Below are 48,809 nucleotides of genomic sequence, written 5' to 3'. Positions count from 1 at the left end.
ACAGTGCGGTCACGAGGGTGGTCAAGTTCGTCGTCACAAACGGATCTTGAGCACCCTCGCCCTATGCCTGCAGGCATTTGGAAAGACTCGTCTAGACCAGGCGCACTGGGCCGAGGGATGGCTCCACCAGCTCACCGGGCGCGTGGCCCGCAGGGTGGACAAGGACACCCTGGACAACATGGCCTGGCTCCTGGGCGAGATCCTCGCCGACTGGTCACAGCGGGCTGCCGAGGCCGTCGCCGCCGACCGCGCGAAAGGGCACGGGCCGCCCGCCACCGCTGAAGTCACCAGGGCCTTGACCCGGGTCGTGCTCTCCTTCAAGGACGAGTTGGTGCGTGACACTCCGCTGGCCCCCTTCGCTCGCGCCTACAAGGAACTGCGGCTGCCCGTGGTCCCAGACGGCAAGGGCCGCTACGGACGGGCGGTTGTGGTGGTCTGGGTGCCCGGCGGGCCGAACTTCGTGATCGAGATCGACTCCGCGCCGAACCCGGCCTCCGTCGAGAAGCTCGTCTTCCCCCGCGACACCGGCGCCTTCCCGCTGTGGGTCCGCTTCGGCAAGGGCGACATCGAGAAGATCGACGGCGTGATGGTCCTCGACATCCGCGACACCGTTCGGGGTGTGAGCGAGGCCGAAATCGCCAGGTGAGCGTGTCGCTAGAGTCGACGACGCGGGGCCGAAGCCACCTCTTATGGCTTCGGCCCCGCGTCGTCGACATACCCCTCAGCGTTCTCCGTACCGCCTTCCGGCCAGCGGCTGCCCGCGCGGTAGTGGAACCGCGAACAAGCTGCGGGTTCCCATCGCGTGAGTCGGGCGACGGCTCAGCCTGAATGATTGGGGGCGGTCAGTCGCGGAGCCCGCGGCATGCGCCAACCGAGCAGGGGCGCAGTCCTCTCGCCTTCGCCTCTCCTTCCAGCAACTTCTTGAACGTGTTCGGCCTCCTGCCCCGGCCGCTCACCCGCCCGCATTCCGGGCCCACGTGGTAGGCCCGCAGCGGTTCGCCGACGGATGTCCTGACCCAGACCTCACGGTCGTCCCACCTGGAGAGAAGGTCACACTCACGCTGTTCCAGAGCCTGCCGCTGGCGCGGCAACGGGTCGAGCGCCTCCTTGAGCTTGTCCTCCGCCCACTTATGCCAGCGGATCGGGTAGGTCTCGTCCTCTTTTTCGTCACTCCATTGCCGGTACCGGGTGGCATCGGCAAGGAGACTCTCTACAGCATCCGCGCGCTGCTGCTCGTAGGTGCTCCGCTGCTGGAGCAGTTCCTGAAGGCGCTGGTTGCGAACGGTATTAGACACGTCAGTCACCAAAGTTCCCCCCTCTCGCTGTCAGCCGCAGACGATCTCGCGGATCTGCCGGAGCTGTTCCTGGGCCTGGGAGCTGCTCAGGGAGCGCAGAGTGTCGTCTCCCCGGTCGCTGGGCTCCAGGACGGACTTCACCACGTCGGCGACCGGGCTGCCGAGCAGATAGAGCCGGACCGGCTCCTCCTGGTAGGCCGGCAGCTCGCTGGGGATGTGGCCGAGCCCGTGGGAGGCCAGCTCGCGGCTGATCGCGTCGCGCACATGCACGCCGAGGCGTCCGGCGCCATGGATGGTTTTCAGCTGCCACATCTGAGAGCGGAAAAGTCCGTCGTTCTCAATTACGGCCTGCCGCAATTCCTCGTAACTGTCCATAAGTTTGGAGCTCCCAAGATTAATCCAGAAAGACTACTAATCATTGAGGGTAGAAGATGGCAACCAGTCACCGCAAGGTCCAGGGGGAGTGAAGACGGCTCTGCCGCAGTAAATGCCGGATTTACTGCGGCAGGGCCCCTACGGTGATCACCGCGACCTGCGGCGGGCTGCTTCGGCCGCCCGGGCGAGATGTACGCATTTACTGCGGCAGGACTGGAAGGGTGGGACGGACGTGACGATCGAACCGGTGACCGAGTCCGGGACCGGGGGCGCGCTCTGGCTGCCGCGCGCCTGGGTGGTGCCCCTGTCCGCCCCGCCCTCGTCGTACACCGCGGCGGTCGAGCGGTACCTCACCGGCGCGGGCATCGCGAAGTCCTCCGCACGGATCTACCGGATCTCGCTCACGACATGGGGGTGGATGCTCGCCGGCGAACCCGCGCCGACCGGACCCGCCCGCCGGGGCGCGAAGCCGCCCGTCTTCCCCGTCGCCATGATCGACGACCCGACGCTGCCGGAGGTCCTGGCTGAACTGGCGGCGGCGCGGGCGGACGCGATGGACGCCGACACCGTCAACCGGGAACTGTCCATCGCACGCAAGGCGATCGGCTGGTGGCAGCGCCAGGGCTGGATCGACGGGGACCCGACGATCGGCATCGAGCGGCGGCCGACACCGCCGGACCGCACCAAGTCCCTGGCCGAGAACCAGATCGCCGCCCTGTGGCGCCTGGACGTCGGGCTCAGAGAGAAGACGTTCTGGAAGCTCCTCTACGAAAGTGCCGCACGGGCAGATGAGGTGCTGTGCCTGAACGTGGAAGACCTGTACCCGCAGGACAAGCGCGGCAGGATCACCGCCAAGGGCGGCGCGACCGAGTGGATTCACTGGCAGTCCGGCACCGCCCAGCTCCTGCCCCGCCTCATCGCCCGCCGCACCCGCGGCCCGTTGTTCCTCACCGACCGCAAGGCCCCGGCCGGAACGCCGACCCTCGACGTGTGCCCCGAGACCGGCCGGGCCCGGCTCTCCTACCGCCGGGCAGAAGAGATCTTCGAGGAGAACACCCGGCTGCTGGCCAACCCTCTCGCCTCACCCGAGGACATCGAGGACCTGGACGGCTTCACGCTGCACCGCCTACGCCACAGCGCCCTGACACACGACGCGGAGGGCGGCACCTCCACCCCCATGCTGCTGGCCCGCTCCCGGCACGCCTCCGTCCGCTCACTGGAGCGATACGCCCGTCCCGGCGTCGACGCGGTCGCCCGCCACGTCGCCGAACGCGACCCGGCAGCGCGTCGCCGAAGGTGAACCTCGTAAACCCGCTGGCAGGTTACGCGCTGCTCGTGCATGAACTGGGACGACGGGTTCACTGAGATGCGGAACAAGCCGGTGACCGCAGAGTGTGCGGCACCGGCTTGTCCCGCAGGCCGTGCGCCAACACGGTGCCTGCATGGTGCGTCCCAGTCCTGTGGTTGGAGCCAGCAGCCAGGGTGACGCTGAGGGACACCGTGGAGGTGTCTCATCGCATTCCTGCCCAGGATTGCCGCCCGCGCGGGTGAGTAGCAAGGCAGACAGGGGTAGCCGCACCAAGTTGGTTGAGGTGTGGCGGAATCAGCTCCTCGATCGGGGACGGCTACCAGGTGGGCGGCGTGATCGTCTCTCGTGGCGTGACCGGCCGAGGTGACCGACAGCCGCCGGTTCAGAGCAAGTTGTCAACCTGGAACCTTGGAAGCCTATGGCGGAATCGGCGCCAGCGGTGTCCGCCGACTGGGGCGATGGGCCAGATGGCTGACAAGATGGCGACAGCTTCCGGACACACCAGGGCGACGCCAAGCGCCTGTTGCTCGGAACTGGTTGGAGCCAGAACACCGGCTGGTCGGCACCTTGTTGGCCGACCGCGCATTCATCGAGGTGACCATGAGTCAGCATCGCAAGACGGCCTTGGCGTGCCCGCGCGGCACGCAGCCACCCCACAGGGCAGCGTCGCCTTCGTCCGTTCCGAAGGCGTCCGGCCGGGGGCCCGTGGCCATCGTCACGGTGGTCTTCGCCGCAGCCGTACTTCTGCGCCTGGTCGGCACGCCTGTGGACGAGGAGCTCGTCCTGCTGGCCGTCACGGGGCTGACCGCCTCATTCGTGGTGGCGGTGGACAACAGAAGGGTTTCCGCACGCGCCTTGGCCAAGAAGGTCAGCAAGCTGGTCGAGGACGAGTGAGCACGACCGTGGGGCGGAGAGAGAACCCGGTCGTGCGGGACATTGCGGAGGTCGGCACGCTGGCCGACTTCCAGCGAGAATGGAGGCTCAAGTCGGGGCTGTCGTACGACCAACTCGCCAAGGCCACCGGTGAGTCGGCAACCACGCTGCGCAGGGCCGCCTCGGGCGCGTGCGTACCTCCCCGGAAAGTGCTGCTCGCCGCGATCACCGTGTGCGGCGGGCCGACCGAGCACGCCATCTACTTGTGGAAACAGGCCCGGTACCACCATCGCTTAGTGGATAAGCCGCGCAAACCAGGGCCGCCGGCCGATCTGGTGCACGACAAATTCGGTATGAGAGCCGCGCTGGTCGAGCTGTACGAGAAGGCCGGCGCGCCCACCCTGGCGGAGATGCATGAGCGTGCGGGGGGACGTCATGGCAAGCTCCCCCCCTCCACGGCGCACCGCATCGCCAACGGGGAGGCCGTGCCGGCCACCCTGGCCCAGTTCGAGGCGTACCTCGACGCGGTTGAGGTACGGAAGCCTGCTCAACGGGGCCTCTGGGTGCAGGCATGGCACCGGGTACAAAACAACGGTCCGGCTTCGCTGCCGAGCCCGCGTTCCTGGTCGCCCAACTGGATCTTCACCGCTAGTCAGATACCGAACTTCCTGATCAGGCTGTATGAGTCGGTCGGCTCCCCGGCTTCGTTGGAGATGAAGATGCGCACGGGGAGCAGGCTGGACCCCAGAACAGCCCGGCGTATTCTGGCCGGCCATATGCCACCCGATATCGGCGCGTTTACGGCTTTCCTGGACGCATGCGGGGTGAAGCCCAAGGCGCGCACCCCGTGGCTGGATGCCTGGCGTCGGACCCGCGCAGAGCGAATGACGCGAGCCAGCTGAGCCTGCCGCTGGGGACGAGGGGCGCCTCCCGTAGCCCCTGCCGGCCCAACCGAACATCACGGTGAGCTACAGGCACGTGGGATGCCGCTCGGTAGTGGCATCCAACTGCACCTCAAGATCATCCCGTGGCCCCTTTTGGCGGCCTCAGACGCTGGGCGTGTCGCCGTTACAGCTAGTTTCGTCATAGTGCGGACACTGCGCACTAAGTGACGCTATGTTGCACAGGAGCAGGCACCATCAGCGACGAAAGGTCCACTGCCATGTCTCGCCTCAACCTCACCCACCTGGGCCTCACTGCCGCCCAGAACATCCAAACCGCCGACAAAGTCCGTCGTGACCCGGCTGTCGTCAAGGCGGCCAAGCAGTTCGCGGAAGACGGAGCCCAGGCCTTCCGCTCCGGTGGCGCGCTAGTACGTGAGATTCAGTCCTCCTGGCGTCGTCACAGCCCGCTGACCGACGGGACCCGAACAGGTGAATGATTTCAGCGCAGAAGCAATGGGCCTTGTGATCCGAGAACACCGGCAGGCCCAGAGACCCCCGATGACCCAGGAAGAGTTGGCTGAGCAGGCTGAATACGGGAAGGGTGGCGCGGTCTCGATCTCCCGGATCGAGCGCGGGCTCGTAAGCCCTGGGGAGCACCGTCTGGCCGCCATCGCCCTCGCCCTCCAACTGACACCTGCACAACTCAAGCAGGGGGCAGAGGACCTAACCAGGTCTCTCGCTCGTCAGCGGGGCCAGCGGCCGGTGAAGTTGCGCGACCAGGTCGCGGAGACGAAAAGACGTCACGCCGAGATCGTCGAGAAGGTAGCCCAGCGGTCGAAGATCACCCAAGAACTTGGGGAAGCCTTCAACCATGTCCACGATGTTGCCCGCGACAAGTTTTTCCTGAGGTTCGTGGGGCTGGCCGAGAGCATCAGCGGGGCGCCCGAGCCAGAGAGGCCAAGTGAGGAAGAGATCGAGAGCGCGGGCGAGCTCCCTACTGCGATACGAATCGATGCCATGTCCGTCGGAATCGCCAACGCGATCCGCGATGCCGCCGCTGGAGCCGCTGTAGGTGCGGTCGGGGCAGCAGCCGGCGGCGCCGCGGCCTACGGTGCGTTCACTGCAGCCGCGCTGTTCGGGACCGCCTCCACTGGAACAGCTATTTCGACGCTGTCCGGGGTTGCCGCGACGAACGCAACTCTGGCCTTCCTGGGAGGAGGCACGCTGGCTGCAGGCGGTGCGGGTATGGCGGGTGGAACTCTCCTGCTCACAGGCATGGTTGCTGCCCCGGCGGCAGCGCTGGCGGCCGCCGGCTTCTACGTCTTGAGGCAGCGCCGGAACAAGAAGGAGGAGGAGCGTCTCCGAACCCAGGTCGAGGCTGCAGGGGCGGCTCTGGATCAGTCGCAGCAAGGCTTCGACGCGATGATCGACGTACTACATCGCGCCACGGACATCATGGAGTACGTCAGCGTCCACGGCACCCACGCCCTCGAGAAGTGGAAGGTAAGCCTGCCGCCGGAGCCCCGGGATTGGGAATTGCTCGGCCAGGAGGGACAGGAACGGTACAAGGAGTTCCTTACCGTGGCGGGCTGCCTCCTCGCCGTGAGCAGCATCAACGTCAGTGCTCTCCTCACGGCAAAGCCCGACGCTTTGCGCGAGATGAACAAGGCCATCGACGAGACGTTGCGGTACACGGACAAGACCATCAAGTCGATCGTCTGAGTACCAAAGTCGTTGTCACGCGCAGACCTGGTAGGGCTTGGGTCAGTAATGGACAAGCAGTCTGGCGGCTGGATCAAGCCTGCGTCCCGGAGCGGCCACTGGATAAGCATCTGGCCGAGGCGCCGCGCCTCGCGAGGTTCCGTCAGGTCCGCATCCGCAGTTTGAGGGCAGCTTCGCGGACCTTCTCGTCGGCCATGGCTATAAGCCGTTTCCGAGTGCCGTGGGTCTGGAAGTCTGCCTGCGACTTGACCAGGAGGGAGTCCGCCCTCTGTGCCAGCTTGTGTGCTGCTTTCAGTGCCTTGATGCGGTCCTTGGTCTGCCGGTTGGACGGCAGCGCATCAAGCTCATTCGTGTACGAGCGGACGCGGGTGATCAGCCGAAGCACAGTCTGCCGCTGGGCTTCCAGCTCGGCGGCGCGCTGGCTCGCGCGTGAGTTAGGCACCTGGCGGCGCCCCGAAGCTGCCTGGTTCCGACTGGAGATCGTCTGGCTCCACCCGGCAGCCGGAGCCCGGCCAGAAGACAGGTGAGCGGCTGCTGTGTTCAACGGAGTGATGTGGCCGAGTTCCGTGATGGAGAAGAGCGCGACCCTTCTCTCGTCGGCAAATTGCTGAGCGCTTTTCGTATAGCCGCCGGACGCGTAGAACAGCAAGTGCTGGTGGGAGTCCGCCACGCCCCGCAGTTCTCGGACGAAGCCGACACCGGTCGGCTGACTGTAGTGCTTCACCTGGGCTATGGCGCCGCTGGCGATCACGTCAATGCCCCCGTCCGCACCAGCACCCGTCACCCGCGCATCAGTGAAGCCGAGACTGCGCATGTGGTCTACGGCGGCATGCTCGGCGTCCTGCCATGTCCGGATGGTTCTTGCGCGGAACACCCTCTCCTGCGAGCCAGCGCTTGCACTCGCATTCGGAGGCATGAATGCCTGACTGGCCGCCGCCCCTCGTGCTCCGGGTGTCCCAGAGGCATCACGGTCCTCCTGCGCGACATGCAGAGGAGCAGTATGGGTGTTGACATCGCCTCGCTGGCCGGCGTTGACCAAAGCACGGGCCACGGCCCCGGATAGAAGCTTGAGCTCTACCGCCCCTCCGGGGCTGGCAAGCACGATTGTTCCATGAACCGGGAATGACTCCTTCAGGACAGTAAGGGGGCGGCGTAGTTCCATGTACGTCACCTTGAAAGTGCCTCGCCATAGGAGAAGACGCTGGCCAGTTAGTGCGCCCTGAAACCGAAGAGCGGTAAACAGAAGGCCAACCTGCTCATCGGGCGCCAACTGCATCAACAATTGGTCAGCCTGCGGCGAGCCGGCCACCCAGCCGCTGCCGCGGACAGCAGCGGAGGTGCGCGGATCATGGCGGATACTTGACACCACGCTATCTTGCATCAACTCTCCGCGCGGGACGTAGGTCCCGAGCTCGGATGGTGTCCCGCCGAGTGGTAGCAGCGATCATCTCTGCTGCCCCGTCTGCGCCACGGTGCTCGTCGGCAACCTGCCCGTGAGCGGCAAGATCGGCCCGTTACACCGCTGTGCGGGGCATGACCCCGACTCGGGTTAGCCGATTGCTTGTTACTGTCCCACGTTCCTAGCGTCGTTACTCGGCGAGCCCCTGTCTTTGCCGAAACTTCGGATCGGCCACACCGCGTCCAGCGGCTCACCTGCCACTGCGCGACCCCAACACCACCGATGTGGATCGACGACGACTGGCTCAAGCTGACGCGTGAGGTCCTCGTCGTCACCTTCCACGAGCCGGACGCTGACCCGGCCGCCTGCCGGTGGACCGCCCTTCGCAACCAAGCGCACGGACTCGACGTCGTCGCCACCTTCATCCGCCATGACGGCTGCTGGGCCCGGCTGCACAACAACGCCTACCTCGCCCGTTCCGTCTGCACGAACTTCGCTCAGGACGAGCCGGGGTGACCTCAGCCGTCTACCACCCATCTCCGGCCAGGCCAAATCGCGGATTCGACGGATCCTCTCTCCCCGACGGCCCGACCACCCGGGCTCCCCTTCACCACTCCCCTTCGAGGTAGACGCCGTGATCGCCCACCTGCAGCGTGCCAGCCATACCGCCGGCCTCCTTGAGTACCTGTACGGGCCAGGCGAGCGCGGCAACCACACCAACCCCCGCCTGATCGCGGGGGACGGCCACGGTGCCCCGATCGAGAGGCTCACCCAGACCGACGCACCGGCGTACCTGGCCCACGCCCTCGACGCACCCGTCGAGCGCCTCGGGACCCGAGCTCCCGAGCGGCCGGTGTGGGTCTGCTCGGTCCGCTCCGATCCCCGGCACCCCGACCCGACCGACGCGCAGTGGGCCGAGGTGGCCCGCCGGATCGTGGCGGCCACCGGCATCGCCCCGGGGGGCGATCCGGACGCCTGCCGGTGGATCGCCGTGCGCAACCAGCCCCGGCAAGTGCACGTCGTGGCAACCCTCGCCCGCGAGGACGGCAGCCTCCACAACACCTACCGCGACGCCTTCCGTCTCCAGACCGAGTGCCACCACATCGCTACCGAACTCGGCCACCTGCCCCCGGCCCCGCGCCCGACACCCCGCGCCCAGGAGGCCCACGTGCCTGCCCCCTACATCACCATCAGCGCAGAGCCCAGCGGCAGCGTCTCGGCGAAGGGCGCCAGCGACGACCTGTCCACCACGCTCCTCAAGCACGCCGGTTTCCAGCAGATCGAGGACTGGTACGGCCGCCGCCACCGCTTGGCGACCACCACCCCGCAGGCTGAGCGCGTCGCCATCGCGTCCCACGCAGCCGAGATGCTCCGCGCCGCCCGGTACAGCGTCGATCTGGACCCCGACCTCGACACGAGCCGGTTGACCAGCCCGGCCAACCCTCTCGGGCTCTACACCGCCGGAGCCGAAGTCCTCCGGCTGACCGACCAGATCAGGGCCGCCGAGAACGGTGCAGGCCTTGCCCAAGCGGTAGATCACCTCCTTCATCCCGAGCACGGCGTCCTGGAACGCCTCCGGGAAGTTTTGGAGACGGCAGGCGAACAGATCACCGACCTCGACGACGAGGCGTACGCGCTCGCCGACCGGTTCGGCTACGCCGCGGAGTTCGTCAGCGCGGCGCAATCAGAACTCGTCGGAGCGGCACGCGAACTGCACCGTGTCAACGACTCGCGCCAGGACCACACCGGGGCACAGACGGAGTCCCCAGCCCCGCCCGACGCACGAAACGCGGCTCTCGCCACGTCACCCGCGGCGGACAGGGCCAAGGCGTCTTCGGCGCTCGGAACTCCGTCTCCGGAGGTCGGTACAGCCGTAGGTGCGCCGCAGGTCACAAGCCCTCGGATCCGTTAGACCGGCCAAGGCCCGAGGGATCTGTCCAGCCCACCCGGCACCGACCCAACACCCCGCCCAAGGAGGAACAGTGCCCGAGTTCTACCCGAGCATCGGCGAGGCCGTAGGCGCCGCGATGCAGCACAACATCCGGCTTGCCTACGGCGGCAAGGCGCCCGGCTCCGACGCGCCCCTGCAGGCCCGACACCTGCCCCACCCGTCGGCCGACCCGTACTTCGTCCCGGGGGTGATCGCCCAGCTCACGGAGACAGCGACTCCCCATGAGGTCGCCGGAATCATCGAGGAGGTCAACGGAACGCTCGGGGCCCTCCCCCAACTGACCGAACTCGTGGCCGCAGCGGCCGACTGGACCCGAGCCCGGCTGACCTTCGAGAACCCGCACCACAACCCGACCTTCGAGACGTGGACACGGCTGGCCGGCGCCACCCGCATGCTGCGGGACGTCCAGGAGGAACTGGTGGTCGCCGAGGACATGATCGGCGCGTGCCCTGTGCAACTCAGCGACCCCAAGTACCGCGACGAGGTGCCCGCCCTGCGGACCAGGGAGCCGCTCAGCGATGTCCTCGGCGACGACGCGGTCGCGGACAACGAGCCGCCCGCCACCCAGAACCCGGAAGCGGACCGATGCCAAGCCACCCGCGCCTCCTCCCCACACGCCGGCACCCAGCGGACCGCGCCCTCCGCCGACGCGACATCCGAACCACCCACCAGCGCCTCACCGCCCCGGTCGCCACGCACCCGATGACCTCGGCCTGACTTCGACCGCCGCCCCCTTCCCGGAGCAGGAGCTGCCCCGATGACCACCAGAAGAGCGCCGCGCGCCCCGCCTCGCCTTGTCCGCCCTCCCTCCTTGGACCCGCCATGCCCGCACCGCGTACCAGCGCGCCCTCAACCACCACCGGCTCCGACGCGCTCATCTACCTCCTGTTCGGCGTCCTCAGCGTCGGCATCGCCTTCAGCTCCCTCGCCTGGCTGACAGGCAACCTCACCAACTCTTTCGTCGGCACCGGCCCTTGGGCGCCGTTCGAGGCCACCGACGCGCTGTTGCACCCCGACGTGCTGTGGCCGCACCTGAGCCCCACAGCTCTGCTGGTCGGCGCGCGGCTCGTCCCCGCGCTGCTCTCCGTCTGCCTCACCGTCACCGGCCTGGTTGTGTGGCTGCGGCTGCGCGGCGGTGCGAAGAACGGCCTCGCCCGTAGGCGGGATCTCGCCCCTCTGATGAACAAGGAGATCGCCGCCAAGGCGAAAAGCCTGCGGCCGAGCCTGTCCGGCCTCAAACCGAAGGAGATCGCTCGCGCCGACCGCGGGATCCTCGTCGGCACGCACTCCCCGGGCCGGGCCGAGGTCCGCGCCTCCTGGGAGGACGTGATCGTCGCGATCATGGCCCCGCGCTCCGGCAAGACGTCCGGGCTGGCGATCCCCGCGATCCTCGCCGCTCCCGGCCCGGTACTGCTGACCTCGAACAAGGCGGCGAACGACGCCTTCACCGTGACGGTGGACGCCCGCGCCGAGGTCGGCACGATCTGGACGCTCGACCCGCAGCAGATCGCCCACCACCCGCGCGAGATGTGGTGGGACATCCTGGCCGACGCCCGCGACCTGGCCGGGGCGAAACGTCTTGCCGGGCACTTCGTCGCCGCCAGCGTCGACGAGTCCAGCGGCGCCGACTTCTGGTCCACCGCCGCGAGCAACACACTGGGCGCACTGTTCCTGGCCGCCGCAAGCCACCGGCGCCCGATCACCGATGTCCTGGCCTGGCTCGCCTCCCCCGCCGACCGCACTCCGGTGGACCTGCTCACCGACGCCGGCCACGAGGCGGTCGCCGCCCAGCTCCAGGGCACCGTCAGCGGGGCCACGGAAACGCGGGACGGCATCTACGAGACCGCGCGGCAGTACGCGAGCTGCCTGCTCGACCCGGACATCGCCGCCTGGGTCACACCCGACAGGCGCCTTCCCGAGTTCAAGCCCTCCGCGTTCGCCACCTCCCGCGACACGTTGTACCTGCTCAGCAAGGACGGCGGCGGCTCGGCGTCGGCGATCATCGCGGCGGCGGCCGACGCGGTGATGCGCGCGGCCGTGGTCGTCGCCGAGCGCTCCGGCGGGCGGCTCGACCCGCCTGCCCTGTGCGTCCTCGACGAGGCCGCCAACGTGTGCAAGATCTCCGATCTCCCCGACCTGTACAGCCACCTGGGCTCACGGGGCGTGATCCCGATGACGATCCTGCAGTCCTACCGGCAGGGCCAGCGGTGCTGGGGCGAGGCCGGCATGGACGCACTGTGGAGCGCCGCCACGGTCAAGATCGTCGGCTCCGGAATCGACGACATCGACTTCGCCGACAAGCTGAGCCGCGCGATCGGGGAGCACGAGGTACGGACCGTCTCCGTCTCCCACTCCGACAGCGGCAAGTCGACCTCCGTGTCCATGCGCACCGAGCGGATCCTCGCCCCCGACGCGATCCGTGCGCTGCCCAAGGGCAAGGCACTCCTCCTAGCCACCGGCCTACGCATCGCGCTGCTCGACCTCAAGCCCTGGTACAAGGAGCCGTCGGCGAAGACCATCGCGCCTGCCTCCGCCGCCGCCACGGCCACCATCACCGACCGCGCACTCGCGAAGGCGAACACCTCCGGCTTCGAGCGGGCGGCATGAGCGGGGTCTGGGACGTCCCCGCCGCCGAACGCGTCGCCGCCCTCCGGCGCGAAGCGGCCCACCACCCCGAGTCCGGAGCGCGGGAACTGTCGGATCTGGAACTCCTCAACCGGGCCTACGAGTCCGTCGTCCGCGACCGGATCGACACCCACGACGCCTACATGCGCCTGCTCACCGATCTACGCCACCACGACGACCAGGTCCGCGCCGGGGCCGTGGCCGGCTTCCGCCCCCAGATCGACCGCATCGCCCGCCACGTCGTCAACGAACACCTCAAGCCCTACTGGCAGTTGGTCCACCGCGTCGAGCACCTGTCGGAACGGCTCTCCGCCGGGGACATCAAATCGCTGCGGTCCCAGGCGGCGTCGGTGCGGCACTGGCTACGCCAGGACGGGCCCGCCGAGGACCGGCTCGACCCCGGCGACGCCCGGGAACACCTCAGCGCCCTGCGCACCGTCCTCGCCGCGCTCAAGGGACGCCGGGACGTCTCCACGGACGACGCGCTGCGGCTCATGGACGCGGCTCTCAACGATGGACCGCTGCTCGACCTGTTCGAGGTCGGCACACCCGAACCGCTGCCCGAGCCCGCCCCACCCGCCTTCGTCGGCCCCGGCTGGACAGTCCACGCCCACATGTGGACCTACCAGCCGGCACCCGACGACGGCTTCGTCACCGCCGTCCGGCTCGGCGACGAATGGCGTATCGACCTGTGGTCCCCCGCCGGCCCCCTCCTCGCCCGCGGCACCGCACCCGAGAACGACGTCGCCGCCCTCGCCGAAGCCCTCGTCGCCCGGGCGCCGGCCTGGACCGCGGACCGCTCCGACTACGCCTGGCGCCGCTTCACCGACACCGCCGACGCCCTCCGGCACACCGACGACACCTCCCCACGAGTCCGAGCCGCCACCACACGCACCACGACACCCCACCGCCCCACACCGCACACCCCACCGCCCACCACGTCGTCCCTCCCGGCGTCCGCGCAGACGGCTCTCGACCGCGGCCGTCGCCGCTGACGGATGGCACGCCGCTGCTCGGCCAGGCGTATCCGCACTGCAGTCGCCGGCCTCTGGACCAGGCACCGATCGACCGGGTCACCGCCCACGAGTGGTCCGGACGTCAGGGCGACATCTTCGACGCGCTCGCGGACGCCGAACCGGAGAACGGCGATCCGGACGGCTGCCTGCCCTGGTCCTGCCGCTCCGGCACCCCCGTCCAGGCCGACGTCGACCTCACGGCCTGCCCCTCCCCTCTACCTGCTCAGGAGTCCCCTCGTGTCCTCGCGCACTCCGTCCCCTCCTCCGACGCGTTCCGAACGCCTCGCCCGGTCACCGGTCGTCCGACGCGGTGGCCGGTGGTGGCTGGTCACCGGTTCCGAATCGATCCTCACCACAGACCCGACGTTCACCAGCGAGCTGGACCGCTTCGCCGACGCGATGACCGCCGCCGACCAGGCCGTCGCCGGTCTCCACTCGCAGCAGGACGACCCGCCGACTCGCCGCCCCGGGCGGCGGCGATGAACCCGCTGCTGAGTGCCGAGCAGGCGGTGCTCGGCGCGGTGCTGCTCGACCCCGGCCAGCTCGCGCACCTGGACTGGCTCGCTCCCGATCACTTCTACCGGCCCATCCACCAGGCGCTGTTCGCCGCCTTGCGCAAGCTCCGGACCGAGAACCATCCCGCCGTGGCGACCGGAGGACGCGTGCCGCTGTCCTGGGTGACGGACGCCGTCGCGGAGGCCAGCAACCATGTCCGGGGGCTGACCGTGGTGTATCCCCACACCCTGATCTCGGCCTGCCCGCGGCCCGAGCACGCCCCGGTGTACGGCCGGATGGTGCTGGAGGGAGCGATCCACCGCAGCGTGACCGCGCACGCGATCCGCCTTCACCAGGCAGCCCGCGCCGACGCCCTCCAAGGTGAGGTGGAAGGAGCGCTGCACCATGCGGACGTCCTGGCCGGGGTGCTCGAAGACCTCGCGCGCCGCTGGGGGTCCGAACCGCGCCCGGCCGCCCCGGCGACACCGCCGCCCACAGATCCCGTTGCGCCGCCGTCGGTACGAGCGGAACAGGTCGCCGAGGACGAGCAGATCCTGCTGGCGGTCCTGGTCGAGCGGCCGAAGGCGATGGACGAAGTCGTCGACTGGCTGCGACCCGGCGACTTCGCCGACCCCGCCCACGGCCAGCTCTACCGCTGCCTGGGAGCGCTGCACCACCGCGGCGAACCCATCGACCGGATCACCGTGCTGTGGGAAGCCCAGCGGCGCGGTCTGCTCGCCGACGGCACGCTGACCACCGAACAGCTCACCGCCATCTACGACGGCGTCGGCCCCGGCAGCGCCGAGCGGCTCGGCGAGCAGATCATGCGTTCCTCCGTCGCCCGTACGGCCGCCGCCTCCGCCCGCGCCATCCGCGCCCTGGCCGAGAACGAGACCCTGGCCCCTGGACGGCTCATCAGCCACGCCCTGCACGCGCTCGGGCCGCTCGACAACGTGCGTGCCCGCTGGCAAGCCGCGAACGGCCACCCCGCTCCGGCGCCGCCCCCCGCGCCGCCGACCGACGGGCCCCCGGCTGCGCAGGTCCACGCCGCCCTCGCCCGCAGCACGGCGCGACCGGCCGCACGGCCCTCGGAATGCCCGGGCTCTGCCTCCACATCATCAGCCTCACGACCACCCTCGCGCACCCACGGCTGAGCCGTCCTCACCCACCCACCAATCCAGCCCATCCGACCGTCCCCACCTTGGAACGCCCCGTGGACAACACCCCACTCTCCGACGCCCTGGCCCTGCGCGCCAGTGCCTTCGCCTTCGACGCCCAGCGCGGCAAGCTGCCGGTGCCGGGAGACCCCCACCGCTCACCCGATGTCGTCGCCGTCGCACGCCAGATCTCCGAGCTCGGAAAGCTGGTCACCGATCTGGGCGACGAGGTCCTCTTCCGTGCCGCCGACAAGGACCAGGCGCGCCACACCGCTCGTGTGATCACCAACTTCGCCGCCGCCATAGAGCCCGCGGGCGAAGCGGCTTCCGCCCTGGGAGCGGTGGCCCACCAGCTCGCCTTCCTGAACCAGACCGAGAGTCTGCTCGACCAGCCCGACGCCAGGGATGCCCGGGAGGCAGCAGTACGGGTGATGGAGGAAGCACTCGCCACCGCCGACGCTGCCCTGCACCACGGGGCCAACTCCCTGCACGCCGCATCGGCAACGGTCTCTCCCCCGTCCGCGCGACTTCAGGCTGCCCGCAGCCGGTCCGCGACCACCGCGCATTCTCCGGGGCCTCTGCCGCCCGGCGTCACCACGGCGGTGGCGGCCCCCTCGGACCGAATCACACGTGGCCGGTGACATGGAACCCACCACCGCGCGAATGCCGTTGATCGGCTCGCTCTGCTCGGGTTACGGCGGTCTGGACCTCGGGGTCCAGGCCGCGCTCGGCGGCACCCTGGCCTGGCACGCCGAGATCAACCCCGACGCAGCGCGCATCCTGGCCCGGCACTGGCCCGGCGTGCCCAATCTGCAGGACATCACCGCCGTCAACTGGGCCGATGTGCCTCGGGTGTGCGTCCTGACGGCCGGTTTCCCCTGTCAAAGACGTCTCCGTCGCCGGCCGCCGGGCCGGACTCAACCCCCACACCCGCTCGGGGCTGTGGCTGCACGTCGCCCGTGCGGTCGAAGCCCTCCGCCCCTGCTTGGTGGTGATCGAGAATGTCCGAGGTCTCCTCACCTCGCCCGCCGGTTCCCCTGGCGACGTGGAATTCTGCCCGTGGTGTCTGGGAGACGACCCAACCCAGCCTCCTGTGCGGGCACTTGGTGCCGTACTCGGCTCCCTGGCCGATATCCGGTACGACGCGAGGTGGCTCGTGCTTCGTGCCTCCGACGTCGGAGCACCCCATCGTCGAGAGCGCACCTTCCTCACCGCCTGGCCCGCCGAGCACGCTGCTCAAGACCCCGACGAGCAACATCGGCAAGAACGGCGGCTCCCAGCACCCGTCGAAGAGGAAGAGCGGCGGCCACGGCCCGAACCTGGCCGACGAGGTGGAGTGGCTGCTGCCCACGCCGAAGGCGTCGGACGGGACCAAGGGCTCGCCGAACCAGCGGCACGGCAACGGGGACATGACGCTGCCGAGCGCGGCAGCGTCGCTGCTGCCCACCCCGAGGGCGAGCGACACCGGCACACCGGGCCGCCGTCCGGACAAGGGCTGGCGTCCGCCCCTGTCGGCGGCAGTCCTGCCGCTGTGGGCGGAGGCGGCCCCGGAAGCGGAGGTACCGACGGGCGATGGGGAGCGTACGCCGCCGCCATCGCCCGATGGGAGAACCTCACCCGCGCCGTGCCGCCGCCCACCGACGCCGCAGGACGGCTGCGCGCCGACTTCGTGGAGTGGATGCAGGGCCTGGCCCCCGGCTGGGTGACCGCCACCCCGGGACTCGGCCGACCGGCTCAGCTCACCGCGCTCGGCAATGGCGTGGTCCCCCAACAGGCCGCCCGAGCCGTGCAGTTGCTGGCACCTCCCTTCCCGGGCTGCCCCCGCTGCACCGCGCCGTAGCGCCCCACTACCCGGTTTCCCCGGCCGCGCCAAATCGCGGATTCTCCGCATCCTCCTGTCCATGCCGACCTGCGAAGGGAGCACCGCCGTGACCTCCAGAAGAGCGCGCCGCACTTCGCCCCCGCCCTGCTCGCTCACTCCCTTGGATCCGCCATGTCCGACCCCAGCAAGGCCACCCCCGAGCCCGAGCCGTTCCGCGTTCCCGACGGCGACCTCGACGATCTCGCCAGCACCCTCGCCAAGACCATGGCGGAGGTACGCCAGCACGGCGTCATCCTCGACCGCCTCGGCTCCGAGCCCGTCTCCACCCCTCAACCCACCGCGGACATCTCCACCGCAGGCGCTGCCGGCGCAGACAAGGCCGCCGCCCCGGCCTCGGTGTTCATCCTCGCCCTGGGCGGCGAGGCGTACGCCGTCGAGCTGGCCGCGCTCAGCGACTGGGTGAACCACCTGTTCCTGCCCGTCTACGGACGGGAGATCAGCACCACCCGACCGTGGTGCGACCAGTGGCACGAGCACCCCGAGGCCGTTGCCCGGCTGCACGCGCTCTGGCTCGCGTGGCAGCAGCTCACCGACGCCGAGGCCGGCCTGTCCGGTCCCTCGACGTGGCACCGCGACCACCTCGACCAGGCTCTGGTTCATCTCCGTGCCCCCGACGGCCCCTTCGCCGCATGCACGACGAGCCCGACCCGGCCCAACCACCGCGTGCTGGCCACCCCGGCGCCCGAGCTGACGGGAGCCACCCAGTGATCGCCGACCCCGACTTCCGCCTCGCCGATTTCGAGCCTGCCGACGCCGCCTCCGAACTCGCCGAGAGCAGCATCTGGGCCGGAGACCTGACCGTGCTGGCCGAGCACCACACCACCCCGGAGGGGACGCACAGCTACCTCGTCGCCCACGACAGGTCGATGACCTGGGGCGTCCCCGGTGATCCGGCACTCGTTGCCATCAAGATCACGCGGGACCTACGCGAGCGCACGTTCACCTTCGAGACCGCGAACCACGCCAGCCTGCCGTTCGCCCAGAACTGGCTGATCGAGCGTGGCTGCCCGCCCGAGCGGATCGCCCAGGCCCAGGGGGACTTCCTGAAGCCCGCCGACGATCTCACCCTCTGGGTCGAGCGGCAGATCCGGGAGTCAGGCTCTCGTTACAAGGTCCTCGACAGCTGGACCTCGGACTTCGCCCCGTCCGAGACGTGGACGTTGACCCGTGACTCCAGCGCCGCTCAGGCACCGATTCGTGTCTTCCTCGAAGAGGGGAACCCCGACGCCCACACGTACACGATGCGCGAGGGCGCATTCGACGACGAGGCCGCCGCCCGCCACTGGCTGGAGCACCGCGGCAGTCCGCTGCCGCAACCTCCGGACTACCGCGGTGAGGCCGCCGCCCGGCTGACCCGCGCCGCCCTCACCCGGTCAGCGGGTGCCCCCGCGATCCCGAAAGCCGGCCTCGACACGGGCAACGCGCCGTCGGCAGGAACGGGTCAGCGCCCGACCCCCCGGAGGCCGATGTGAGCCGGGCCCGCTTCGCCTTCGCCGCCCATCCGGACGCCATCGCGGACCTGCGTCAACTGCCCGACGGCATCCGCGACCTGGCACTGCTGGAACTGCAGAACCTGGTCCACGGCAGCGACGACTGCCTGCCGCTGACCGGCCGCCTCGCGGGCTTCCACAAGGTCTACGTCGACCCGGCCGTCTCCTACCGGATGGTCATCCAGTTCCGCCCGGCCCCACCCACCTCGACCCACAAGCGCGAGATCTACCTCGTCGCGGCCGGTGCCCGGGAGGACTACGCGGTCTACCGCACGGCCCAGGTCCGCACCAACCGCACCGGCCTCAACGGGCACGAGGGCACCGACGCGGCGGCCGAGGCACGAGTCCAGGCGGCCCGGTCCCGGTCCCCCCACGCGATCGACCCGACCGCATCCCTCCCGGCCACCGCACCGGCGGCCGCCAGCCCCGCCGCCCCGGCCGCCTCCCGAAAGGCCTCGATGCGATGACCGCCGACCGTGCGTCCCTCGACCGCACCGAACTGGCCGGGCTGCTCACCGACGCCGCGCGGAGCGTCTCGGAGGTCCTTACGACCGAGTACCCCACCTCCGCCGGCCGCTCCTACCTGCATCCCGTCCTCGGCGCGCTGTCCGCCGGTCCCCGGGTGGTCCGCGAACTGAACGACCGGCTCGAAGGCTTCGTCGTCGAGGAGCCGCTGCCTTCCACCCCCGCCGGTCTGTTCACCCTGGCGTCCTACGCTTCCGCGCTCGGCTGGCTCACCGAGTCTCTCGCCGAGCTGACCGCCTCCGTGGACCAGATCTGCACGCGCGTCGGCATCCCGGCCGAGCCGCCGGACCCGGCCTTCACCGCGCCCTCGCCAACAGACCAGGACGACGAGTTCGACTTCGCGTTCAGCGCGCCGGAGCTGGCCGCCATCCGCACAGCCGCCGAGGCTGCCGACCTCAGCCCCGGCGAGTACGTCGAGGTGCTCTCTCGGTCCCTGCTCGCCGCCTCCCGGATCACCGACGCCTGCATGGAGATCTCCAGCGGCCTGCTCGAAGACGCCGCGTACGTCCTCGGCGAGGCAACCGACCACGTCCGGATCGGCGAGGGCCCCGGCAGCCTGCCCACCCTGGTGCGCTCCCTGCTCGCCCGGATGGACGCTGCCGAATGAACCCCCATGGCAGGGCGAAACGGCCCGGCGCGCACCTGGTCGCCGAGAAGTTCTGCGTCGAGGCCCCTTGGCGCTGAGCGACGACCGTCCACCCCGCGACCCGCGTTCCCCCGCCGGCCCGACCGCCAAGCCCTCCCGCTCCCGCTGAAATCCTCAGGAGGAAGACCCCCATGTCCACCGTGATCTACACCCGCCACCTGGTCGAGCACCGGTACGGCCGCCCGTTGGAGGACCTCCAGCGCCACAGCGCGCATGGCGGTTCGGGAGATCCCGTTCTGCCCATCGTGCTGCGGCGGCTCGACGGCCTGGCCACGACGACCGCTCGTGCCCGCGCCGCGCGCCGCAATCTCGACGCGGCCTGGCAGCGCTGCCGCTCCGGCGGACTCACCCTCGACGAACTCGTGCTGCGGTACGCGGCCGAAGTCGTGGACCTCGAACGCCGGGAGCAGTCGGAAGCCGAGGCAGTCTGGGACTTGCTGGACGTCCGCCTCCTCTTGGACCAGCCTGCCGCCCGCCGGCCTTCGGCCGCCCGGCGATCCAGCCCCGCGCCGGGCGATGAGGACCTCATAGCCGTAGCCCGCCAGGTCGCCGCCCGTCTGCCCCGGCTCAACCGCGAAGCTCTGCGCCAGGGCCTGCGCGCTCGCGGCATCCACGTCAGCAACCGCCGCCTCGGCACGGTGCTCCAGCGTCTCCGTGCCGAGCGCGACCTCCACTGATCCGCACCCCGCCGCCCGATTACCCTTCGCCATAACGGAGTTACCGCCATGTCCGCCTCCGCACGACCCGCAACCTCCCAGATCGGCTTCGTCGACGCCCAGCGCGTCGAGGAGGCACTGTCCCTGATAGCGCCGAAGTGGACCACCTGGTCGGCACAGACCCTGGCCCAGCGGGGCGGCCCCATGCGTGTGCGTGATGTCACCGCCCGCCTCCCCTTCGTCAGCGAGCAGTTCGTGGGCAAGCGGCTGGCCCAGATGCACGACGACGGGCTGGTGACCCGGGCCAGTGATCGCCACGGTGCCCCGTACCAGCTCAGTGAGTTCGGCAACGCCCTGTCTTCGGTACACCGGGCGCTGTCCGACTGGTCCCACGCGCACCTGCCGCTCGGCAAGGTGGCCGGTGCCGAGCGCGTCGAGGACGCCGTGCGCCGGCTGCACCTTCGCCACTCGACCGCCGTGATCCAGGCCCTCGACGCGGGCGGGCCCATGCGGTTCGTCCACATCGCCGAACAGGCAGGAATGGACAACAGCTTCACCCGGCAGCGCCTGATCCGGCTTCAGCTCGACGGCCCTGGTCACCCGCACCGGGCCGCGCCACGGCGATCCGTACGTCCTGACCGCAGCCGGACGGGCACTGGGCCCGGTCTACGCAGCCGTAGAGCACTGGAGCAACCCCCTCGCCGCACCACGTCCCGCCCCTGTCCGGGTCGCGGCGGCCACGCGCACCCACACGGGCATCCCACCGGGGTCGGACGGCATCTGGACCTCAGCCGCCCTGTGTCGCAGCACCGCCGCGCCGAACTCCCTGTTCAACCATGCCCCGCAGCCACAACCGGCCGGAGTGACTCCGCCCGTTACCTTGGCCGCCGCCGGCGTGCCCGCTCCTGGCTCCTCACGCCGCCGCTGACCACGCTCTTGGAGGAGCCGTGCCGTACGACCCGAACGAGCAGTGGCGCGAGTACCACGTCACCCCTCGATACCTGGCCGGATCGACCTTCACCGGCGATCCCGCCCTCCAGCCCCTCCTCGACGCGGGCTGGAAACTGAATGACGACGAGAGGGCAACGCGTACGTCAACGCACCCGACCAGACGGTCCGCCTGGGCTACCTGCCCGAAGGCGACGACGACGCGCTGTGGAAGATCACGGCGTACTCCGACCCTTTCGCGATGCCCCGCTGGCTCGTCACCTTCCAGGACAACACCCCCACCGAGATCGTCCAGGGCTTCACCACCGCGCTCGCCGCCGCCTACGTTGAGGGCCCCGACTCCTACCTCTACTACGGCAACAGCGAGCTGGCGGCCCTCGACGTCGGCACACCTCTTGCGGCAGCAGGCTGGAGCCACCGTTACGGCGTGACCGACGTCTCCTTCGAATCCCCGGACGGCCTGGCCAAGGTCCACCTACGCCGCAACCGCCTCGACCACGCCGCCGAGATGACAGGCCATCAAGAGCGCTGGCTCATGCTGGCCGGACCGCCCGGCAACCAGTGGTACGCCACCGCCTCGTCCTTCACCCCGGAGGGCCTCGTGGCCGCGATGAACACCGCTCTCACCGAACCGGCACCGGTCATCCGCTACGGCGACGACCTGCGCCGCCTTCCCCCGCAGGCCACGGCAACCCCAGTGAGGCCGCCGGTGCCGACGCCGCTGGACGTACGCCGCGCCCAGGCTGCCAATGCCCGCTCCACCGTGGCGCCCTCGTCGGCCGGTACCAGGCCGTTCATCCCGGCACCACGCCCGCCGTCAGCTCCGCAAGTCCAGCGCCCAGGGCACAGCCGCTGACCACCGTTCCCCTTCTCTCCCTCCGGAGCCACCCTTGTCCGACGCCACTGCCCTCGACCAGGCCGACGCGATGATCGAGAAAGCCTGGGGTCGCCCCATCGACGCGCTGGAAACCCTCGCGGTTCGCCGCCCCGTCGAGGACCCGCTCCTGCGCTCGGCGATGCATATCCGTTCGAGCCTCGTCGTCTCGAACAACGCGGTCGCCGTCCACCAGGACCGCCTGCACGCCCTCACCCAGCGCGGTCATATGTCGGCCTTCTACGACCTGGAGCGGATCATCAGCTCGGCGGTGGACCTGCGCGTCGCGCAGGCCGAGAGCCGCATAGCCCTGCAGGCGATCAGCCACGTGATCGAGGCCCACGAAGCCGCCGTGACCGCGGACCGGGCACCGTCGCTCAGCCTGACCCAAGCCGCTGTCGCCCGCTCCGCGCACGCGCCGCGTGCCCTGGGCCACTGCCCTGCACGGCCCTGCACGGCAACCGGGTTACGACAACCAGCCGCGCCGATCCATTCCCCGGCCCGCCGGCCTCTCACCCTCGGCGGCCAGTTCGCCCACGGCAGACCTCACCTTCCCGGAAACGACTACGTACTTCGGCACACCGCATGTCAACGTACGGACGTCGGGGAAACCCGCAGGTCAACGAAGGGACGTCCACTCGTGAACGCCTCCAGCACCCTCCTGCCAGCCGTCGTCCGCCCCGCCGTGGAGGAACGCGCCAGGCTCTCCAGCGACCACTGCGCGAGCCCGGTACTCGAACTGCTCGGCGGGCTCGGCTGGGCGATCATCGACACCCCGGAGGCCAACGTGCACTGCACCAGCCCGGACGGCCGCGTCTACGTCGGCTGGCTCCCCGAGGACACCACCGCCTGGAAGCACGGCATCGTCTGGCAAGTCCAGGTCCGCCCCTCCGACGCCGAGCCCTGGATCCAGGAATTCGGCCCCGACACCCCCTCCGAGGCCGTGGCCGGTTTCCTCGCAGCGCTCATCGCCGGCCGCTGAATCACCCGGCAGCCCGTCTTGCACGACCAGCCCGGCCTCGAAGCCCGCTGACGCTCCATCACCACGCTGCCTCACCCGCCCACCTCGCTTCCGGAGGTTCTTCGTGCCCCACCACCTGACCGTCGGCCACCTGCTCCGCCAACTTCAGAACCTCGACCCCAACCTGCCGGTCCGCCTGGCCGTCAACCCCGACTGGCCCTTCGCCCACTACCTCAGCACCGACGTCGTCGTGGGCGACGGCATGGCGTTCATTGCCGAGAACGGCCAAGAGGGCTACCTCCCGGCATCGGTCCGCGACGCCCTCGCCTGGGCCTGACCCGCCGTACGAACCTGTCCAGGAGGCCCCGATCTCACCGCGACCCCACCCTTCCACCGCCCACCCGCTGCACGCCCTCGCCGTGCGGCCCATGCCGTCAGGAGTGCGCGGCGCACTAGTCCAGCGCGTCTCCGCCCTCCCGGAGGGACCGCTGCACGTCTCCTGGCTCCCGGCGGGCACCCCCAAACTCCCGCTCGGCCGTGTCCGCCTGAACTGGGAGCCCGCCTCCCGCGCGGGCTGGGACGTCACCGCCCACCTCGGCCTGGCCACCACCGAGGTCCTCCTCGCCTCCTGGCCCGCCGCCCCCGACGACTGGCCGCGCCTGGTCCGCCCCACCATCCACGAGGTGACCGGCCTGTGCGCCGCCCTCGCGATCGCCACCGTCGCCCTGGACCTCTCCAACCGCCTCGCCGAAGTCTGACCGCAACCGCAGAAGGCCGCCCCACGCCGGCCGGCAGGGGCGGCCTTGCCGTACGCCCGCCCATCCGGATGCTACGTACGCTCATCACCGACGAACGAGGAGGACACTATGGCCGACGACCAGCAGCTCTAGGGGTATCCGGAGGTCGCCGCCCACCTGGGCATCAGCGTCCGGGCCGCCCGCAGCCGCAAGAGCCGGGGCACTCTGCCGGAGCCCGACGACACCAGGGTGCCGGACCGGCCGCGCTGGAGGCCCGCCACCTTGCAGGGCTGGCAGCCGGTCGGCCGAGGGTTCCGCAGCGACCTGCACGGCACCGCCCGACCCGACGGCACCGCATCCGGCTGACCGGCAGCCGGTCCCGCCCATAGGCTGCGGCCCTGACGACCGACTCACCGATGCCGTCCCCGCCGTTCCCCTCGCCCGACAGCGCCGTGCTCCGGCTGATTGTCGGCAACGCCATCGCGTCGGTCCGCAGCGGCGAAGCCGCGGTGGAGGAGGCGATCCTCCACGCAGCCGTCCACGGCTGGTACGAGGGCCATGTCCAGGGCGAGGACGAGTGCCCCGGCTGCGACTTCCGGGGCGAGCTGCCCAAGCACGGCAACCGCAGCTAGATTCCGGAGCCGACAGCTGGGCCAAGCGTTCGCGCTACCCGCCGCACGAGTGTGGTCGGCTTCAGGTTCCGTTCCACCCTGAGACGCCGGAAGTGGACGTTTGGTGGGGACCAAGACTGATCGTCTGTTACCTTCTCGGGTGCTGGCGATAGTTCGCCGGAAAACCCAACGGCGCCGGACGTCAACCCTGTTCACGCTCCGACGAGACCACCGGGGCCCTGCCCTGGCTGCCGAACCGGCGGGAGTCCCGTGCGCGCTCCGTCCAACCGGCCCATGCCGATCTTGGGTCGCGAGGCCGGGAACGCCCGAGGTGCTCTGCTGCCCGTGCGTTGATCGCACGCCTTAACCGGCGTGCTCGACCCGCACGCCGTACATCGGAGAGGCCAGACGTTGAACCCCACATTCCCCGAAGCTGACGAGCCCGCCGTGCGCCGAGCCGAACTCCTCGTCCGTGCCCAGCAGATCCAGCCGCTGTCCTGGCCGCAGTACCAGTCGATCCGGTCCGCCTTGGCGGCGGCCGGCTTCAGCGAAGAAGTCGCCGCGACGACACCACTCATCGCGGCGGACCCGCAGGACATGCTCACCCGGCTCAAGAAGGTGCGCCCCGAGATCCTGGCGTCCGGGGTCGTAGCGAGGTCCGTCACAGTCGATGTCCTGGTCGCTGGCCTCATCCGGGCCGCGGAGAACCTTCGCATGGACGAGCAGCGCCACAAGGGCAACTTCACGATGCCCCGCTACCGCGACGATCGCGAGCCGGCCGAGGACCCGCAACTGCCCGACCGGGCAGCCTGCCTGCTCGACTTGTCCGACCGCTCCGGAACCGAGGAGGCCCAGCGGTTCTTCTTCGAGCAGATGAAGGTGATCGACAGGGAGATCGCCGATGTCAACGAGTACGGCAAGGACATCGCCGCCAACGGCATCCGAATCGGCGGCCTGCTATTCCCTCTCAAGATTCGTATCCCCGGCCGCCCGGACCTGGGCGGCCTGGAGACCGCCGACTGCTATGGCCGAGTCTGTTTCAGCCAGATCGCAGAGGGCATGTCCGTCGAGAAGGTCTTGAACGCCCTCGCCCTGGTGCCCACAACGGCAGCGGAACTGCGTACCCACCCCCTGTACAAGCACCGCACCAAGTTGCTCTCGGTGGCCGGGAAGTTCACCTCGAACACGCCAGTCACCGTCCGCGAGGAGGAAATGCTGATCCGCGCCGTCATGCCCGCCACCAAAATCGTCCTGTCCGTTGAGGGCGTCACGCTCTCCGAGGCCCGGCGCCGCGCCGTCGCCCAGCAGCACCTCGAGCGTCCCACCCCGTTCACCTCCGACACCGAGTGGCAGGTCAGGGCTGACGCGGTCCTTGACCACGTCCAGGCCAAGGGAGAGATCAAGACCATCCCCGGCTACAGAGCCGATACGATCCGCTCCTGGATGGCCCCCCGTATTGAGGAACTCCTCCCCGCCGGGATCTACCGTGACGATGTCGCCGTCCTCGCCACAGCCACCCTGCTTCTCACCCCCGGTACCCCTGGTGACCGGCTCATCGCCACGGCCTTGCGCACCCGCGGCGTCGTCGGCAAGGCGCGTACGAGGGCCCGAAGCTTCGTCACCGCGCACGTCATTGCCCGCACCGCCGAGAGGCAGAAAGGTCGACTGTCCGCGCTGGAGCGGGCACTGAACACGGTGGGCCTTCGGGACATGACAGTCGACACCCGCCCGATCGAGACGATCATCGACGCGGCCCGAAACGAAGTCGCCGCCGCCAAGGCACAGAAATCCAAGGGCAGGGACACCGACATGGGGCCAGCCACTCAGCAGGTGGCGCTACGCGGCATGTACTACCTGATCTGCGGCAACGGCGACACCGTCCTCCTCGATCGCAGCAAGCACGGCGCCGGTGAAGGCGAGGGCCAGGAGCCGGCCACGTTGCTGGCCAACCTCGCCAAGAGCTACCACGGCCTGGAGCAACTCGCCCAAGCTATCTACGACGGGCGCCGTGGGTTCCCTGTGCGGCGTCTTGAGACCGGCGATCAGGCAACCGACACCAAGACGCCGCCCACCGAAGCCGAGATGATGACCTCTCCACAGCTGAGGGGTATCGCGCTCGCCGCCGAAGCGATCAACGACGACTCGGCCGTGTCCAAGCTCGACGCCGCTGGCCATCGGCTGCGCGAGGACGTATTGCAGGTGACCGAACGGGTCACGGAGATGTCCTTGATCAAGGAAAAGGACGCGAAGGCAACCGTGATCGAGCAGCGCGGCTGGCACGACCCCGATGGCACAATCATCGGTGACTTGGAGAAGGTCACGAAGACCCTCGACAACTGGGCGATCCGACACGAGATTCTCAGTCAGAGCACCGACGGCATCGACGACTGATCCGCGCCGCCCACGGCATCAGAGCGCCTCCCAGTCACTTCGACTGGGAGGCGCCCCGTTTCTCAGGGGGTTGATGGCAAGTAGGAGCGACCTACGCCGCGTTCGTTACTCCAGATAGGTGCCGGCGAAGGCGCCATCGAAGCCAAGTGCAATCAGCCCCTGTCCGACGCTGGGGTAGGTAGTCCCATCCGGGATGGCGATCATGGCGTCGAAGTCGGCGCGGCTGATCTCGGGCTCGAGCCACTGGTTGCCGCAGCGGCAGCGGACCCAGACGTTGCGGCCGTGGTTGATGAGCAGCCAGTCGCGGCGGGCCCGGCAGGCCGAGCACATCACGGGGATCCCTCGCAGGGACAGCTCCGGTGGGTGGCTGAGGCAGCGCGTCGCGCCGGGTCCGCTGGGCGGCTGTGTCTCGTACTGGAGTTGCGGCAGCGGATCGCTTCCGGCGGGGGCGGCGGGCAGGACGGGGCTCGGCTCTACGTGGTGGTCGGTCGTTCTGAGCACGAGCGTCATCTCCCGGTTGAGGGCCTTCTCTTCATCCGTGACAGCCGGTGGAGCCGGTTGTCCAGGTGTTTCGCGCAGTCCGGCAGGCCGGTGGCGGGCCTGCCGGACTGCTGGTCAGCGGCGCGGCGGGCGGCTGCGCGGGTCCGGTTCGGCGGGGCTCGGCGAGGCCGAGGGCGTGGTCCGGACGCCGGTCCGGTTGGCCGGAGGCGTCGCGCGACCGGTGCCGACGTGCGGGCGTCGGGCGGCTTCGCCCGGGTAGGCGGGGAGCTGGGCGAGTCGGCCCAGTCGCCAAACCAGGACGTCGTTCACGTCCTCGGCCGTGTCGAGTTCGCGCATGGCGATGGCCTCCTGCAGGAGGGCCTTGGGGTCGTGGCCTGCCTGCTCGACCTGAGCCAGGGTGGCGGCCAGGGCGTCGTTCTTCGTGTTCGTGCCGGTTCGGGTGCGGTTCTCGGGCAGGGCGGCGCGGATGGTGGTCTCGTAGGTGCGGCGCTGGGCTTCGGGCAAGGCTCGGCCCTGGTCGCGCAGGGCCTGCATGGGTGTGGCAGCGGCCTGGCGATAAGCGGCGCGAAGGTGCTCGGCGGTCTGACGGGAGGCTTCGGCCTGCTGGGCGTGACCGCGTGCCGAGTGCCAGCGTGCTGCGGCCAGCGCTACCAGGACCAGGGTGGAGACGAGCATGGCGGTGGTGCCGCCGTCTTCTCCTCGGCCGAGCGCGCCGCCGGCCTGGATGATGCCCCGGGCCGCCGAGCGGATCGCACGGGTGTCGGCGCGTTCGGCTCGGACGTGGCTGCGGGTGGCGCGTTCGAAGGAGCGAGCGGCGGCACCAAGTTCGGCGCGGATGGCGGCAGGGGAGGTCTGGGCGACCGCGTCCAAGAGTTCGCCGACTCCAACGAGTTGGGCTGCGGCTTCGTCGTCGTCGCTGTCCAGGAGGATTGTGGCGCGCTCGGCGACCCCTGTGGCGGTGCGTCGCCCCCGTGCGCACGGCGACCAGTCCGACCGGCCGCTGTCGGCTTCCCGCATCGTGACCTCGTTGGGGATTCCGTCGGCAAGGCGGCGCTGGATCTTCGGATAGGAAAGGTCGGGGGCCAGGGTCGAGCCCGCGAACCAGACCGGCTCGCGGTCACGGTTGCGGTCGCCGGGCAGCGCGACCGTGTAGCCGAGGACGTCACCGGAAGGCGCGTGCCGCAGCTTGACGCGCAGGCCCGCCTCGCGAAGGCGGGTGAAGAACTCGGCTTCGCTGGCGGCTCCGGCGACGGCCTGGCGGACGGCTTCGCGCAGCGTCTCGCGCGGTGTCTCGGGTCGACCAACCCGCTCCGCTTTGAAGCGCTCGGCACTGGTGGGCGTCTTGGCTCCGGTGCCGTCGCCGGGCTTGAGCTGACGCAGGCCCATCTCCTGTTCGATGCGACGGCATTCGGCCTGGGCCTTCTTGAAGTCGTAGTTCATCCTCGGGCGGCGCAGGTCGCCTCGGACCATGGTGGCGAGGATGTGGATGTGGTCGTCGGCGTGGCGCACCGCGACCCAGCGGCAGCCGTCAGGATCGCCTTCGGGGGCGAGGTTGACCGCGTGGACCAGGCGGCGGGCGACGGTGTTCCACTCGTCGTCGGTCAGGGTCCGGTCGCCGGGGTCGGTGCGGACCGAGCAGTGCCAGACGTGCTGGGCCGGCGCCTTGTCGCCGACCTGTTTGACCCGCAGGTCCAGGGCGGCGGCAAGCCGGGCGAGGGTGACCTTGGGGTCGGGGTCGGGGCTGGTGTCGCGGCCGGGGTCGGGGGCGAAGCCGTCCCAACTGCCGACGAGGTGGGGGTCGGTGTGCTCGTCGCGCTTGCCGGGGCCGTACAGGTAGACGAGCAGGCCATGGGTGCGCGAGCCACGTCGGATCTTGGGGACCATCAGAGGCGCTTCTTCACCAGGGTGTCGGCCGCGTCGTCCACACGGGTCAGGACGCGGTTCACGGTCGTCAGGGCGCGGTCGAGTTCACCGGGGAGGGGCTGTCCTCCGGCGTTGTAGACGAAGGCGATCTGGTTGATGTTGTTGCCGACACGGGAGATGGCGGTGCGCAGGCTGGCCAGCTCGTCAATGGCGGCGTCGAGCTGTTCGTTGGTGTGCACGGTGGTCGATCCGCGGGCGACGGCGAGGCTGGCAGAGGCAAGGAAACGGGCGACGGTGACGGCGCGCTGTTTGGCGGCGGCGGTGATCTCGGTTTTCTCGGTGTCGGACAGGCGGGTGGTCGTCTTGTGGGTGCGCTGGCTCGGGTTACGGGTGCGTCGGCGCGGCTTGCGGTCGGGGAACGCAGGTTGGCTCGGGCTCTGCTGCGCGCGCGGGGCGCGGTCGTCTGCTTCTCCTCCCACGACCGGCGCCCCCTGGTGCCGGGATTCCGGCTGGTCCCCGTGCGCCCTCGCTCGGGGAGCAGCCGGACTTCCCCCGCTCCCCTGGGCAGGGGCAAGTGCGTACGACGGGCCGTAGGACCGTCGTATGCGACAACTTGCTCCGCCTGGAGCCGAGTTGAGGTCACGCTGCGGTCCGGACGTGGTGGCCGCCTGGTCGTTGGCGGTCACTGGCCCGCCTCCGCATCCTGCTGACGGATGTCGCGGACGATGCCCTCGATCCAGTCCATGGCCAGGACCGGGTGGTGCAGAGTCCAGGGGCGGCTGTGTCGGCACCGTTGCACGGTCCAGGTGTTGTCGGGACCGGACTCGGCTCGGTGGATGTGGCCGCGCTGGTGCAGGACGGTCAGCCAGGTGTCCACCTCGGCGGGTGTCGCGGGCTTCGTGCGCATGGCGGTGCTCTCCGGTTCACGGGAGGACGTCGTGGGGCGGGCTGTCCGGGGCGAGTGACCGGCCGAGGTGTCCGGCTCGGTCACCGCCCCATGGGGTGTGCGGTCAGTTCCGGGGGGTGGTGACCGACTGGCCGTGCTGCTGACGCAGCTGGACCATCAGGGCGGTCAGCGTGTCGCTGGAGAGAGGGATCTGCTGACCGCGGATCGCCTGGGCGACCACCTTGCGGGTCAGCTTGTCCTCGGCCCTGACCGCCGACCGGGCGATCTCCAGCAGCTCCTCGGTGTCCGGGTCAGGTCGCCGGCCACCGGTTGCCCGGGGAGTGCCGTCAGTGACCGGTGGCGGAGTGACCGGCCGGTCAGTCGCCGACGGGAGGTTGTCCGGGTGGCCGTTGACCGGCTCGGTGACGGTCTGTCGGTCACTGACCGCCGGAGTGGTGACCGGCTGTCCGCCCAGGTCAGCAGCCTTGGGCTCCCTGTCACGCTGGCTGCTGACCGGGCTGCCGCTGTCCGCCGGGGCGCTGCCCCCGGCCAGTGTCCGGGCATCCGGGGTCCGCTTGTCCAGGGACGGGCGGGGCCGGTCAGTCAGGGCGGTGGCCGACTGTCCGGCGCTGACCTGACCGGGCGGCGGCTGCTGTCGGCTGGCCCGGTCAGTCCGAGTGACCGGGAGACGCTCGGGCTGACCGGGGTGACCGGCCTGACCGAGGCCATCACGGTCACTTCGGTCACTGTCCTTGACCGACCTCCGGGCGATGAGGATGTACAGGTGCACCGCTCCGGCCAGGGCCAGCGGGGCGATGGTGGACAGCACCGCGACCACCGTGTCTCCGAGCCGCAGCCCGGTGGCCGAGGTGTTCTCTTCGTTGAGCCTGACCGCATGCAGCGCGTTGGCCCAGATGCTGGCGGCGGTGGCCGTGCCGAAGAGGGTCCAGACGTAGAGCCGGGCGCGCAGCGGTGCGTCGCGCAGGACCAGCAGGGCACGGATGCCGTACGCGATGAACCCGTCGATCACCAGGGGGAAAAGGTAGGTCAGCAGCCCCCGGACGTGGATGGCGACGGCCATCTGCTGCAGGGCGTCGTACGACAGGGCGCATCCCGCACCACCGAGGGCGATGACGACCGCGCGGTCCCACCCGGTGACATGCGCCGTGCTCGGCGCGCTCGCGATGCTCACGCCGCCGTCCCGAAGTCGTTGCGGCCCAGCTGCTTGCCCTCGTTCTCAGGGGGTGGGGTGTTCTGCGTGGTCTGCTCCAGGTCTCGGTTGCGCAGGGCTCGGCGGGTTTCGCGGTAGAGCTTCTGGGCGTGCTCTTCGCTGATCTTCAGGAGCCAGGCCAGGCGCTGTTCGGTGAGGCCGTGGCGGTAGGCGGCACGGACGACCGCTCGGCGCTCGGCCTTGGTGAGGTGGACGTCGCGCCCGGCGACGGTGGCGTTGACCCGGCTGTAGTCGAGGCGGCTGGCGATGTTCTCGTGCAGCGGCTCGCGCTCCTCCTCGGTCATACCGCCCCGTATGCCGTGGGTGTCGCCGCCTTCCAGGGCGGCGTCCAGGCAAGTGCGGCGGACCGGGCACTGGCCGCACAGCGACTTCGCCGCAGCGATCTTGGCGGTCTCGTCGGGCTCGGGGAAGAACATGTCGGGGTCCACCGGGTTGTACTCGGTGCTTTGGCAGACGGCCTGGTCCTGCCAGGTGTGGTCACCGAGCGACCGGTGGCGGGCAGGGCTGATCGTCGTGGTGGTCATGCGGGTTGCTCCGATCGCTCTCCGCGCGCAGGGGCGTCGGCGGAGGGGTGCGCTGGGTCGGGAGGTGCATGGGGCGGCGTGTTGGAGGCGCGGCCCGGCGGTACGGCCGGCGGTGGGTCAGGCGGCGGGACGGTGGCGTCTGCGGTCGACCGGCTCGAACTCGACCCGGGTGGTCATCTGCGCGAGTCGGGAGGTGACGCGGTCGCCGAGGTAGGCCCGGAGGTCCTTGATCGCCAGGTTGGTGGTGATCAGCGTCGGGAGCATGTGGTTGTACCGGCGGTTGATCAGCCGGTACGTCACTTCCTCGACCCACTCGGACGCCTTGGCCGCGCCGAGGTCGTCGATGATCAGCAGCGGGCACCGGCTGACGGCCGCCAGCTCCCGCTCGCTGTCCGCCCCGGGGCGAGGGCGCAGGTCGGCGTACAGGTCGGCGGCCGTGGTCGCGCGCCACCGCACGCCCACCCCGGTCCGCACCAGCTGCCGGACCGCCCCATACGCCTGGTGGGTCTTGCCCGCGCCGACCACCCCGGCCATCAGCAGGCTCGGGCCGGTGGTGACCTGCCGCCGGGCTCCCGGGCTGGGGGCGACGGCCTGCTGGGCGACGTCCCGGACCCAGTCCAGGACCTGCGGGTGGTCGGCGACCGCGCCCTGGTAGCGCGGGGGCATCGCGGCCAGCAGGGCATCCAGCGGGGAGAAGGAATCGGGCTCGTCGACCAGAGCGGCGACGGCTGCCGGGTCGATGTTGCGGGCGGCCAGGATCCGGGCCATCCGGTCGAGGGTGCCTCCGCCGCCGAGAGTCTGCGGGTCGCGGGTACGGGTGCGCATCACAGCTCCTCGGCGTAGGCGGCGGCAGCGTCGACCGGGTTGGTCCACGCCTGGTGAGCGGGCACGTTAGGTCGGTTTCCCGGCCGCGCCAAACCGGCCGCTCGTGCGTTCATGGCGTCGTTGACCAGGCTCGGCAGGCGGCTGGGGTGGCCCTGGATCTCCGCGAAGCGCTTCAGTCCGGCGCGGACGTGCTCCGGGTCGATCCCCTCGCCGAGGAGCTTCTTGGCGATGCGGCCGATGTGTCCGATCACGTCGCTGGGCGGACGCTCGTCGCACGCGGCGACGTACTCGCCGATCAGGTCGTTGACCGAGACGGTGGTGGCGGGCACTGTGCGCCCCGTAGGGAATGAAGATCCAGGATCCAAGATCCTGGATCCAGGCGCCGAGCCCTCTCCGAGGCTTCGGGGAGGCTTCGGGGAACCCTCGGCGAATGCCTCCCGACCTGCGGCTTTCTTGTCACTGCGATCAGGTGCGCCGACGAGTCCGACCAAGGGGTCCTGCCGGGCGGCCGGGGCTCCGCTTCGGGGGGTGGGAGGCGTCGGAGCGGGCTGCGCGGGCAGATCGAGGGTTCGGGGAGCGTTCGGCGAAGTTCCGGCGAGTGCTCGGGTAGGAGTGGGCGACGCTTCGGGGTGCCGAGTGCAGGTCCCTTTGCAAGGACCGCACCGGGCTGCCGCGTGGTGCTGTGGGCAGGAGGGCAGTCGGGACTGGCTGGGCTTGTCGATCTTCTGGTGCTCGGACCAGGTCACGACATGGAGGTAGCGGCGGCCGTCGCAGCCGGTGTACCGGCAGAGCAGGCCAGCGTCGGCGAGCTGCTGGAGGTCGTCCTCGACGTGGACTGACGTGTGCTCGGCCCGCAGGGGCCAGAGCAGCCCCGCGATGATCGCGGCGTTGTCGCGATGGCGGCCGTGGTCGTCGGCCTGGGTGAGGAGGCCGAAGAACGTCCGCTCCGCCTCGACGCTCACCTCGGCGAGCGACTCGGAGAAGAACGCCTCCGGCTTGATGGTCCGGATCCGTGCCATGTCAGCGGCCTCGACCGGCGAGATCACTGCGGGTGAGGGTCGCTGTGGTGAGGTCGAGGGTGTGAGGGCGGGTCCAGTTCACGTCCGGCCAGACCCGCATGATCCAGCGTGCCGCGGCCATGGCGGTCGTCCGGCTCAGCTCGGCCTTCGCCCCGTCCGCGTCCTTGGCGCTGGTGTGCGGGTGGGGCCACGTCTGCGCGGGGTCGGTCAGGCTGACGCGGATGGTGGCAGCCCCCGGGATCATGTCGGCGAGCTGGGCCGCGAGGCGGTGTCGGCGGGTCGTGTCCGGGCATGCCGGGATGTCGCTCGGCGTGGCGAGCATGCGATACTCCGTTGTTCGTAGAGCGCGGTGCGGCGGTTCTCGTGCAAAAGCCCCGCCGCCCGCGAGAAGTGAATCGGTGCCCTTCGGGGCGCCGGCCCGGCGCTTGGGAGTTGGTAGCTCCCTGGCGCCGGTTTCATGTGTGGCTCACGCTGCGGCCTCACGGCCCTCTGAGCGGCGGCGTTCGCACCCGCTTCTCCCTTCGCTTCGGTCTGCTCCTCGGAGGCCACAGCCCCCTCATTCGCACCAGTCGATGGCAACGCGAAGACACTAGACCAGCGAATATGGATCACGTCAACTGAGGAGAATGGAACGACCGCATCAGGACGTGTATCGTCCACAGCAGTCGATACAACAAGAAACCAAGCGAGCTACCGAAGGACCCCGCAATGAGCGACGGAGCGCCCACCGAGCCGCGCACCCTCGCGCAGAAGCTCGACCACCTCTTCAAGACGGTCCACCCGAAGAACCGCGGTGAATACACCTACGAGGAGGTGGCGCAGGCCATCCAGGAGTCGGGGGGGCCCACCATCTCGGCGAGTTACATCTGGACCCTTCGGAAAGGCAAGAAGGACAACCCCACCATGAAGCACCTGGAGGCCCTCGCCGGCTTCTTCGGTGTCGCCCCCGCCTATTTCTTCAATGACGAGGCCTCCGAACGGATCGCCGCCCAGCTGGAACTGATCGAGACCATACGAGACAACGATGTGGTCGAGGTCGCCACCAGAGCCTCCGGCCTCTCGGTGGAGACCCTCAAGACGATCAAGGGATTCATCGAGCGGGCCCGTCAGCTGGAGGGACTGACCGACGGCGACACATCCAGCACGTGAGCGCGAGATGACGTCGTGGCGCCAGAACGCCACCCGACGGAGGGTGTGACGCAGGTCTCCCGCGTAGCTCCACTCTTACGGTTAACGGAGCCCACATGCACATGGGCGCCCGATTCAGCCTTGATCAAATGATGCCGCATCAGACACATTCCTTGGTCATCGCGGGTTGAGCATAATTTGAGCATGTTCACGGCATATTCCAGTGAAGGTTGCCGTATCGTTCGGCCCTGTGCCGGAATGTTGGATTCCGAGGCGGCCTCTGCCGCGGACACGTACAGCGCCACCTGCGGAGCCGAGTTGTCGTTGCGTAGCCGAAGACAGCAGCCGGGCGACGGACGTCAGGACCGCCCGGACATCGGGGATGTGCTCGCGTCAATCGACATCCCGGACCCGTTCGACGTCCAGGTCCTCTGCGACCGGATCGCGGCACAGCGCGGTCGCCCGCTCCATCTGCACAGCGTCCCGGGCATCTCCGGCACCGACGCCCCGTGCGGGGTGTGGATCGCCACCGAGAAGGCAGACCACATCTTCCACGAGGCGGCGACAAGCCCCCTGCACCAAGACCACATCATCCTGCACGAGATCGGTCACATGCTCCTGGGCCACCGCTCGATCCTCGACGGCGTCCAGACAGACGGCGGCGGCCTGTTCCCGGACATCGACCCCGCCACCGTGGTCAGCCTCCTCACCAGGGCCAGCTACGGCACCGAGGACGAACGGGACGCCGAACGTCTCGCAGGGCTGATCGCCGGCAGAGCCGCCGCCTCCAGCACCAGCAAGACGCCGCGCAGCAGTGTCCTGCGGCGCCTGGGCGACGCGCTCAGCGACTCGTAAGAGCGCCCGGAATGATCGACGTACTTCCCGCGGTCCTGCTGTGGCTGGTCACCGTGTGGCGCACCCCGGCCGCGTGGCGCGATCGCAGCAAGCGAGCCCTCTGGATCGCCTTTCTGGCTCTCGCCGTCGCCATCACTCTCAGGGTGCCCTCCGTCGCGGCGCCCATGGACGCCGCAGTCGGAGTCAACAACCTGAGCGCCCTGGGCAAGCACCTCGGCTGCATCGTCGCCGCTCATGCCGTGCTGACCTTCGTCCACGACATGGCCCAGGAGAAGGCGTCCGGACTGAAGTCCTCCCGCCTGCACCTCGTCCTGCCAGCGTCCGCGGCATCCATCGTCACGGTGCTGTTCTTCGCCACCTCGCAGCCGCGCGAAGCGGTCGACCTGCTGGCCGAGTACGCCTCCGACTGGCACATCGCCGCCTACGGAGGGGTGTGGGCGGCGTACCTCGGAGCGGCTCTGTTCAGCGCCTCCCGGCTGTGCTGGCGCTGGGGCCGGCAGCCAGACGCCGGCCTTCTCGGCCATGGCCTGCGTCTCACCGGCATGGGCACCACCATCGGCATCGTCTACGCGGCGCAGCGCGTGGTCGTCATCGTCCTGGGATTCCTGGGGCTGAGCCCCGTTCCGGCCAGCACAAGCGAGACGATCGGCGGCCTTACGCTCTTCACTGCGCTGTTCTTCATCGTCATTGGCAGCACGCTGCCCGCCGCCGGACGACTGCGCCGTTGGAGTCGCGAATACCTCGACCTGCTGCGGCTGTACCCGCTCTGGCTCAGCCTCACCGAGGACGTACCGTTCGTCCGCCTCGACCCGGCGCGACGCAGAACCGCCGAGATCCTCCACCTCCGCCGCGTTCACGATCGGCTGTATCGCCGCACCATAGAGATCCGAGACGCCGTCCTCACCCTCAGCGACCACGCCCCCAGCAGCCTGCGTGACCAGGCCCGCGCACACGTCGCAGCCTCCGGCCTCATCGGAGCTCAGGCAGACATCGCCGCCGAAGCCTGCTGGATCATCGGTGCCCAACAAGCACGGCAGCACAACGAGCCCCTGTGCGGCGAGGCCCTCCCGCCTGCCAGCGGCGGCCGAGACCTGCCCAGCGAGATCCATGCGCTCAAACAACTCGCCGAGGCCTACGCCTCCGATCTCACCCGCGCCTTCGCCACCAAGCTCGACGATGCCCGAACACTGGAGACGACGCAGTGACCCTGTTCCGCACGGCCCGCCTCATCACCGACACCCTCGCGCCGGCCAACCTCGTCATCGCGATACTTCTGATCATCGGCTGGCACAGCACAAGTAGCGTCACGGGGCTCGGGTGGGGCGTGCTGGCGGCCCTATTCTGCGGCGGCATCCCGTTCGCCGTCATCATGCTCGGCGTGAAGAGCGGCAGCTGGACCGACAAGCACATACGAGTCCGTGAGCAGCGAGCCGTCCCCCTCCTCGCCACGATGACGTCGGTGCTCGTCGGCATCTCGCTGCTTGTTGCCTTCAAGGCCCCTCGCGAGTTGTTCGCCCTGGTCGTCGCCATGCTCGTCGGCCTCATCGTGACCATGATCGTGACTGCCTGGTGGAAGGTGTCGGTGCACACCGCCGTGGCCAGTGGGGTGGTCGTGATCTTGTTGCTGGCCTACGGCATGAGCATGGCACCGTTGGTGCTCGGAATCGCAGCCATCGGCTGGTCCCGTGTAGCCCTCCGCGATCACACCCCCGCTCAGACCGTCGTCGGCGCCCTGCTCGGCGGGCTGGCAGCCGCCGTTGTGTTCAGCCTGATGCGTTGACACGCCCGCCCTTCAGGCTCACCTCGGCATCGCTTCTGATGACCGGAATTCGGCGAGCGGACTGGTGACTGCCTCGCGCCATCTTTCCCGGTGACCGCTGGCATGGAGCCGGGAGTGCACCATTTCGCGTCGCTCCCCTTGTCGGGCACGCCGTCGCCACCGGGCCGGCCAGCGCGGAGGGGGTGGAAGCACCGTCTGACCAGGGCGGTCCGCTTACGGTCACCCCCTGTAACGGCGGAGACCGCTCTTGCCGGGGTTGTCGTGGCTCGCGGGCTCCGGGTCAGACGTAGGCCTCCCCGAATGCCCGCGCGAACTCCGGGTCGGTCACCGAGCCGTTGCCGCCTCCTCCGGTGCGGTGGCCGCGGCCGGAGAGAGCCATGACGGGATCGAGCACCTCGCTCATGTAGTGGCGGATCCAGTCGGAGGGCTGGCCCTCGTAGGCAGGCATCGGGGTGAGGACCGCCAGGCTTCCGTCGGGGTGGCTGACGACGCCCCAGACGATGCGGTACATCCCGACGCGACTCACGATCAGCCCGTTGGACATGACCTCGTGGTCCTCCGAGAGACGTGGAGCCGCCTCGATGATCGCTCCGATCGTGTCGTCCAGGCCGACCGACGTCTGCACCGTGGTGACGAGGCCGGAAGCCCCGACCAGACCGTGCAGCGTCTCGACCGCGGTACCCCGGGCGTGCGGGCTGAGCATCAGGTCGTACACGGCGGAGTCCTTCGACGAAGGGGACGGGGATTCGGCGACGGCGACAAACGGCGACAACAAGCGCTGGCAATAGGCGTCGACACAACACCAGTTGAGCACATCCGATGCCAACTGGCTTGAATTCTGTGGATAATCCCGTCATGGGTTCACCACCACAGCAGCCCCAAGCGGGCGACATCAGGTTCAACGGCACGACCGTGGAGTACTTCGACGGCACCGGATGGGTGGCGCACGAAGAACTCCCCGACGACCAGGCGCCGCCCGACCTGCGCGGCCACGACGAGGACTTCCCCGGGCCGGACGACCACCCTCCCTTCCCGGGATGAGCACCCCCGCCGAGCCGCAGGCCGGGGAGCCGGGCCTCGACCCCGCGGTCGCCGATCTGCGGGCCTCCGTCGCCGACATGCGCGCCACTGCCCGCTGGATCACGGGAGCGGCGGCGGGGGTGGGTGCTCTGGTGCTGGCGGGCGGGCCCCTGGTGATCGTCAAGGATCTGGACGACGTCGGAGACGTGGTCGCGGCGGTCGGCGGCATGCTGCTGGCCGTCGCGGGGGTCGTCTGGGTGGTGTGGCGCGCCAGCGAGGTGCTCACCCCCCGGACGGCCACGCTCGACGATCTAGGCTCGCCGGAACTGGACGGGCTGAGGAAGCTGATCGACAGGTCACCCGCCGACTTCTTCGGCCCGCGCGCCACCGACCCGGCCGCTCTGCGGCGCGAGCGCCGTCTGCGGCTGACCGTGGCGGCCCGCCTCGAAGCCCTGCTCGCCCGCGAGAGCGATCCCGCGCGAGAGCGTGTTCTGGCCCACGAGGCAGCCGTCGCCCGGCGGAACGCACTGCTGGTCCAGCGCCTGCAGCAGCGGCTGCTCGTCTGGATCCACGCCTGGCAGGTGCGGCAGTCCCTGAAGCGGGCCCGGCGGGACACCCTGCTGGCCTCCCTGCTGGTCCTCACCGGTGCCGTTCTCTACGTCACCGCGCCGCTCGACGCGAAGGAGAAGCCGACCGTCGTGTATGTCTGCGAGGCGGGCGCCGCCACCCCGAAAGCCGTCCGCGCGCAGGAGGATCCCTGTGCCCGATGAAGCGGCGCCGGCGGCGCACCCCGGCCCATCGCACTGGAGGCTGCGGATCCGGCATGCCGCCGTCACCCTCAGCGCCGGTACGCGGACCGTCGCCGAAGGTCCCGGCGCGGACGTGTCCTTCTCCCTGGCGGAGACCGTGCAGGCACTGCACCGGGCGCACGAGGCCGCCGGCCGGGGCGCCCGCCGGCGCACGACCGGCGTCCCGCCACCGGTGCTGATGCGGCGTCTGGGAGTTCTGCTCGCCGAGGCGGTGGGCGCCCGAGCGGTCCGCGTCCTCGCCACGGCGTCACAGAGCGAGGCGGCAAAGGAGCACGGCCTGCCGCTGGTCATCGAGGCGGAGCAGGGCCGGCTCGACGGCCTGCCGTGGGAGGCACTGACCCTGCCCGGTCAGTCGGTACCCCTGGCGCTCCATCCGGCCATCCGGCCGTACCGCAGCTTCGGCGACCATCACGCGCCCGCACCCGTCGGCGGACCGGACCGGCCGTTGCGGCTGCTCGTCCTGCTCGCCGGGCCCCGCAAGGCCCCCGGCCGCAGGGAGCCTCTGCTCGACCTGGACGCGGAGACGGCCCGGCTGGCGGCTGCCGTGTCCCGGGTCCCGGGCCGGGCGGAACTGCGGGTGCTCAGCTCCGGCAGCCTCACCGCGCTCAGCGCCGCCCTGGCGGAGAAACCCGCCGATGTCGTGCACATCGTCTGCCACGCGAGGCCCGGTGAACTCCTGCTGGAGGACGAGGCCGGTGACCGCGATCCGGTGAGTGCCGACGCCCTGTGGCGGGCTCTGCGCGGCGCCCACGGTGTCCCGGCGGTGGTCCTGGCCGGCTGTTCGACGGCATCGTCGGTGAGCCGCTCCGCCGCCGGGCCGGAACCGGCGCACCACGGCAGGTTTCTGCCCGGACTGGCTCAGAGCCTCACCCAGTCCGGGGTGCCGGCGGTCGTCGCCATGTCGGCACCGGTCCGGGACACGTACGCCGGCGCGCTCATGGCCGACATGTACGCCGGACTGGCCGCCGGCCGACCCCTGTGGGAAGCCTTGCACGACGCCCGCAGGGAGCAGGAGCGCCTCCGACGCGCCGGCAACGACTGGCTGCCGGAATGGCACGTGCCCCTTCTCTTCGCCGGGCCCCGTCCCCAGGCGGTGAAGCCCGACCACGGGGAGGCCTCGACGGGGGCCGCCTCGCCGGAGGTACCCCTCGCCCTGCCGCTCGGCTCGTTCGTGGGCCGCCGGGCACAGCTGCGCGTAGCCCTGAACGCCCTGGCCGACGACGGCACCGGGCTCGTCGTGCACGGAGTGGGCGGGGTCGGGAAGACCGCCTTCGTCGGCGAGTTGCTGCGTCTGCGGGCCTCCTCGGCTCCGCCCGTGCTGCTCAAAGGCCCGGTCGGCCCCGACGAGATCCTGCGCGGCGCGGCGGACGCGCTCGCCGAGAAGACGGACGATCCGCGGATGTGCGAACTGGTGGACGCGGAGCGGCCCTGGTCCGGGCGCCTGGCCGTCCTCGCAAGCCTCACCGGCACCGATGCGCGCGCCGGGGCGGTGGCGGAGGCTCGCCCCACGGCGGACGGGTCCACCCGGTCGCTGACCGTGGTGCTGGACGACTTCGAGGCCAACCTGACCCGTGACCCGGAGGGCCGGACCCGTTTCACCGACCCCGAACTGGCGGACTTCCTCACCTCGTGGACCACCCTGCTGACGGGCACGTCCCTGGTGATCGTCTCCCGTCACCCCCTCCCGACGGCGGCCGGAGCCGCCTCCCGGCGTCTTCGCCGGCTTCCGCTTCCTCCGCTCACCCCGGACGAGACCGATCTGATGCGACTGCGGCTGCCCCTGTCGCGCAAGCTCCCCCGGACGAAGTGGCAGGAGATCCGCCAGGTCGTCGGCGGCCATCCTCGTACCTACGCCTATCTGGAGGCGCTCCTGGGCGCCGGCCGGCCGACGGACGACCTGGCGGCCCGTGTCGGCCGCCTCGGCGGTGGCCTCGACGCCGCGCGCGCCCGCGTGCGGGGGCAGGTGCGCCCCGCCGTGCGGGAGGCACTGAGACTCACGGCCGCCGACACGCTGCTCGGCGACCTGCTGTCCACCCTGGACCCGACGAGCCGCGCCCTGTTGCACCGCGCGGCGGTGCACCGTGTGCCCGTCCCGGCGTCGGCGTTCACCGGCCCGGAGGGCTCGGGAGGCACGGGGGACGCGGAGGGCTCGGGAGGCACGGAGGGCACGCGCGAACGCCTCGACGCGCTGGCCGCCTCCGGGCTGCTGGCCGAGGACGGCAAGGACCCGGCCGGTGCGCCGTTGTGGAGCGTCCACCGCTGGACCGCGGCCGAACTGGACCGCCTCGACCCGCAGGCCGCGCACGACGCCCACTGCCATGCGGCCGCGTACACAGAGGAGATCTTCTCCGACACCGGCCTGCCCGAACCGGTACGCGTCGACGCGGCGTTCGAGTCCCTGCACCATCTCGGCGCCGTCCGGCTGCACCAGGAGGCGGGAGCGCTGGGCCGCCGCCTGTGCCGCGTGCTGCACGCGATGGGCCGCTGGACGACCGAGCGGGCACTGTGCCTGCGGATGCTGGAGTGGAGCGAACCGGGCACGGAGTCGGAGGCCGTCGTCCATCGCCAGCTCGGTCTCATCGCCCGTGACCGGGGCGACATGAAGGAGGCACGCGAACACCTGGAACGGGCGCTGGCCGTCAGCACCGCCGCCGGCGACCGGCTGAGCATCGCCTACGCCGAGCACCAGCTCGGATCCGTCGAACACGAACAGGGCGATCACCGCGTCGCCCGGGCCCGGTACAGCCGGGCCCGTACGGCCTTCCGCGAGTTGGGCCTGGAACGGGACGCCGCCGCCGCTCTGTACCAGCTGTCCATGCTGAACGCCGACGACGGACGCCCGGTGGAGGCCAGAGCCGGCTTCGAGGAGGCACAGGAGATCTTCACGCGGCTCGAGGATCCCGGCGCGGTCAGCTCCTGTCACCGGAGCCTGGCCTACCTGGCGGAGGACGACGGGGATCTGGACACCGCCATGGCGCACTGCCGCTCGGCGCTCGGTCTCTGCGAGCGCACGGGTGACGTGGCGCAGGCGGAAGAACTGCGCAACCAGATCGGCACCCTGTACGTGCTCACCGAGAACTACGAGGCGGCGCACGCCGAGTTCGACGCCGCCCTGCGCTCGGCCGTCGCCCGTGACGCAACCGAGGAGATGGCCCGTTCCCACCAGCATCTGGGGGTCTGCGCCGAACGCATGGGCGCCCTGGACATCGCGGAGGAACACACCCGCACAGCCCTCGAACTGAACCAGGAACTGGGGCGTGTCGTGGGACAGGCCCAGTGCCTCGGTCGCCTCGCCGGCCTTGCCCGGCTGCGCGGCAGACCGGCGTACGGACTCTCGTACGCCCGGCGGGCTCTCGTCCTTCTCGGCCGTACCGACGAAACCACCAACCGTCCCGACACCTACCTCACCATCGGTGACTGCCTGCGTGACCTCGGACGACTGACGCAGGCCCGGCGCTTCTACACGTCCGGCCGCAACGACGCCAGGAACACCCGCACCGCCGAGCGCGCGCGTGCGGCCCTGGCAGAGCTGGACGCCAACAGTAAGCAGAAAGAAGGGGAACAGTAGACGGTAAGCAGTTGACAGCATCTCGGATACTTTCACTATGCTGCTCTCCGTCGGGGGGCGCTTGCCCGGGCGTGGGTTTGAAGGGTGAAGGGGAATCGCAATGATCAAAGTGACCATCGAGGCCGAGCCGGCGGAGATGCCCGCGCTGCTCGAGGCGCTCGCGGCCCACGGCGCCGAGTTCACTCTGCGCAGCACGGCCCAATCGGCGGACCGCAGCGGGCCCGCGCTGGACCCGGCCGTGCTCGACCTGCTGCGTACCCGGGCTCCCGCCCAGCAGCTCGACCATTTCGTCTCCTTCGTGGAGACGGAGGTCCACGAGCACGGAGCCGTCGCCGAGCTGGGCACCGACAAGACGAGCTACGTCAAGCTCTACGTCCCCGGCCCCCGCAAGGTGGGCGCGTACTGCTACGTCCGCCCCGACCGCGGCTACCTGGACTTCCGCGTGCCTATCGACGCCGCGGACGGCTGCCGTTTCGCCTACGCGCGCGACGTCCAGCGGGACAACGCTCACCCGGTGCGCTGCCCCCTGACGAAGGCGGACGCCCTGCCCGAGGCACACCGGCTGTCAGCCCTGGCCAGGGAGATCGCGCAGAACGCGTGACGAGGCTGTACCGCCCCTTCACTGCTCCAACTCGTCCAGCCCCAGCCGCTGCATCAGCCCCAGCTGATCGTGCTCCCACCGGAGCTCGGCGATCTTGCCGTTCTCGCCGCAGCGGAACAGGGTCAGGCCGGTCACGGAGACGCGCTTGCCCGTTGGAGCGATGCTCAGGAAGTCGCCCCTGTGGTTGGCGTTCCAGGTCCAGCGGGCGCAGGCCCGGTCTCCCTGGGCGAAGGTCAACCTCCGCGAACACCTGCGACGTCGTACCGGTCACCACCATCCGCCATGCCTTGATCTCCGTCTCCGAGAACGTCTCCGGGGAAGCGGCCTTCTCGGGGCGCGGAGTTGCCCGGTGCCGAAGCAGGCGTGGACGACCACGGCGCGTCCGCTCACGCCGAGTTTCTGTCCGCAATGCTGAATCTGCATGCTGACCGTGCCACACGTCGGCCCGCACGCGGCGTGGCATTCAGTCAGGTGTCCCCGCGCCCAGCTGTACCTGTCCTGGGCGGGCCGACACACACTCCCCTCGGACTCCCCTCTCGAGAGCCCGAGCGCTGCGGTCCCGGACACCACCCAATCCCCCGGGTAATGACCGGGACCGCGCCACACCGAGCCCGCCCAGCCCTGAGGGCGTCAGCCGACCCGCGTGAACACCCCGCAGTCGTTGCTGAACAGCTCACCCGCCCGCAGTGTCACCGTCAACTGGCGGGCCTGCGTGACGAACTGGTTATCGATGATGCCCCCGTCCTCGGATGTCCGCTCCCAGTAGCAGTCCTCAAACCGGCCCACCGCCCGATACGTTCCCGGCCGCATCTGCTGCACGTCCTCCCCCGGGGCATACGGCGCCGGATCCGGCACGACCTCCCAGTCCCCGGCCGTCACCGCCCGCTCGTAGTCCCCCGACACCGCGGCCTTAACCGTCTTCGTCCACTTCGGGCACAGCTTCGGCACCCCGAACTTCAGGACCGCCGCACCGTCCCCCAACAGGTAGCCGCCCTCGTCCAACCACTGAGCCCGCGACACCCCGCCCGCGCCCTCGTCCGGCAGCGACACGCACATGTCGTTCACGAATTCCGACGCGCTGTCGTAGATCGAGTCGACCTCCCAGCCCTCCTCGTTCGCCTTCCGGTCGATGGCGCCCTCCGGGCCCAACGGATACCTCGGCTCCGGCTCCTCCGGCGTCCCCTCCACCGTCGACGTCTCACTCGCGGACGGAGACCCGGCGTCCTCCGGCTCCCCTCCGCCGCTCGAGCAGCCTCCCAGCACCACTACCGCGGCCAGCACGCCAGCCACCGCCACACCCACCCCACGAACACACTTCATGCCGCGCAGCATGGCCCCCACCCCCAACCGGGGGAACCCAAATCCGAAGATCGGCGATCATTCGTCACAGGCGCGGGCCGAACAACCACACACACGAGCGGGAGCCCCACCGCCATGTCATGGTCGAAACTGAAGATGGACGAGGTGACCGTCCGCCGCGCGAAGCTGATGAAGCTCCGCCGTGAAGGCGTCCGGTACGACGACGACCGCGTCGGAGAACTCGGCTACTGCAGTCGTAAGTCGTAGCGCCGCCTGTAAGGACGTGACCCGCGTAGGCCCACCGCGCCGAGGAGGCCGCCGAGGTCAGCATCTACCGGCAGCAGGAGAACGAACGTTTCGACGCGCCCCTCAAGGCCGCCTGGCCCCGCGCCACCGAGCCGTCCCCGGTCTTCGACAAAGAGGGCACGTCGTCGATTACGCCCTCGACTTCCGCGCCGTCGACGCCGTCGTGCGGCTGATGGACCGCCGGGCCAAGCCAAGGTGTTCCGCCACATCGCGCGCGGCCACCCACGCAAGATCCTCATCACCATGCCCCCACGGCATGGCAAGAGTCGGCGTGCCGCGCGCTGGGCACCCCTGTGGTACCCCTCTTCCAGCAGAAGTCGCGCCCCCTCGAGGGCGGCGTGTGGAAGTGACCGTGGATCACCGAGAACCGCATCACCCCGATGGCGTTCCGCGGTATCGACCTCACCCGCACCGTCGTCGCCGTCGACCAGGCCGGCGGCGAAGGTGACACCCACGACGAGACCGGCATCATCGGTCCCAGCCGGGACGCCGACGGCGACATGTACGTCCTTGCCGACCGATCCGCGAACATGGGCGCCGACACCTGGGGCCACGAAGCCTGCGCCTCGCCATCGCACTCCAAGCAGACGCGTTCGTGGTCGAGGACAACTTCGGTGGCGACCAGTCCGCGCAGATCATCCGCCAGGCATGGCGCGACCTCGAGTGGTCCGGGGAAGCCCAGGGCCTGCTGATGCCGCGCATCATCCCCGTGCACGCCAAGCAGGGAAAGAAGCTCCGCGCTGAACCCGTCGCCCAGCTCGCCGCGCAGGTCCTCGTCCACCACGTCGGGGAGCTCCCGCGCCTCGAGGGGCAGCTGGTCACCTGGATGCCCGGCATGGACCCTCACCGAACTGGCCGACCCCATGCTGGAGGGCCTCGGCACGCAGCACCACACCGATAACCGCCTCCGCAGGCGGAGGTGAAAATGTCACCTCCATGCCTTCGGACACCCGGTCAAGCAGCACGTTTGCAGGTTCTGGGGTCTGTGAATTCAGTTACTCTGGGCCAGCGAAAGTTCAAGAATGCGGACATACGGAATCATGCGAACTGATTTGGTCGTCCTGAAACTGCACCACTGCACGGCCAACTTGCCTACAGTGTGCGTACCGGCTCCCTCGTAAGGGAGAGCCCGGAAACGAGGCCGGCGGCCGACCTGGATGGCCGACCGCCGGGGTGACGGTTGCCGTCAGATGGGGAGCGAACTGATCCACTGCGTCCAGTCCAGTTGCAGCTGGATGAGCGCGACGAACAGGATCATCAGCTCCACGTCTGACGGCTTCTCGTTTCCGAGCACGTGCGAGACCCTTCTTTCGAAGATCGGAAGACCTCCCCCCGATCTAGATGCGGAAGGCGGACGGGTCTCGCAGAGCCGTGAGGACACTCTATGACCACGGACAGCACAACCACGGTTCATGTGGGGAAAGTTGGACGTACGTGGGACGTGTGCCACATTCCATAGGCTGGCAAAGCACCACCTAAAGGGCGCGATCGGCGCTCGACCGCTCCTCGGGCGCCCCCCGCTGAGAGTGCGATCCGATCCGCGCCGAGGGAACACCCGAGACCCACGCCCGTACCCCGATCGATAGGCGCGGGGCCTGGATCAGCGGGGGACTGCTGTGGGCCTCTTCTCCAGCGCCAAGGACGCCGTCATCGACGCCCGGTCCTGGCTGAACTACAAGCCCCTGTACTCCGACACCCTCGGCATGCCCAACCGCCGCGCGTTCCCCGAAGTCCACGCCACCTGGGTACCGGCCGCCGACGACCACCGCCTGTCCGCGTACAAGCTCCTCACCGCCTACGACAACAACCAGGTAGCCGAGCTGTCCGCGTTCCTCGACGGCGACAACGCCCGCGAGGAGCGCGAGTTCGGCGACCCCAGCATGTTCGTCGACACGATCACCTCTCACGTCCTCGGCGACGAGCAGACCATCACCGTCCCCGACGCCGAACAGGCAACCGAGACGGCCTCCGCTGAGGCCGCGACCGCAGAACGCGTGCAGACCCTGCTGCGGAAGTGGGCCGACGAGGGACTCCTCCCCATGCGGCTCCTCCAGGTCAAACGGAAAGCCGTCGGGCTCGGCGACGGCGTCATCCTCCTCTACTGGGACGCTGACAAGCAGCGCATCTGCATCAAGACCTTCGACTCCGGCTTCTACTTCCCCGTCCTCGACGAAGACTCCGACGGCTCCGACTTCCCCGACCGGATCCACTTCGCGTGGGAAGTCGCCGAGGAGAAGAAGCGCCACCTGCCCGCCCGACTGCGCCGCATCACGTACCACCTCGACTGGATCCGGCCTCAGACCGCCAACGGCGTCGACCAGACCGGACGGCGCGCCGTACGCGCCACCGTCCTGTCGGAGCCCACCGACGAGCAGCCCGCACAGCCCCTCCTTGGCCGCGGCGACGCCCTCGACCAGGCCGGCGCCATCACCCGCCCCTACCCACGGAGCGAGGAGCCCTCTACAGGACCGTGTAGCTGACGGACGCGATCTGGGAGCTCGGCGACCTCAAGGGCCCCGTCGACATCGACGGCCTGCCCATGGACAAGGCCCGCTTCGCAACCACGCCCAAGGCTAGGTCCTCGACCACCTGGACCTGTACCAGGACTTCGTACCGGTCATCCACCTCCCCCCCCGCGGCCGGGGAACACTGGGGGCAGTCCTCCCTCGCCAAGACGTTGCAGGTCAGGCTCGCGAGAGCCATCGCTGCCGTTCGATATCGGTTACCTGGCGCTGGGCATGGTCGACTTCCATCTGGGCGAGATGGGCGTAGTGCTGGACCACCTCGGCGCCGAAGGCCTCCTGGGCCAGGACACTGCTCCGGAACGTGGCCAGCGCGTCAGCGAGGGTGGGCGGCACAGGCGTGCCACCCCCGCTGTATGCGTTGCCTGCCGTTTCAGGACTGATGGCGAGCCGCTGCTGGATGCCGTGATCCATGGCCGCCAGTACTGCGGACAGGGCCAGGTACGGGTTGGCATCCGCCCCCGGTACGCGGATTTCCAGATGGAGGCCCTTTCCGTGGCCGACGACGCGGACAGCGCACGTACGGTTGTCGTGGCCCCAGTGCAGCGTGGTCGGCGCGAACGATCCGGGCGTGAACCGTTTGTAGGAGTTGACGTTCGGGGCATAGAACGGGCCCAGTTCCGGCAACGCCGCGAGCAGCCCCGCGATCGCGTGCCGTCCCGTCTGGGACAGCTCGTATTCGTTGTCGGGAGCTTGGAGTTGACTGAGACCGTTCGACCACAGCGAGACGTGCAGGTGCAGGCCGTTGGCCCGCCCCGTCTCCGGGGCCGCCATGAACGTGGGCGCCAGTCCGGTGCGGGCGCCCAGGGTGCGTACCGCGTGTTTGAACAGCAGATGCCGGTCGCAGGCGGTGAGGGCGTCTCCGTAAGGGAAGGTCACCTCGACCTGGCCGGGGCCGGCCTCGGTCTTGATCGCTTCCACGGGCATCCCCGCGCCGGCGAGCGCCCGCTGAAGACGGCGCAGGAACCGGTCGGACACGGGGTCGTGGTCGAGGGCGTAGTCCAGGTTCTCCGTCGTCAACGGCCGCAGGCCTTGATAGTTGGCCTGTTCCGCGTCCTCGTACGTGCCCTTGTAGAGGACGAACTCGGTCTCGATCCCCGCCTTGGGGTGCGAACCGTGCCGCGACAGCCGTGTCAGCTGCTGGTGGAGGATCTGGCGGGGCGCGATGTCGATCGGCGTTCCGCCGTGGTGGACGGCATCGCCGAGTACGACGACGGTGCGCGGCAGCCACGGCACGACGCTCAGAGTCG

Annotated in this window: 54 protein-coding genes and 2 pseudogenes (1 of these 56 cut by a window edge); 39 read left to right on the top strand and 17 right to left on the bottom strand. The window is 69.9% G+C overall.

Features of this window, described 5'->3' with window-relative positions:
* Nucleotides 1–646, top strand: a 646-nt coding sequence (locus tag ACZ4Z2_RS15070) for a hypothetical protein (RefSeq protein WP_468075952.1), incomplete at its 5' end; no start/stop codon positions are given.
* 196 nt (nt 647–842) lie between these two features.
* On the opposite strand, the gene ACZ4Z2_RS15065 is transcribed toward ACZ4Z2_RS15070, so the two are convergent.
* Both ACZ4Z2_RS15065 and ACZ4Z2_RS15060 read right to left on the bottom strand, forming a co-directional pair.
* Nucleotides 843–1,304 (bottom strand): hypothetical protein, encoded by a 462-nt coding sequence (locus tag ACZ4Z2_RS15065; RefSeq protein WP_468075950.1) that lies wholly within the window; start codon nt 1,302–1,304, stop codon nt 843–845.
* A 21-nt stretch (nt 1,305–1,325) separates the two neighbouring features.
* Nucleotides 1,326–1,607 (bottom strand): hypothetical protein, encoded by a 282-nt coding sequence (locus ACZ4Z2_RS15060; protein WP_362656835.1) that lies wholly within the window; start codon nt 1,605–1,607, stop codon nt 1,326–1,328.
* Between the two features lie 295 nt (nt 1,608–1,902).
* On the opposite strand from ACZ4Z2_RS15060, the gene ACZ4Z2_RS15055 reads away from it, so the two are divergent.
* From ACZ4Z2_RS15055 to ACZ4Z2_RS15035, 5 genes are all read left to right on the top strand, one after another.
* The gene (locus ACZ4Z2_RS15055) at nt 1,903–2,970 is read left to right on the top strand and encodes a tyrosine-type recombinase/integrase (protein ID WP_468075948.1); all 1,068 of its coding nucleotides are present in this window, start codon (nt 1,903–1,905) and stop codon (nt 2,968–2,970) included.
* Nucleotides 2,971–3,516: 546 nt separating this feature from the next.
* A complete protein-coding gene (locus tag ACZ4Z2_RS15050; RefSeq protein ID WP_468075946.1) occupies nt 3,517–3,873 on the top strand; it encodes a hypothetical protein in 357 nt (118 codons plus the stop codon).
* Nucleotides 3,870–4,754: a helix-turn-helix domain-containing protein gene (locus ACZ4Z2_RS15045; RefSeq protein ID WP_468075944.1), complete on the top strand. Its 885-nt coding sequence runs from the start codon at nt 3,870–3,872 to the stop codon at nt 4,752–4,754. The genes ACZ4Z2_RS15050 and ACZ4Z2_RS15045 overlap by 4 nt, the downstream gene beginning before the upstream one ends.
* Nucleotides 4,755–5,014: 260 nt before the next feature.
* A complete protein-coding gene (locus ACZ4Z2_RS15040) occupies nt 5,015–5,233 on the top strand; it encodes a hypothetical protein (protein ID WP_468075942.1) in 219 nt (72 codons plus the stop codon).
* A gap of 61 nt (nt 5,234–5,294) precedes the next feature.
* Entirely contained in the window at nt 5,295–6,458 is a 1,164-nt protein-coding gene (locus ACZ4Z2_RS15035) for a helix-turn-helix domain-containing protein (protein ID WP_468075940.1), read from the top strand.
* Nucleotides 6,459–6,600: 142 nt separating this feature from the next.
* Here the strand turns inward: ACZ4Z2_RS15035 and ACZ4Z2_RS15030 are convergent, their stop codons facing one another.
* Complete coding sequence (locus ACZ4Z2_RS15030; protein WP_468075938.1) at nt 6,601–7,824, bottom strand: restriction endonuclease; 1,224 nt, start codon at nt 7,822–7,824, stop codon at nt 6,601–6,603.
* 315 nt (nt 7,825–8,139) lie between these two features.
* Here ACZ4Z2_RS15030 and ACZ4Z2_RS15025 point away from each other — a divergent pair, with 315 nt between their 5' ends.
* The 23 genes and pseudogenes from ACZ4Z2_RS15025 to ACZ4Z2_RS14915 all read left to right on the top strand — a co-directional run bounded on the left by ACZ4Z2_RS15025 (nt 8,140) and on the right by ACZ4Z2_RS14915 (nt 26,822).
* Nucleotides 8,140–8,373: a hypothetical protein gene (locus tag ACZ4Z2_RS15025; protein ID WP_468075936.1), complete on the top strand. Its 234-nt coding sequence runs from the start codon at nt 8,140–8,142 to the stop codon at nt 8,371–8,373.
* 118 nt (nt 8,374–8,491) lie between these two features.
* Nucleotides 8,492–9,769: a hypothetical protein gene (locus ACZ4Z2_RS15020; RefSeq protein WP_468075934.1), complete on the top strand. Its 1,278-nt coding sequence runs from the start codon at nt 8,492–8,494 to the stop codon at nt 9,767–9,769.
* Nucleotides 9,770–9,839: 70 nt separating this feature from the next.
* A complete protein-coding gene (locus tag ACZ4Z2_RS15015; RefSeq protein WP_468075932.1) occupies nt 9,840–10,514 on the top strand; it encodes a hypothetical protein in 675 nt (224 codons plus the stop codon).
* Between the two features lie 116 nt (nt 10,515–10,630).
* A complete protein-coding gene (locus ACZ4Z2_RS15010) occupies nt 10,631–12,415 on the top strand; it encodes a type IV secretory system conjugative DNA transfer family protein (RefSeq protein ID WP_468075930.1) in 1,785 nt (594 codons plus the stop codon).
* Complete coding sequence (locus ACZ4Z2_RS15005) at nt 12,412–13,428, top strand: hypothetical protein (protein WP_468075928.1); 1,017 nt, start codon at nt 12,412–12,414, stop codon at nt 13,426–13,428. The genes ACZ4Z2_RS15010 and ACZ4Z2_RS15005 overlap by 4 nt, the downstream gene beginning before the upstream one ends.
* A gap of 258 nt (nt 13,429–13,686) precedes the next feature.
* Nucleotides 13,687–13,932: a hypothetical protein gene (locus ACZ4Z2_RS15000; protein ID WP_468075926.1), complete on the top strand. Its 246-nt coding sequence runs from the start codon at nt 13,687–13,689 to the stop codon at nt 13,930–13,932.
* Nucleotides 13,929–15,098 (top strand): DnaB-like helicase N-terminal domain-containing protein, encoded by a 1,170-nt coding sequence (locus tag ACZ4Z2_RS14995; RefSeq protein WP_468075924.1) that lies wholly within the window; start codon nt 13,929–13,931, stop codon nt 15,096–15,098. Before ACZ4Z2_RS15000 ends, ACZ4Z2_RS14995 begins: the two co-directional genes overlap by 4 nt.
* A gap of 59 nt (nt 15,099–15,157) precedes the next feature.
* The gene (locus ACZ4Z2_RS14990; RefSeq protein ID WP_468075922.1) at nt 15,158–15,742 is read left to right on the top strand and encodes a hypothetical protein; all 585 of its coding nucleotides are present in this window, start codon (nt 15,158–15,160) and stop codon (nt 15,740–15,742) included.
* 1 nt (nt 15,743) lies between these two features.
* A pseudogene (locus ACZ4Z2_RS14985) lies at nt 15,744–15,926 on the top strand (DNA cytosine methyltransferase); the annotation flags it as partial.
* Between the two features lie 115 nt (nt 15,927–16,041).
* Nucleotides 16,042–16,320: pseudogene (locus ACZ4Z2_RS14980) on the top strand (DNA cytosine methyltransferase); the annotation flags it as partial.
* A gap of 405 nt (nt 16,321–16,725) precedes the next feature.
* Nucleotides 16,726–16,941: a hypothetical protein gene (locus tag ACZ4Z2_RS14975; RefSeq protein ID WP_468075920.1), complete on the top strand. Its 216-nt coding sequence runs from the start codon at nt 16,726–16,728 to the stop codon at nt 16,939–16,941.
* Nucleotides 16,942–17,094: 153 nt separating this feature from the next.
* The gene (locus ACZ4Z2_RS14970; RefSeq protein WP_468075918.1) at nt 17,095–17,691 is read left to right on the top strand and encodes a DUF4913 domain-containing protein; all 597 of its coding nucleotides are present in this window, start codon (nt 17,095–17,097) and stop codon (nt 17,689–17,691) included.
* On the top strand, nt 17,688–18,455 hold the full coding sequence (locus ACZ4Z2_RS14965) for a glycosyl hydrolase (protein WP_468075916.1): 768 nt from the start codon (nt 17,688–17,690) through the stop codon (nt 18,453–18,455). The genes ACZ4Z2_RS14970 and ACZ4Z2_RS14965 overlap by 4 nt, the downstream gene beginning before the upstream one ends.
* Nucleotides 18,452–18,940, top strand: coding sequence for a hypothetical protein (locus ACZ4Z2_RS14960; RefSeq protein WP_468075914.1), 489 nt, complete (start codon nt 18,452–18,454; stop codon nt 18,938–18,940). The genes ACZ4Z2_RS14965 and ACZ4Z2_RS14960 overlap by 4 nt, the downstream gene beginning before the upstream one ends.
* Nucleotides 18,937–19,605, top strand: a complete 669-nt coding sequence (locus ACZ4Z2_RS14955; RefSeq protein WP_468075912.1) for a hypothetical protein — start codon at nt 18,937–18,939, stop codon at nt 19,603–19,605. The genes ACZ4Z2_RS14960 and ACZ4Z2_RS14955 overlap by 4 nt, the downstream gene beginning before the upstream one ends.
* A gap of 170 nt (nt 19,606–19,775) precedes the next feature.
* Entirely contained in the window at nt 19,776–20,321 is a 546-nt protein-coding gene (locus ACZ4Z2_RS14950; protein WP_468075910.1) for a hypothetical protein, read from the top strand.
* 48 nt (nt 20,322–20,369) lie between these two features.
* Complete coding sequence (locus tag ACZ4Z2_RS14945; RefSeq protein WP_468075908.1) at nt 20,370–21,368, top strand: winged helix-turn-helix transcriptional regulator; 999 nt, start codon at nt 20,370–20,372, stop codon at nt 21,366–21,368.
* 52 nt (nt 21,369–21,420) lie between these two features.
* Nucleotides 21,421–22,104 carry an SPDY domain-containing protein gene (locus ACZ4Z2_RS14940; protein WP_468075984.1) on the top strand — a complete coding sequence of 228 codons (684 nt, stop codon included), beginning with the start codon at nt 21,421–21,423 and terminating at the stop codon, nt 22,102–22,104.
* A 34-nt stretch (nt 22,105–22,138) separates the two neighbouring features.
* Nucleotides 22,139–23,104, top strand: a complete 966-nt coding sequence (locus ACZ4Z2_RS14935) for an SPDY domain-containing protein (RefSeq protein ID WP_468075906.1) — start codon at nt 22,139–22,141, stop codon at nt 23,102–23,104.
* Between the two features lie 103 nt (nt 23,105–23,207).
* Nucleotides 23,208–23,420 carry a hypothetical protein gene (locus tag ACZ4Z2_RS14930; protein ID WP_468075904.1) on the top strand — a complete coding sequence of 71 codons (213 nt, stop codon included), beginning with the start codon at nt 23,208–23,210 and terminating at the stop codon, nt 23,418–23,420.
* 103 nt (nt 23,421–23,523) lie between these two features.
* Nucleotides 23,524–23,841 carry an esterase gene (locus tag ACZ4Z2_RS14925; RefSeq protein WP_468075902.1) on the top strand — a complete coding sequence of 106 codons (318 nt, stop codon included), beginning with the start codon at nt 23,524–23,526 and terminating at the stop codon, nt 23,839–23,841.
* Between the two features lie 395 nt (nt 23,842–24,236).
* Nucleotides 24,237–24,452 (top strand): hypothetical protein, encoded by a 216-nt coding sequence (locus ACZ4Z2_RS14920; RefSeq protein WP_468075900.1) that lies wholly within the window; start codon nt 24,237–24,239, stop codon nt 24,450–24,452.
* Nucleotides 24,453–24,842: 390 nt separating this feature from the next.
* Complete coding sequence (locus ACZ4Z2_RS14915; protein ID WP_468075898.1) at nt 24,843–26,822, top strand: hypothetical protein; 1,980 nt, start codon at nt 24,843–24,845, stop codon at nt 26,820–26,822.
* A 105-nt stretch (nt 26,823–26,927) separates the two neighbouring features.
* Here the strand turns inward: ACZ4Z2_RS14915 and ACZ4Z2_RS14910 are convergent, their stop codons facing one another.
* The 9 genes from ACZ4Z2_RS14910 to ACZ4Z2_RS14870 all read right to left on the bottom strand — a co-directional run bounded on the left by ACZ4Z2_RS14910 (nt 26,928) and on the right by ACZ4Z2_RS14870 (nt 33,993).
* Nucleotides 26,928–27,332 carry a hypothetical protein gene (locus tag ACZ4Z2_RS14910; protein ID WP_468075896.1) on the bottom strand — a complete coding sequence of 135 codons (405 nt, stop codon included), beginning with the start codon at nt 27,330–27,332 and terminating at the stop codon, nt 26,928–26,930.
* A gap of 105 nt (nt 27,333–27,437) precedes the next feature.
* The gene (locus tag ACZ4Z2_RS14905; protein WP_468075894.1) at nt 27,438–29,207 is read right to left on the bottom strand and encodes a relaxase/mobilization nuclease domain-containing protein; all 1,770 of its coding nucleotides are present in this window, start codon (nt 29,205–29,207) and stop codon (nt 27,438–27,440) included.
* Nucleotides 29,207–29,665: a plasmid mobilization protein gene (locus tag ACZ4Z2_RS14900; RefSeq protein ID WP_468075892.1), complete on the bottom strand. Its 459-nt coding sequence runs from the start codon at nt 29,663–29,665 to the stop codon at nt 29,207–29,209. The genes ACZ4Z2_RS14905 and ACZ4Z2_RS14900 overlap by 1 nt, the downstream gene beginning before the upstream one ends.
* A gap of 203 nt (nt 29,666–29,868) precedes the next feature.
* Entirely contained in the window at nt 29,869–30,093 is a 225-nt protein-coding gene (locus tag ACZ4Z2_RS14895) for a hypothetical protein (protein ID WP_468075890.1), read from the bottom strand.
* A gap of 103 nt (nt 30,094–30,196) precedes the next feature.
* Entirely contained in the window at nt 30,197–31,264 is a 1,068-nt protein-coding gene (locus ACZ4Z2_RS14890; RefSeq protein ID WP_468075888.1) for a DUF2637 domain-containing protein, read from the bottom strand.
* Nucleotides 31,261–31,827, bottom strand: a complete 567-nt coding sequence (locus ACZ4Z2_RS14885; protein ID WP_468075886.1) for a WhiB family transcriptional regulator — start codon at nt 31,825–31,827, stop codon at nt 31,261–31,263. The genes ACZ4Z2_RS14890 and ACZ4Z2_RS14885 overlap by 4 nt, the downstream gene beginning before the upstream one ends.
* A 117-nt stretch (nt 31,828–31,944) precedes the next feature.
* Nucleotides 31,945–32,652, bottom strand: a complete 708-nt coding sequence (locus ACZ4Z2_RS14880) for an ATP-binding protein (protein ID WP_468075884.1) — start codon at nt 32,650–32,652, stop codon at nt 31,945–31,947.
* Nucleotides 32,652–33,671: a hypothetical protein gene (locus ACZ4Z2_RS14875; protein ID WP_468075882.1), complete on the bottom strand. Its 1,020-nt coding sequence runs from the start codon at nt 33,669–33,671 to the stop codon at nt 32,652–32,654. The genes ACZ4Z2_RS14880 and ACZ4Z2_RS14875 overlap by 1 nt, the downstream gene beginning before the upstream one ends.
* Before the next feature lies 1 nt (nt 33,672).
* Nucleotides 33,673–33,993, bottom strand: a complete 321-nt coding sequence (locus tag ACZ4Z2_RS14870) for a transcriptional regulator (protein WP_468075880.1) — start codon at nt 33,991–33,993, stop codon at nt 33,673–33,675.
* Nucleotides 33,994–34,379: 386 nt separating this feature from the next.
* On the opposite strand from ACZ4Z2_RS14870, the gene ACZ4Z2_RS14865 reads away from it, so the two are divergent.
* The 4 genes from ACZ4Z2_RS14865 (at nt 34,380) to ACZ4Z2_RS14850 (ending at nt 37,434) form a co-directional block, all read left to right on the top strand.
* Nucleotides 34,380–34,820, top strand: a complete 441-nt coding sequence (locus tag ACZ4Z2_RS14865; RefSeq protein ID WP_468075878.1) for a helix-turn-helix domain-containing protein — start codon at nt 34,380–34,382, stop codon at nt 34,818–34,820.
* A 363-nt stretch (nt 34,821–35,183) separates the two neighbouring features.
* On the top strand, nt 35,184–35,654 hold the full coding sequence (locus ACZ4Z2_RS14860; protein ID WP_468075876.1) for a hypothetical protein: 471 nt from the start codon (nt 35,184–35,186) through the stop codon (nt 35,652–35,654).
* A gap of 11 nt (nt 35,655–35,665) precedes the next feature.
* Nucleotides 35,666–36,859 (top strand): MAB_1171c family putative transporter, encoded by a 1,194-nt coding sequence (locus tag ACZ4Z2_RS14855; protein WP_468075875.1) that lies wholly within the window; start codon nt 35,666–35,668, stop codon nt 36,857–36,859.
* Nucleotides 36,856–37,434, top strand: a complete 579-nt coding sequence (locus ACZ4Z2_RS14850; RefSeq protein ID WP_468075873.1) for a hypothetical protein — start codon at nt 36,856–36,858, stop codon at nt 37,432–37,434. Before ACZ4Z2_RS14855 ends, ACZ4Z2_RS14850 begins: the two co-directional genes overlap by 4 nt.
* Nucleotides 37,435–37,714: 280 nt before the next feature.
* Here ACZ4Z2_RS14850 and ACZ4Z2_RS14845 read toward each other — a convergent pair whose 3' ends face one another.
* Nucleotides 37,715–38,209, bottom strand: coding sequence for a hypothetical protein (locus tag ACZ4Z2_RS14845; protein WP_468075871.1), 495 nt, complete (start codon nt 38,207–38,209; stop codon nt 37,715–37,717).
* 80 nt (nt 38,210–38,289) lie between these two features.
* Between ACZ4Z2_RS14845 and ACZ4Z2_RS14840 the strand changes: the two genes are divergently transcribed.
* The 4 genes from ACZ4Z2_RS14840 (at nt 38,290) to ACZ4Z2_RS14825 (ending at nt 43,432) form a co-directional block, all read left to right on the top strand.
* A complete protein-coding gene (locus ACZ4Z2_RS14840; RefSeq protein WP_466808813.1) occupies nt 38,290–38,475 on the top strand; it encodes a hypothetical protein in 186 nt (61 codons plus the stop codon).
* Nucleotides 38,472–39,224, top strand: coding sequence for a hypothetical protein (locus ACZ4Z2_RS14835; RefSeq protein ID WP_468075869.1), 753 nt, complete (start codon nt 38,472–38,474; stop codon nt 39,222–39,224). The genes ACZ4Z2_RS14840 and ACZ4Z2_RS14835 overlap by 4 nt, the downstream gene beginning before the upstream one ends.
* Entirely contained in the window at nt 39,214–42,831 is a 3,618-nt protein-coding gene (locus ACZ4Z2_RS14830) for a tetratricopeptide repeat protein (protein ID WP_468075867.1), read from the top strand. The genes ACZ4Z2_RS14835 and ACZ4Z2_RS14830 overlap by 11 nt, the downstream gene beginning before the upstream one ends.
* A 100-nt stretch (nt 42,832–42,931) precedes the next feature.
* Nucleotides 42,932–43,432, top strand: coding sequence for a hypothetical protein (locus ACZ4Z2_RS14825; RefSeq protein ID WP_468075865.1), 501 nt, complete (start codon nt 42,932–42,934; stop codon nt 43,430–43,432).
* A gap of 18 nt (nt 43,433–43,450) precedes the next feature.
* On the opposite strand, the gene ACZ4Z2_RS14820 is transcribed toward ACZ4Z2_RS14825, so the two are convergent.
* Complete coding sequence (locus ACZ4Z2_RS14820; protein WP_468075863.1) at nt 43,451–43,669, bottom strand: ester cyclase; 219 nt, start codon at nt 43,667–43,669, stop codon at nt 43,451–43,453.
* A 393-nt stretch (nt 43,670–44,062) separates the two neighbouring features.
* Nucleotides 44,063–44,764 carry a hypothetical protein gene (locus tag ACZ4Z2_RS14815; protein ID WP_468075861.1) on the bottom strand — a complete coding sequence of 234 codons (702 nt, stop codon included), beginning with the start codon at nt 44,762–44,764 and terminating at the stop codon, nt 44,063–44,065.
* A gap of 102 nt (nt 44,765–44,866) precedes the next feature.
* On the opposite strand from ACZ4Z2_RS14815, the gene ACZ4Z2_RS14810 reads away from it, so the two are divergent.
* On the top strand, nt 44,867–44,998 hold the full coding sequence (locus tag ACZ4Z2_RS14810; RefSeq protein WP_468075859.1) for a hypothetical protein: 132 nt from the start codon (nt 44,867–44,869) through the stop codon (nt 44,996–44,998).
* A gap of 277 nt (nt 44,999–45,275) precedes the next feature.
* On the opposite strand, the gene ACZ4Z2_RS14805 is transcribed toward ACZ4Z2_RS14810, so the two are convergent.
* Nucleotides 45,276–45,821 (bottom strand): hypothetical protein, encoded by a 546-nt coding sequence (locus tag ACZ4Z2_RS14805; protein WP_468075857.1) that lies wholly within the window; start codon nt 45,819–45,821, stop codon nt 45,276–45,278.
* Between the two features lie 832 nt (nt 45,822–46,653).
* Here ACZ4Z2_RS14805 and ACZ4Z2_RS14800 point away from each other — a divergent pair.
* Complete coding sequence (locus tag ACZ4Z2_RS14800; protein ID WP_468075855.1) at nt 46,654–47,517, top strand: hypothetical protein; 864 nt, start codon at nt 46,654–46,656, stop codon at nt 47,515–47,517.
* Between the two features lie 204 nt (nt 47,518–47,721).
* Here the strand turns inward: ACZ4Z2_RS14800 and ACZ4Z2_RS14795 are convergent, their stop codons facing one another.
* A protein-coding gene (locus ACZ4Z2_RS14795) for a glutamine synthetase family protein (protein ID WP_468075853.1) crosses the window boundary here: on the bottom strand, nt 47,722–48,809 show its 3' portion. Its footprint extends 304 nt past the window's final position; 1,088 of the gene's 1,392 nt are visible here — the last part of the coding sequence; its start codon lies beyond the right edge, outside the window; its stop codon occupies nt 47,722–47,724.

The organism is Streptomyces sp. NPDC030183 (assembly GCF_055573455.1).
The sequence above is the reverse complement of the archived record's forward strand: the minus strand, read 5'-3'. Positions and strand labels throughout refer to the sequence as shown.

Coding starts and splice junctions, on each gene's coding strand:
- ACZ4Z2_RS15060 (WP_362656835.1), bottom strand. CDS start 1,607: ATGTGGCAGCTGAAAACCATCCATGGCGCCGGACGCCTCGGCGTGCAT.
- ACZ4Z2_RS15040 (WP_468075942.1), top strand. CDS start 5,015: ATGTCTCGCCTCAACCTCACCCACCTGGGCCTCACTGCCGCCCAGAAC.
- ACZ4Z2_RS15035 (WP_468075940.1), top strand. CDS start 5,295: ATGACCCAGGAAGAGTTGGCTGAGCAGGCTGAATACGGGAAGGGTGGC.
- ACZ4Z2_RS15025 (WP_468075936.1), top strand. CDS start 8,140: ATGTGGATCGACGACGACTGGCTCAAGCTGACGCGTGAGGTCCTCGTC.
- ACZ4Z2_RS15010 (WP_468075930.1), top strand. CDS start 10,631: ATGCCCGCACCGCGTACCAGCGCGCCCTCAACCACCACCGGCTCCGAC.
- ACZ4Z2_RS15005 (WP_468075928.1), top strand. CDS start 12,412: ATGAGCGGGGTCTGGGACGTCCCCGCCGCCGAACGCGTCGCCGCCCTC.
- ACZ4Z2_RS14995 (WP_468075924.1), top strand. CDS start 13,929: ATGAACCCGCTGCTGAGTGCCGAGCAGGCGGTGCTCGGCGCGGTGCTG.
- ACZ4Z2_RS14970 (WP_468075918.1), top strand. CDS start 17,095: ATGTCCGACCCCAGCAAGGCCACCCCCGAGCCCGAGCCGTTCCGCGTT.
- ACZ4Z2_RS14955 (WP_468075912.1), top strand. CDS start 18,937: ATGACCGCCGACCGTGCGTCCCTCGACCGCACCGAACTGGCCGGGCTG.
- ACZ4Z2_RS14950 (WP_468075910.1), top strand. CDS start 19,776: ATGTCCACCGTGATCTACACCCGCCACCTGGTCGAGCACCGGTACGGC.
- ACZ4Z2_RS14945 (WP_468075908.1), top strand. CDS start 20,370: ATGTCCGCCTCCGCACGACCCGCAACCTCCCAGATCGGCTTCGTCGAC.
- ACZ4Z2_RS14920 (WP_468075900.1), top strand. CDS start 24,237: ATGCCGTCCCCGCCGTTCCCCTCGCCCGACAGCGCCGTGCTCCGGCTG.
- ACZ4Z2_RS14910 (WP_468075896.1), bottom strand. CDS start 27,332: ATGACGCTCGTGCTCAGAACGACCGACCACCACGTAGAGCCGAGCCCC.
- ACZ4Z2_RS14905 (WP_468075894.1), bottom strand. CDS start 29,207: ATGGTCCCCAAGATCCGACGTGGCTCGCGCACCCATGGCCTGCTCGTC.
- ACZ4Z2_RS14895 (WP_468075890.1), bottom strand. CDS start 30,093: ATGCGCACGAAGCCCGCGACACCCGCCGAGGTGGACACCTGGCTGACC.
- ACZ4Z2_RS14885 (WP_468075886.1), bottom strand. CDS start 31,827: ATGACCACCACGACGATCAGCCCTGCCCGCCACCGGTCGCTCGGTGAC.
- ACZ4Z2_RS14880 (WP_468075884.1), bottom strand. CDS start 32,652: ATGCGCACCCGTACCCGCGACCCGCAGACTCTCGGCGGCGGAGGCACC.
- ACZ4Z2_RS14875 (WP_468075882.1), bottom strand. CDS start 33,671: ATGGCACGGATCCGGACCATCAAGCCGGAGGCGTTCTTCTCCGAGTCG.
- ACZ4Z2_RS14870 (WP_468075880.1), bottom strand. CDS start 33,993: ATGCTCGCCACGCCGAGCGACATCCCGGCATGCCCGGACACGACCCGC.
- ACZ4Z2_RS14865 (WP_468075878.1), top strand. CDS start 34,380: ATGAGCGACGGAGCGCCCACCGAGCCGCGCACCCTCGCGCAGAAGCTC.
- ACZ4Z2_RS14855 (WP_468075875.1), top strand. CDS start 35,666: ATGATCGACGTACTTCCCGCGGTCCTGCTGTGGCTGGTCACCGTGTGG.
- ACZ4Z2_RS14840 (WP_466808813.1), top strand. CDS start 38,290: ATGGGTTCACCACCACAGCAGCCCCAAGCGGGCGACATCAGGTTCAAC.
- ACZ4Z2_RS14835 (WP_468075869.1), top strand. CDS start 38,472: ATGAGCACCCCCGCCGAGCCGCAGGCCGGGGAGCCGGGCCTCGACCCC.
- ACZ4Z2_RS14825 (WP_468075865.1), top strand. CDS start 42,932: ATGATCAAAGTGACCATCGAGGCCGAGCCGGCGGAGATGCCCGCGCTG.
- ACZ4Z2_RS14815 (WP_468075861.1), bottom strand. CDS start 44,764: ATGCTGCGCGGCATGAAGTGTGTTCGTGGGGTGGGTGTGGCGGTGGCT.
- ACZ4Z2_RS14810 (WP_468075859.1), top strand. CDS start 44,867: ATGTCATGGTCGAAACTGAAGATGGACGAGGTGACCGTCCGCCGCGCG.